The organism is Streptomyces sp. NPDC007875 (assembly GCF_042868035.1).
In the GTDB taxonomy this organism is placed as follows: Bacteria; Actinomycetota; Actinomycetes; order Streptomycetales; family Streptomycetaceae; genus Streptomyces; species Streptomyces antimycoticus.
Genome location: NZ_JBIADZ010000040.1, coordinates 1 through 57,123 on the forward strand (window position 1 = coordinate 1; position 57,123 = coordinate 57,123).

General features: G+C 69.8%; 46 protein-coding genes and 7 pseudogenes. 24 read left to right on the forward strand and 29 right to left on the reverse strand.

The features are described from left to right. The first annotated feature begins 289 nt into the window (after positions 1–289). The 8 genes from ACFYOY_RS43815 to ACFYOY_RS43850 all read left to right on the forward strand — a co-directional run bounded on the left by ACFYOY_RS43815 (position 290) and on the right by ACFYOY_RS43850 (position 9,987). Positions 290–1,204 (forward strand): LysR family transcriptional regulator, encoded by a 915-nt coding sequence (locus ACFYOY_RS43815; protein ID WP_351887355.1) that lies wholly within the window; start codon positions 290–292, stop codon positions 1,202–1,204. Positions 1,205–1,444: 240 nt separating this feature from the next. Further along, the gene (locus ACFYOY_RS43820) at positions 1,445–2,452 is read left to right on the forward strand and encodes an Lrp/AsnC family transcriptional regulator (protein WP_351887352.1); all 1,008 of its coding nucleotides are present in this window, start codon (positions 1,445–1,447) and stop codon (positions 2,450–2,452) included. Positions 2,453–2,543: 91 nt separating this feature from the next. Beyond that, on the forward strand, positions 2,544–3,500 hold the full coding sequence (locus tag ACFYOY_RS43825) for a polysaccharide deacetylase (RefSeq protein WP_351887349.1): 957 nt from the start codon (positions 2,544–2,546) through the stop codon (positions 3,498–3,500). Continuing rightward, positions 3,497–4,825 (forward strand): MFS transporter, encoded by a 1,329-nt coding sequence (locus ACFYOY_RS43830; protein ID WP_351887346.1) that lies wholly within the window; start codon positions 3,497–3,499, stop codon positions 4,823–4,825. Before ACFYOY_RS43825 ends, ACFYOY_RS43830 begins: the two co-directional genes overlap by 4 nt. Next, complete coding sequence (locus ACFYOY_RS43835; protein ID WP_351887343.1) at positions 4,825–5,694, forward strand: SDR family oxidoreductase; 870 nt, start codon at positions 4,825–4,827, stop codon at positions 5,692–5,694. Before ACFYOY_RS43830 ends, ACFYOY_RS43835 begins: the two co-directional genes overlap by 1 nt. Beyond that, on the forward strand, positions 5,694–7,916 hold the full coding sequence (locus ACFYOY_RS43840; protein WP_388593427.1) for a M20/M25/M40 family metallo-hydrolase: 2,223 nt from the start codon (positions 5,694–5,696) through the stop codon (positions 7,914–7,916). The genes ACFYOY_RS43835 and ACFYOY_RS43840 overlap by 1 nt, the downstream gene beginning before the upstream one ends. A 313-nt stretch (positions 7,917–8,229) precedes the next feature. Beyond that, positions 8,230–8,973, forward strand: a complete 744-nt coding sequence (locus ACFYOY_RS43845; protein ID WP_351887337.1) for a hypothetical protein — start codon at positions 8,230–8,232, stop codon at positions 8,971–8,973. Positions 8,974–9,093: 120 nt separating this feature from the next. Then, positions 9,094–9,987: an NAD-dependent protein deacetylase gene (locus tag ACFYOY_RS43850; protein ID WP_388593431.1), complete on the forward strand. Its 894-nt coding sequence runs from the start codon at positions 9,094–9,096 to the stop codon at positions 9,985–9,987. Between the two features lie 150 nt (positions 9,988–10,137). Here the strand turns inward: ACFYOY_RS43850 and ACFYOY_RS43855 are convergent, their stop codons facing one another. Continuing rightward, the gene (locus tag ACFYOY_RS43855; RefSeq protein WP_388593434.1) at positions 10,138–11,007 is read right to left on the reverse strand and encodes an LLM class F420-dependent oxidoreductase; all 870 of its coding nucleotides are present in this window, start codon (positions 11,005–11,007) and stop codon (positions 10,138–10,140) included. Between the two features lie 227 nt (positions 11,008–11,234). Here ACFYOY_RS43855 and ACFYOY_RS43860 point away from each other — a divergent pair. Then, a pseudogene (locus ACFYOY_RS43860) lies at positions 11,235–11,558 on the forward strand (serine hydrolase); the annotation flags it as partial. Between the two features lie 183 nt (positions 11,559–11,741). Here the strand turns inward: ACFYOY_RS43860 and ACFYOY_RS43865 are convergent. Together ACFYOY_RS43865 and ACFYOY_RS43870 are read right to left on the reverse strand one after the other, a co-directional pair. Next, positions 11,742–12,326: a GNAT family N-acetyltransferase gene (locus ACFYOY_RS43865; protein ID WP_388593436.1), complete on the reverse strand. Its 585-nt coding sequence runs from the start codon at positions 12,324–12,326 to the stop codon at positions 11,742–11,744. Between the two features lie 86 nt (positions 12,327–12,412). Continuing rightward, positions 12,413–12,784 (reverse strand): helix-turn-helix domain-containing protein, encoded by a 372-nt coding sequence (locus ACFYOY_RS43870; protein WP_351888002.1) that lies wholly within the window; start codon positions 12,782–12,784, stop codon positions 12,413–12,415. Between the two features lie 106 nt (positions 12,785–12,890). Between ACFYOY_RS43870 and ACFYOY_RS43875 the strand changes: the two genes are divergently transcribed. Next, positions 12,891–13,730, forward strand: a complete 840-nt coding sequence (locus tag ACFYOY_RS43875) for an enoyl-CoA hydratase/isomerase family protein (RefSeq protein WP_351887329.1) — start codon at positions 12,891–12,893, stop codon at positions 13,728–13,730. A 417-nt stretch (positions 13,731–14,147) separates the two neighbouring features. On the opposite strand, the gene ACFYOY_RS43880 is transcribed toward ACFYOY_RS43875, so the two are convergent. The 3 genes from ACFYOY_RS43880 to icmF all read right to left on the reverse strand — a co-directional run bounded on the left by ACFYOY_RS43880 (position 14,148) and on the right by icmF (position 19,783). Then, positions 14,148–15,263, reverse strand: coding sequence for a Xaa-Pro peptidase family protein (locus tag ACFYOY_RS43880; RefSeq protein WP_351887326.1), 1,116 nt, complete (start codon positions 15,261–15,263; stop codon positions 14,148–14,150). Positions 15,264–15,650: 387 nt separating this feature from the next. Further along, positions 15,651–16,511 carry a 3-hydroxybutyryl-CoA dehydrogenase gene (locus ACFYOY_RS43885; RefSeq protein ID WP_388593440.1) on the reverse strand — a complete coding sequence of 287 codons (861 nt, stop codon included), beginning with the start codon at positions 16,509–16,511 and terminating at the stop codon, positions 15,651–15,653. Positions 16,512–16,552: 41 nt separating this feature from the next. Further along, the gene (icmF, locus tag ACFYOY_RS43890; protein WP_351887321.1) at positions 16,553–19,783 is read right to left on the reverse strand and encodes a fused isobutyryl-CoA mutase/GTPase IcmF; all 3,231 of its coding nucleotides are present in this window, start codon (positions 19,781–19,783) and stop codon (positions 16,553–16,555) included. Positions 19,784–20,120: 337 nt separating this feature from the next. Between icmF and ACFYOY_RS43895 the strand changes: the two genes are divergently transcribed. Then, positions 20,121–22,073, forward strand: a complete 1,953-nt coding sequence (locus ACFYOY_RS43895) for an FAD-dependent oxidoreductase (protein WP_388593443.1) — start codon at positions 20,121–20,123, stop codon at positions 22,071–22,073. A 60-nt stretch (positions 22,074–22,133) separates the two neighbouring features. Here the strand turns inward: ACFYOY_RS43895 and ACFYOY_RS43900 are convergent, their stop codons facing one another. Continuing rightward, on the reverse strand, positions 22,134–22,676 hold the full coding sequence (locus tag ACFYOY_RS43900) for a class I SAM-dependent methyltransferase (protein WP_351887999.1): 543 nt from the start codon (positions 22,674–22,676) through the stop codon (positions 22,134–22,136). Between the two features lie 504 nt (positions 22,677–23,180). On the opposite strand from ACFYOY_RS43900, the gene ACFYOY_RS43905 reads away from it, so the two are divergent. Further along, a complete protein-coding gene (locus ACFYOY_RS43905; protein ID WP_351887316.1) occupies positions 23,181–24,320 on the forward strand; it encodes a PQQ-dependent sugar dehydrogenase in 1,140 nt (379 codons plus the stop codon). A gap of 208 nt (positions 24,321–24,528) precedes the next feature. On the opposite strand, the pseudogene ACFYOY_RS43910 reads toward ACFYOY_RS43905, so the two are convergent. Continuing rightward, positions 24,529–25,146, reverse strand: a pseudogene (locus ACFYOY_RS43910) (EamA family transporter). 115 nt (positions 25,147–25,261) lie between these two features. Here ACFYOY_RS43910 and ACFYOY_RS43915 point away from each other — a divergent pair. Together ACFYOY_RS43915 and ACFYOY_RS43920 are read left to right on the forward strand one after the other, a co-directional pair. Further along, positions 25,262–25,582 (forward strand): annotated as a pseudogene (locus ACFYOY_RS43915) (helix-turn-helix domain-containing protein); the annotation flags it as partial. A 100-nt stretch (positions 25,583–25,682) separates the two neighbouring features. Further along, positions 25,683–26,936 carry an MFS transporter gene (locus ACFYOY_RS43920; protein ID WP_388593446.1) on the forward strand — a complete coding sequence of 418 codons (1,254 nt, stop codon included), beginning with the start codon at positions 25,683–25,685 and terminating at the stop codon, positions 26,934–26,936. Between the two features lie 58 nt (positions 26,937–26,994). On the opposite strand, the pseudogene ACFYOY_RS43925 reads toward ACFYOY_RS43920, so the two are convergent. The 3 genes and pseudogenes from ACFYOY_RS43925 to ACFYOY_RS43935 form a co-directional block, all read right to left on the reverse strand. Further along, positions 26,995–27,288 (reverse strand): annotated as a pseudogene (locus ACFYOY_RS43925) (aminoglycoside phosphotransferase family protein); the annotation flags it as partial. Positions 27,289–27,385: 97 nt separating this feature from the next. Then, complete coding sequence (locus ACFYOY_RS43930; RefSeq protein WP_351904609.1) at positions 27,386–28,033, reverse strand: DUF4232 domain-containing protein; 648 nt, start codon at positions 28,031–28,033, stop codon at positions 27,386–27,388. Positions 28,034–28,262: 229 nt separating this feature from the next. After that, positions 28,263–29,195, reverse strand: a complete 933-nt coding sequence (locus ACFYOY_RS43935; protein WP_351904612.1) for an NADP-dependent oxidoreductase — start codon at positions 29,193–29,195, stop codon at positions 28,263–28,265. Positions 29,196–29,272: 77 nt separating this feature from the next. Here ACFYOY_RS43935 and ACFYOY_RS43940 point away from each other — a divergent pair, with 77 nt between their 5' ends. Together ACFYOY_RS43940 and ACFYOY_RS43945 are read left to right on the forward strand one after the other, a co-directional pair. Further along, complete coding sequence (locus ACFYOY_RS43940) at positions 29,273–29,653, forward strand: helix-turn-helix domain-containing protein (RefSeq protein ID WP_351904615.1); 381 nt, start codon at positions 29,273–29,275, stop codon at positions 29,651–29,653. Between the two features lie 634 nt (positions 29,654–30,287). After that, entirely contained in the window at positions 30,288–31,304 is a 1,017-nt protein-coding gene (locus ACFYOY_RS43945) for a hypothetical protein (protein ID WP_388593450.1), read from the forward strand. Positions 31,305–31,860: 556 nt separating this feature from the next. On the opposite strand, the gene ACFYOY_RS43950 is transcribed toward ACFYOY_RS43945, so the two are convergent. After that, positions 31,861–32,763, reverse strand: coding sequence for a LysR family transcriptional regulator (locus ACFYOY_RS43950; RefSeq protein ID WP_351904621.1), 903 nt, complete (start codon positions 32,761–32,763; stop codon positions 31,861–31,863). 98 nt (positions 32,764–32,861) lie between these two features. Between ACFYOY_RS43950 and ACFYOY_RS43955 the strand changes: the two genes are divergently transcribed. Further along, on the forward strand, positions 32,862–33,605 hold the full coding sequence (locus ACFYOY_RS43955; RefSeq protein WP_388593452.1) for an SDR family oxidoreductase: 744 nt from the start codon (positions 32,862–32,864) through the stop codon (positions 33,603–33,605). 31 nt (positions 33,606–33,636) lie between these two features. Here ACFYOY_RS43955 and ACFYOY_RS43960 read toward each other — a convergent pair whose 3' ends face one another. From ACFYOY_RS43960 to ACFYOY_RS43970, 3 genes and pseudogenes are all read right to left on the reverse strand, one after another. Next, the gene (locus tag ACFYOY_RS43960; RefSeq protein WP_388593506.1) at positions 33,637–33,900 is read right to left on the reverse strand and encodes a hypothetical protein; all 264 of its coding nucleotides are present in this window, start codon (positions 33,898–33,900) and stop codon (positions 33,637–33,639) included. Then, positions 33,855–34,061: pseudogene (locus tag ACFYOY_RS43965) on the reverse strand (DUF664 domain-containing protein); the annotation flags it as partial. The gene ACFYOY_RS43960 and the pseudogene ACFYOY_RS43965, both read right to left, overlap by 46 nt. 41 nt (positions 34,062–34,102) lie before the next feature. Next, positions 34,103–34,690, reverse strand: a complete 588-nt coding sequence (locus ACFYOY_RS43970; RefSeq protein ID WP_388593455.1) for a TetR family transcriptional regulator — start codon at positions 34,688–34,690, stop codon at positions 34,103–34,105. Between the two features lie 93 nt (positions 34,691–34,783). On the opposite strand from ACFYOY_RS43970, the gene ACFYOY_RS43975 reads away from it, so the two are divergent. Next, positions 34,784–35,827 (forward strand): NAD(P)-dependent alcohol dehydrogenase, encoded by a 1,044-nt coding sequence (locus ACFYOY_RS43975; RefSeq protein ID WP_351904630.1) that lies wholly within the window; start codon positions 34,784–34,786, stop codon positions 35,825–35,827. A gap of 120 nt (positions 35,828–35,947) precedes the next feature. Here the strand turns inward: ACFYOY_RS43975 and ACFYOY_RS43980 are convergent, their stop codons facing one another. Next, positions 35,948–36,544 carry a LysE family transporter gene (locus ACFYOY_RS43980; RefSeq protein WP_351904633.1) on the reverse strand — a complete coding sequence of 199 codons (597 nt, stop codon included), beginning with the start codon at positions 36,542–36,544 and terminating at the stop codon, positions 35,948–35,950. 79 nt (positions 36,545–36,623) lie between these two features. Between ACFYOY_RS43980 and ACFYOY_RS43985 the strand changes: the two genes are divergently transcribed. After that, positions 36,624–37,487: a LysR substrate-binding domain-containing protein gene (locus ACFYOY_RS43985; protein ID WP_351904636.1), complete on the forward strand. Its 864-nt coding sequence runs from the start codon at positions 36,624–36,626 to the stop codon at positions 37,485–37,487. A 330-nt stretch (positions 37,488–37,817) separates the two neighbouring features. Then, positions 37,818–38,630 (forward strand): acyl carrier protein, encoded by an 813-nt coding sequence (locus ACFYOY_RS43990; RefSeq protein ID WP_388593458.1) that lies wholly within the window; start codon positions 37,818–37,820, stop codon positions 38,628–38,630. 121 nt (positions 38,631–38,751) lie between these two features. On the opposite strand, the gene ACFYOY_RS43995 is transcribed toward ACFYOY_RS43990, so the two are convergent. The 3 genes from ACFYOY_RS43995 to ACFYOY_RS44005 form a co-directional block, all read right to left on the reverse strand. Continuing rightward, positions 38,752–41,778 carry a family 16 glycoside hydrolase gene (locus ACFYOY_RS43995; RefSeq protein WP_388593461.1) on the reverse strand — a complete coding sequence of 1,009 codons (3,027 nt, stop codon included), beginning with the start codon at positions 41,776–41,778 and terminating at the stop codon, positions 38,752–38,754. 380 nt (positions 41,779–42,158) lie between these two features. Continuing rightward, positions 42,159–42,287, reverse strand: coding sequence for a hypothetical protein (locus ACFYOY_RS44000; protein ID WP_388593464.1), 129 nt, complete (start codon positions 42,285–42,287; stop codon positions 42,159–42,161). A gap of 79 nt (positions 42,288–42,366) precedes the next feature. Further along, entirely contained in the window at positions 42,367–43,392 is a 1,026-nt protein-coding gene (locus tag ACFYOY_RS44005; RefSeq protein ID WP_351904645.1) for a helix-turn-helix domain-containing protein, read from the reverse strand. Between the two features lie 134 nt (positions 43,393–43,526). Between ACFYOY_RS44005 and ACFYOY_RS44010 the strand changes: the two genes are divergently transcribed. Next, positions 43,527–44,411 carry an NAD(P)-binding domain-containing protein gene (locus ACFYOY_RS44010; RefSeq protein WP_351904648.1) on the forward strand — a complete coding sequence of 295 codons (885 nt, stop codon included), beginning with the start codon at positions 43,527–43,529 and terminating at the stop codon, positions 44,409–44,411. A 360-nt stretch (positions 44,412–44,771) separates the two neighbouring features. On the opposite strand, the pseudogene ACFYOY_RS44015 reads toward ACFYOY_RS44010, so the two are convergent. The 4 genes and pseudogenes from ACFYOY_RS44015 to ACFYOY_RS44030 all read right to left on the reverse strand — a co-directional run. Then, positions 44,772–44,897 (reverse strand): annotated as a pseudogene (locus ACFYOY_RS44015) (helix-turn-helix domain-containing protein); the annotation flags it as partial. Positions 44,898–45,084: 187 nt separating this feature from the next. Further along, on the reverse strand, positions 45,085–46,005 hold the full coding sequence (locus tag ACFYOY_RS44020; RefSeq protein WP_388593467.1) for an NADP-dependent oxidoreductase: 921 nt from the start codon (positions 46,003–46,005) through the stop codon (positions 45,085–45,087). A gap of 655 nt (positions 46,006–46,660) precedes the next feature. Next, the gene (locus ACFYOY_RS44025; RefSeq protein WP_351904654.1) at positions 46,661–47,410 is read right to left on the reverse strand and encodes an SDR family oxidoreductase; all 750 of its coding nucleotides are present in this window, start codon (positions 47,408–47,410) and stop codon (positions 46,661–46,663) included. A gap of 157 nt (positions 47,411–47,567) precedes the next feature. Beyond that, positions 47,568–48,473, reverse strand: coding sequence for an AraC family transcriptional regulator N-terminal domain-containing protein (locus tag ACFYOY_RS44030; protein WP_388593470.1), 906 nt, complete (start codon positions 48,471–48,473; stop codon positions 47,568–47,570). A gap of 143 nt (positions 48,474–48,616) precedes the next feature. Between ACFYOY_RS44030 and ACFYOY_RS44035 the strand changes: the two genes are divergently transcribed. The 3 genes and pseudogenes from ACFYOY_RS44035 to ACFYOY_RS44045 all read left to right on the forward strand — a co-directional run. Further along, positions 48,617–48,934, forward strand: a complete 318-nt coding sequence (locus ACFYOY_RS44035) for a putative quinol monooxygenase (RefSeq protein WP_388593504.1) — start codon at positions 48,617–48,619, stop codon at positions 48,932–48,934. A 103-nt stretch (positions 48,935–49,037) separates the two neighbouring features. After that, positions 49,038–50,006: an alpha/beta hydrolase gene (locus ACFYOY_RS44040; RefSeq protein ID WP_388593473.1), complete on the forward strand. Its 969-nt coding sequence runs from the start codon at positions 49,038–49,040 to the stop codon at positions 50,004–50,006. A 160-nt stretch (positions 50,007–50,166) separates the two neighbouring features. Next, positions 50,167–50,951, forward strand: a pseudogene (locus ACFYOY_RS44045) (transposase); the annotation flags it as partial. 433 nt (positions 50,952–51,384) lie between these two features. Here the strand turns inward: ACFYOY_RS44045 and ACFYOY_RS44050 are convergent. From ACFYOY_RS44050 to ACFYOY_RS44075, 6 genes are all read right to left on the reverse strand, one after another. Beyond that, complete coding sequence (locus tag ACFYOY_RS44050; protein ID WP_351904663.1) at positions 51,385–52,290, reverse strand: LysR family transcriptional regulator; 906 nt, start codon at positions 52,288–52,290, stop codon at positions 51,385–51,387. A 197-nt stretch (positions 52,291–52,487) separates the two neighbouring features. Further along, a complete protein-coding gene (locus ACFYOY_RS44055) occupies positions 52,488–52,841 on the reverse strand; it encodes a nuclear transport factor 2 family protein (RefSeq protein WP_351904666.1) in 354 nt (117 codons plus the stop codon). A gap of 49 nt (positions 52,842–52,890) precedes the next feature. Then, on the reverse strand, positions 52,891–53,874 hold the full coding sequence (locus tag ACFYOY_RS44060; RefSeq protein ID WP_388593477.1) for a YncE family protein: 984 nt from the start codon (positions 53,872–53,874) through the stop codon (positions 52,891–52,893). 32 nt (positions 53,875–53,906) lie between these two features. Beyond that, on the reverse strand, positions 53,907–54,392 hold the full coding sequence (locus ACFYOY_RS44065) for a VOC family protein (protein WP_351904672.1): 486 nt from the start codon (positions 54,390–54,392) through the stop codon (positions 53,907–53,909). Positions 54,393–54,570: 178 nt separating this feature from the next. Then, positions 54,571–55,275 carry a type 1 glutamine amidotransferase domain-containing protein gene (locus tag ACFYOY_RS44070; RefSeq protein WP_351904675.1) on the reverse strand — a complete coding sequence of 235 codons (705 nt, stop codon included), beginning with the start codon at positions 55,273–55,275 and terminating at the stop codon, positions 54,571–54,573. Between the two features lie 444 nt (positions 55,276–55,719). Further along, positions 55,720–57,018: a haloacid dehalogenase-like hydrolase gene (locus ACFYOY_RS44075; RefSeq protein WP_351904678.1), complete on the reverse strand. Its 1,299-nt coding sequence runs from the start codon at positions 57,016–57,018 to the stop codon at positions 55,720–55,722. Between the last annotated feature and the right edge of the window lie 105 nt (positions 57,019–57,123).

Genomic DNA, 57,123 nt, shown 5'->3' on the forward strand with positions numbered 1-57,123 from the left:
CGAGGTCCGCAGCTGGTCGCACAGCAGCAGCGCCGGACCGCTGGCCAGCGCGAACGTCGCGAAGAGCAGGGTCATGACCAGGTCGTCGTAGCCAAAGAGACGCTGGTAATCGGGGTAGAGCGGGCTGGGGAGATAGGGCCCCCGCCGTGAGGGCCATCACCAGGAGTACGGCGGTTCGTACCGCCCGATCCGAGACGGTCTGCCGCGCCGTCACGTCAGTCAGTGTGCGGCCGGAAAGAGCCGAGGAAAATCAAACGATTCCCCGGGCTTCACCGTGCAAAATATTTTCATGATTGACTCCCGGCTGCGGATCCTCCAGATGGTCGCCGAGCACGGCTCGGTGACCGCCGCGGCTCGGGCGCTGCACTACACCCCCTCCGCCGTCTCCTACCAGTTGCGCCGGCTCGCCGACGAGGTCGGAACGGATCTGGTGGTGCAGCACGGCCGGGGCATCCGCCTGACGAACGCGGCCCGCATCCTGCTGCGCCACGCGGAGCGCCTTCAGGAGCAGTGGGAGCTCGCCCGAGCCGAGCTGGCCGCCGCCGGTACCGAGCCCACGGGGCAGGTCACCCTGTGCGGGTTCTCCACCGCCGCCAGCCGTCTGCTGCCGCCCGCCGCGGCCGAGCTGCGCGACGCCCATCCCCATCTCACGGTGCGGATCATCGAGGCCGAGCCCGACCGCTGCTTCGACCTGCTGCTCTCGGAGGAAGCCGACCTCGCGCTGCTCGTCGTCACCGCCGACTCACCGCCCATGACCGACCAGCGCTTCGACCAGCGGCCGCTGCTGGACGACCCGCTGGACCTGGTCGTCCCCCGGGACCACCCGCTGACCCGGCAGCGGCGGGTCACACTGGCCGACGCCGCGCGCGAACCGTGGATCGTGGGCAACCCGGGCACGACTTACCACCAGTTGGTGCTCGCCGCCTGCATGAGCGCGGGCTTCACACCCCACATCGCGCACCACGCGGACGAGTGGGGCACCGGAACCGCCTTGGTCGCCCACGGCTTCGGCGTCATCCTCGTACCGCGCCTGGCGCAACTGAGCGAGGAATCGCTGGTGGCGCGTCTCCCGCTGCACGGTGAACCGGCTCCGGCCCGCCGCATCATGGCCGTCACCCGCCGCGGAGCCGGCGAGATCCCCGTCCTCACCCACGCCGCGCGGACCATCACCGCGGCCGCCACGCGGTTGCTGCCCAGGCACTGACTTCCCCGCCCGGGGAGGGGAAGGAAGCACGCCGGTGCGCGCCGAGGACGGCGAGGGTGAACTTTTTTGCATATCCATGTGACGTAATCCGTCACGCCGCGCCTCGTCCGTTCCGGCGCGCCAGATCTGCGGGTGTTACCCCTTCGTGATGTCCGGGGTGCCGGATCGCCCGGCTGTGACCAGGAGCGATGCAGGATTCCCTCATTGACGAGTGGAAAAGCGCTCATTAGCGTCCGCCCCATGACCCACCAAGCCCTCGTGGACACCATTGATGACCTGGACCGTTGCGTGATCGCGGCGCTCCAGCTCAACGGTCGTGCCCCGTGGTGCGCGGTGGCCCGTTGGGTGGGTACCAGCGAGACGACCGCCCAGCGGCGCTACAAGGCCCTGCGCGAGCGGGGAGTGCTGCGGGTCGTCGGCACCCTGGAGCTGGACCGCACCCGGGAGGGCTCGTCCATGCTCGTCCGGGTGCAGGCCAGGCCCGGTCGCGGGCTGGACCTCGCGGACCAGCTCGCCGTCAGCCCGGACGTGCGCTTTCTGGCCGTCGTCACCGGCGCCGCCGATCTCATCGTCGATTTCGTTGCCCGTGACAACGAGGAGATGATGCGGATGCTCTTCACCGACCTGCCCGGGGCCGACCTGATCACCAGCACCGAGGCGGTCGCCGTCATCCGTGCGTTCACCTCCGCGTCGATGTGGGACACCGGGCTGCTGCCCGCCGAGGCGGCCGCGGACCTGCGGCCCGCTTCACTCGCGTCGTCGTGCGACCGCGACGACTGGGACCAGGCGCCAAAAGCGCTGACCGGTCTGGAGCAGGAGGTCGCGGCGGCTCTCAAGGAGGACGGCCGGGCCCAGATCAGCGCCCTGGCCCGGCGCCTGGGCCACACCGAGGCGGGTGTCGCACGGGCCATGGAACGTCTCATATCCCGCGGCATCCTGCAGTTCCGGACTCTGGTCGAACCGGGCCTGCTCGGGTACGACGCCGAGTTCATGGTGTGGCTGTCGATCGAGCCCGACCGGCTCGAAGCCGCGGGGCGGCAGCTCGCGCGGCATCCGGGAACCAAGTTCCTGTGCGCGGCGACCGGGCGTTTCAACCTCGTCGGACACATGGTTCTGCCCCGTCGCACCGATCTGCTCCGCTACACCAGTGAGGTCATCGGGGCGCTGCCCGGGCTGATCGCCTCCGATGTGACGTTGCACCTCGCCACCCTCAAGTACTCCTGGCACCGGATGGTCCGCACCGTCTGAGCCCCAGGCCGGCTGCCGGGCACACCGCCCGGCGGCGGCCCGGTCATTCCCTCATCCGCCCTCTTCCGCTCCGATCCTTGTGGAGATCACCATGCCCACAGACGACTTCGGCCTGCCCTCGGAGAGCTGGCGCTGGCCCGAGCACACCTGGCGCGGCCACGTCGACGCGGTCCGCGCCGGGAGGCGGCTGGTCCCGGGCCGCTGGCCCGGCGGTGCCCGCGTCGCGGTCGCCCTCTCCTTCGACGCCGACCACGAGACGATCCCGCTGCGCGACGGCGGGACCAGCCCCGGTCTGCTCGCCCAGGGCGAGTACGGAGCCCGCGCCGGCTCCCCGCGGATCCTGGACCTGCTCGCCCGCCACGGCGTCCCCGCGACCTTCTTCATGCCGGCCGTCTCCGCCCTCGTCCACCCCGAGGAGGCCCGCGCCTACACCCGTGATGGGCACGAGCTGGCCGTCCACGGCTGGATCCACGAGCGCAACATGCTGCTGGGCCGTGAGGACGAGAAGGACCTCACGGCGCGCGCCCTGGACACCCTCACCACGCTGACCGGCCGCCGCCCGGTCGGCATCCGCACCCCGTCCTGGGACTTCTCGGACTCGACCCTCGCCATCATGCTCGAGCTGGGCTTCGCCTACGACTCCTCGCTCATGGCCGACGACGAGCCCTACGAGATCGTCGCCGACGGCCGGCCCACCGGCCTGGTGGAGATCCCCGTCGACTGGATCCGGGACGACGCCCCGTACTTCACGATGGACCGCTACGGGTCCGCCCGCCCGCACAGCCGTCCGCGCGACGTGCGGGAGATCTGGACCGACGAGTTCGACGCCGCCTACCGGGACGGCGGCGTCTTCCAGCTCACCCTGCACCCGCACGTCATCGGCCACCGCTCGCGCCTGGTGGCGCTGCGGGAGCTTCTCGACCACATCGCCGCTCACACCGGCGTCTGGTACGCCACGCACGCCCAGCTCGCCGACACGGCCCGCGACGTGCTGCACGGCCGGACCACAGCCGGCTTCGCCGCCGACACTCCGGAGCACACGCCATGAACACCGGATCCGCCACGCCCACCGGCCCCCTGCGCCAGGACGGCGCCGCCCCCGCCACGACCCGGCTCAGCGGCGCCCAGCGCAAGGCCATCGTCGCCGGCACCATCGGCAACACCGTCGAATGGGTCGACTGGGCCCTGTACTCCATCTTCGCCAAGATCATCGCCGATGAGTTCTTCCCGAAGAGCGACGGCGCGGTGGCCCTGCTGTCCACGCTCGCCGTCTTCGCCGTCGGGTTCGTGATGCGCCCGGTCGGTGCCGCCGTCCTCGGCGCCTACGCCGACCGCCACGGACGCAAGAAGGGCATGACCCTGACGGTCGGCCTGATGGCGGCCGCCGGCTTCGTCATCGCGATCACCCCCTCCTACGAGACCATCGGCATCGTCTCGCCGCTGCTCCTGCTGGTCGCCCGGCTGGTGCAGGGCTTCTCCGCCGGTGGCGAGTTCGGCTCGTCCTCCGCGTTCCTCGTCGAGTCGGCGGCCCGCGGCAGGCGCGCGTTCGCCGGGTCCTGGCAGCAGGTGTCGGTCGCCGGCGGTGTGCTCGTCGCCTCTCTCCTGGGCACACTCGCCACCTCGGCACTGAGCGAGGACGCCCTGCACTCCTGGGGCTGGCGTGTGGCGTTCATCCTCGGCGGCCTCCTCGGGCTGGTCGGCCTGTGGCTGCGGGTCTCGGTGGCGGACACCGACTCCTTCGCCCAGGTGCAGGGCGCCGGGCGCACCCGCACCAATCCCGTCAAGGCCATGTTCGTCGAGCACCCCGGGGCCGCCCTGCGCGTCGCCGGCATCACGGTGGCGGGCACTCTCACCTACTACATCTGGGTCAACTACCTTCCCACGTATGCGAATCTGACCACCGGCATCCCGCTGAAAACCGCGCTGCTGTCCCAGACGCTGTGTCTGGTCGTCTTCGTCATCGCGCTGCCGCTCGTGGGCGTGGTCTCGGACCGGCTGGGACGCAAGCCCACCATGGCGGGGTTCGCCGGCGGCTTCGTCGTCCTGGCCTGGCCCCTGCTGCACCTGCTGAGCAACAGCTTCCTCAGCCTGTTCCTGGTCCAGCTCGCCGGCATGCTGCTGATCCTCGGCTACTCCGCCAACTGCGCGGTCATCATGGCCGAGCAGTTCCCCCCGGAGGTGCGCGCCACCGGCATCGCCCTGCCGTACGCCCTGGCCGTCGCGCTCTTCGGCGGCACCGCGCCGTACCTGACGACGTGGATGCACGAGAGCGGCCACAGCGACCTGCTGTGGATCTACGTATCGGCGGCCTCACTGATCTCCCTCGTGGTCTACCTCACGATGCCGGAGACCAAGGACAAGGAGTTCAGCTGATGACCCACGTCCTCGTCACCGGCGCCGCGGGCGGCATCGGCGGGGCGATAGCCGAGGAGTTCGCCGCCCAGGGCGCGCTCCTCACCCTCGTCGACCGCGACCTCGCCGCGCTGCAGCGGACCGGGGCACGGGTGGGAACCCGTACCGCGGCACGGGCCGCGGACCTGACCGACCCCGACGCGCCCACCGCCGTCGTCGAGGCGGCCTGGGCGGAGCACGACCCCATCGACATCCTCGTCAACGCGGCGGGCGTCTACCCCTCCCTCGACATGGCCGAGGTGGACGCGATGGCCTGGGACCGGCTGTTCGCCGTCAACCTGCGCGCCCCGGTCCTGGCCACCGCCGCCTTCGCCCGGCTCGCCATCCGCCATGGGCGGCCCGGTGCGGTCGTCAACATCTCCTCCGGCTCCGCGCTGCGCGCCCGCCCCGGCGGAGGCCCGTACGCGAGCTCGAAGGCCGCCCTGGAGATGGCCACCCGCGCCGCCGCGCTGGAACTGGGCACGCACGGCATCCGCGTCAACGCGGTCAGCCCCGGTTTCATCCCGGTGGACAGCGACTGCAACCCCGTCTCCGCCCGGTATGCCGAGGCCATCGGCACCAACCCACTGGGCCGCCCGGGAACGCCACAGGACATCGCCCGGGCGGTGCGCTGGCTCACCGGCCCCGACGCCTCCTGGATCACCGGCGAGGTGGTGCGGGTGGACGGGGGATCCAGCACGGGCGCCCTGCACCTGCCCCGGATCTGGCAGCCCGACGACAGCCGCGCCACCCCGCCCGCCCCGGTGCCGGCGACCGCGACCACCGCGGTCACGACCACCGCAGCCACGACCACCGCGACCGCGACCACGGAAGAAGGACGAACAACCTGATGAGCGACGCCCAGCCGGTCAGGCCCGGATACACCGTCGTCGGCGCGGGAGCGATAGGCGGCACCCTCGCCTTCGCCCTCGCCCGGGCCGGCCACCCGGTCACCGTCGTGGACACCGACCGCGCCCATGTGGACGCCATCCGCACGCACGGACTCGTCGTCGCCCGCGGCGGCACCCGCGAGAGCGTGCCGGTCACGGCCACGACCCCGGACGAGTTCACCGGCACCCTCCATCGCGTCCTGCTGGCCGTGAAGGCGCAGGCCACCGGCACCGCGCTCGACTGGATCGCGCCCCGCCTGGCCCCGGACGGCTATGTCGTCTCCCTGCAGAACGGCTTCAACGAGTCCCTGATCGCCCAGCGTCTGGGGGCCGCCCGCACCGTCGCGGCCTTCGTGAACATCTTCGCCGACGTCATCGAACCGGGCGTCATCCTGGACGGCGGCGCCGGAGCCCTCGTCATCGGCGAGCCCGACGGCGCGCCGGTCAGCCCGAGGGTCCGGGACCTGGTGGCCCATCTGCAGAGCTGGGGCCCGGCCGTGGCCAGCGACAACGTCGAGGGATACCTGTGGGCCAAGGCCGGGTTCGGCGCCATGCTCGCCGCCACCGCCCTCGCGGACGCCCCCATGGCCGACCTCATCGACCGGCACCGCCCCGCCATGGCCGCACTCACCGGCGAGATCTTCGCCGTGTCCGACCGCCTCGGCGTCACCCTGGAAGCGTTCGACGCCTTCGAGCCGCACCCCTTCCGGCGAGGAGCGGACCCAGCCGTCCAAAACGCCGCCTTCGACCGTCTCACCACATGGCTGCGCACCCAGACGAAGGACCGCAGCGGTATCTGGCGCGACCTCGCGGTACGCCACCGGCCCGTGGAAGCCCCCACGCACTACACCGAGGTCTTCCAGCACGCGGCGCGCGAAGATCTGCCCACGCCCCTGCTGCACACGGTCGTGACCGGCCTGCGCCAACTGGAGGGTGCCGCGCAGGACATGTCGGAGTCACGGCTGGACGAACTGGACCGCCTGGCTCAGCCCCCCGCACCCTCGCTCCCGCTCGACTCCGAACAGGCCGAAGCGGTGCGGCAGTGGCTCGACGCCCACCGCGAGGACATGGTCGCCGACCTCGCCGCCTACACCTCCCAGGGCAGCGCAAGCGACGACCTGGACGCCCTGGACAGCTGCCTCGGCTGGCTGCGCGACTGGCTCGACCGGCGCCTCGGCGCACCGGACGCCGAGGAGACCCTCGCGCGTGAGGCGGCCGGAGACATCCTCGTCCGCCGCTACTCCGCCCGGGACACCACCACCCAGGACCACCGTCCCGTCCTTCTCCTCGGGCACTACGACACCGTCTGGCCGACCGGCACCCTCGACACCTGGCCGTTCCGGCGGGACGGCGACCACATCAGCGGCCCCGGCGTCTTCGACATGAAGGCCGGCCTGGTCCAGGCGGTCTGGGCACTGCGCGCCCTGGACTCCCTCGATCTGCCCCGCCCGGCCTGCACCGTGATGCTCAACGGAGACGAGGAGACCGGCAGCCTCGCCTCCCGCGACGCCATCGTCGAGGAGGCACGCGACAGCCGGCTCGCCATGGTTTTCGAGGCCGCCGCCGACGGCGCGATCAAGACAGCCCGCAAGGGCGTCGGACTCTTCACCGTCACGGTCACCGGCGTCGAGGCCCACGCCGGTCTGGACCCCACCGCCGGAGCCAGCGCCGTGGACGAACTCGCCCACCAGATCCTGCGTCTGACGGACCTGCGCGCCCCGGCCGCGGGCACCTCGCTGAACGTGGGCGTGGTGGAGGGAGGCACCCGCAGCAACGTCACGGCGGGGCACGCCGTCGGCCGCATCGACGTCCGCGTCGCCACCGCCGCCGAACAAAAGCGCCTCGGAGACGCCCTCGCCACTCTGCGTCCCGTCGACCCACGGACCCGCGTGGAGGTCACCGGAGGCTGGAACCGCCCGGTGTTCGAACGCACGGAAGGGGTCGCCGCACTCGCCGACCTGGCACGCCGGTGCGCCGCACTGCTCGGACACCACCTGCCCGAGGCGTCGGTCGGCGGAGCCAGCGACGGCAACTTCGTCGTGGCCCAGGGCACACCGGTCCTGGACGGTATCGGCGCGGTGGGCTCAGGCGCACACGCCCGCTCGGAGAACACCTCGGTGCAGGGCATGGTCACCCGTGCGGCGCTGGCCGCCACCGTGCTGGCGGCGCTGACAAGGGAATGACCCCCTGCCCCGAGCGACCCGGCAGGACATCGACCTGCGTGCCTTACAATTCCCCGGCCACTGGCGAAAAATGAGCGGTCGAACGCATGGGCCGCGGGGGCGAGGAGGAATCGCGATGGCAACGGGGGGATGGGGTCTGCCGAACGACCCCGGGCAGGGAGGAAACCGCTGGGGACCGCCGCCGGCGCCCGGTCCGTACGGGCCGCCGCCGACACCGGATCCGTACGGACCACCACCGAACCCCTACGGGCCCCCGCCCCCGCCGCCCGGGCCCTACCGGCCGGCGCCCAGGGGCCGGCGCTGGTACCGGCGGGTGCCCTTCCTCTTCTTGATCGTCCCCCTGCTGCGCTCGGTGCACCGGGCCGTGCGGAGACTGTTCGACCAGGAGGGCGGCGGGCGTGTCCACGATCCCGTGGTCGACCGCGTCCAGATCACCCGCACGGTGCTCGGCGTCCTCGCGACGCTCGCGCTCTACTACATGTACGGGTCGGACGACGGGCTGGAGGGCAAGGCCAACGAGAGCGTCGGCCAACTCATCCTGACCCCGGTCCTGCTGATCATCGCCGGACCGGTGGTGATCACCTTCTTCATCCGCTACGCGCCCGCGGAGCGGCGGCGGTTGCTGCGCTCCCGGCTCGGCGTGCCGTTCAAGACCGTCGGCTGGTACGTCCTGACCGTGGCCGTCCTCGCCGGCTCGGTGTACGTGATCTTGGGCACCACGCTGCTGCACGGGCTGCACGGGGTATGGCTGTTCGTGGCCGCCGTCCCGGCGCTCTGGTTCGTGCTGTGGCTGCTGCCGTTCTTCTTCCTGGCCTCGGCCTACGTCGCGCGCTCCGCCTTCAACACCGCCTATGTGCACGCCGCGCTGCCGGCCGTGATCACCATGGTGATCGTCTGGGTGACCGCCGTCTTCAACGTGACCGGGAGCGGTATGCCGGGCGGGCCGCTGTGGGCTCAATTCTGCTCCCTGTTCGGCGGTCCGCTCTCGGTGACCGGGCTCTCCCTGTGGGAGCTGCGCCGACTGCGCACGCGCCACGGCGTGACCATACGCGGCTGAGACCTCCCACCGTGTCCGGTATCGCGGCGGTCGTACCGTGGGCCACCAGGCGTTCCGCCGCGTTGCTCGGGAATCGACGGCGGACGTGGGTGGTGGCGGCCTGTTCCGTACCCTGGCGGCATGCGCATGCGCCCCACTTTGAGCTGGACCCCCGTCGAGGACCTGCCGCCGGGCAGCACGGACCTGGAGCCGGTCGCCAACGCGCTGAGTACCGGCGGTGTGCTGGTGCTCAGCGGGGCCGGCATGTCCACGGAGTCGGGCATCCCCGACTACCGGGGCGAGGGCGGGAGCCTGAGCCGGCATACCCCGATGACCTACCAGGACTTCACCGCCGGCGCCCAGGCCCGGCGCCGGTACTGGGCCCGCAGCCACCTCGGCTGGCGCACCTTCGGCCGCGCCCGTCCCAACGCCGGGCACCGGGCCGTGGCCGCGTTCGCGCGGCACGGCCTGCTCTCGGGTGTGATCACCCAGAACGTCGACGGCCTGCACCAGGCCGCCGGCAGCGAGGACGTCGTGGAACTCCACGGAAGCCTGGACCGGGTCGTCTGCCTCGCCTGCGGCGCCTCCAGCCCCCGCCGCGAACTCGCCCGGCGACTGGAGGAGGCCAATGTGGGCTTCGCGCCGGTGGCCGCCGGAATCAACCCGGACGGTGACGCCGACCTCACCGACGCACAGGTCGGGGACTTCCGCGTGGTGCCCTGTACGGTCTGCGGCGGCATCCTCAAACCGGACGTGGTGTTCTTCGGCGAAGCCGTTCCGCCGCGGCGGGTCGAGCACTGCCGCGAGCTGGTCCGCGAAGCCACCTCACTGCTGGTCCTGGGCTCGTCACTGACGGTGCTGTCCGGGCTCCGGTTCGTCCGCCAGGCGGCCAAGGCCGGGAAGCCGGTGCTGATCGTCAACCTGGACCCGACCCGGGGCGACCAGCACGCCGTCACCCGGGTCGCACTCCCGCTGGGACCGGCCCTCACCACCGTGGCCGACCGACTGGGCATCCCAGGGGCGGCACAGACCTGACGCGGATCCGGCGTCACGCGGATCAGACCTGACGCGGATCAGACCTGACGCGGATCAGACCTGACGCGGCGCTGGGCGGTCGCCTATCGGGCGCCTGCTGGTCGGATGTCGGCGGCTTGTCGACCGGATCCGGCACCTTTGCGGCCCTGGCTATTCCGCCTCGCGAATCCACGTCCGGGCGAGTTCCGCGACCCAGGTGGCCGCCGCGCCGGGAGCGGGCGGAGGAGCGCCGACGACCACGAGTTCGGTGACGCCCGCCGCGCCGAGTGCGGGGAGGTGCTCCGGGGTGCCGTCGCTCAGCGCGACGGCGACCGTGAGCTCGTCAAAAGCGCGGCCATGGCGGGCGCACTCGTCGGCGAGAACGGCGATACGCGCCGGGACATTGGCCACCGGGACGTTGAAGCCGTACCAGCCGTCGGCGAGCGTGGCCGCCCGGCGCAAGGCGGCGTCGCTGTTGCCACCGGCCACGACCGGGAGCCGGCCGCCGCGCAGCGGCTTCGGGTTGACCCGAATCGCGTCGAAGCGGGTGAACTCCCCTGCGTAGGAGGCCGGATCGGCCGCCCAGAGCGCGCGCATCGCGGCAAGGTAGTCTTCGGCGCGCCGCCCGCGCCCGGCGAAGGGGACTCCGAGCGCCGCGAATTCCTCGGCCGACCAGCCGACCCCGACCCCGAGGCTGAACCGCCCGGCGGAGAGCACATCGAGTGTGGCGGCCTGTTTGGCGACCAGCACCGGGTTGTGTTCAGGCAGCAGGAGTACGCCGGTGGCGAGCTCGATCCGGCTGGTGACCGCCGCCGCGAAGCTCAGGGCGAGCAGCGGGTCCAGCCAGTCCGCGTCCGCGGGCACGGCGATCCGGCCGTCCGCCGAGTAGGGGTAGCGAGAGGCGGGCGCGTCCACGAGCACCGCGTGCTCACCGCACCAGAGCCTCGCGAAGCCGTGGGTCTCGGCGGCTGTGGCCACCGCACGGATCACCTCGGGACGGGCACCGTCACCGATACCGAGCGCGTGCAACCCCACTCGCATGCTCCACCTCCGGGCGTCACCCTAAGCGCGGGGCGCGGACGCACTCCGGTGACGTGGCACGCCGCGCCCGCGCGCGGCGGGGCATGTCGTCCGGACGAGCGAAGGCTGTCCTCGATGCCCTCTGAGGGAAGCCTTGAGCATGTCTACGGGGGCATCCCCAGCCACTGCCCTGAGGGCAGCGCATCGGCATGTCAGGGGGACGGCCGGATAGGCCGCTCCCCTCCCCGCTGGTGGGATGGTCGCAGACCACCGGCATCGTCCTCGCCGCCTCGACCGGACCGGCGGCGGCGAAGTCGCGGCAGGCCGATCCGCTCCAACAGCAGGTGGACACGGTCCACCACACCGGGGCCGTCGGCGTGCTCACCGAGGTGACGACTCCGGACAGACGTGACACCGCGCGCGCCGGGACGGCCGAGATGGGCACCGGGCGGCGATGCCACGGAACGGCAGTTTCCGGATCGGCGGTGCCACCAAGACCTTCACCGCCACGGTCGTACTGCAACTCGTCGGCGAGGGGCGCATGTCCCTGGAGGACACCGTCGAGCAGTGGCCCGCCTGCCTTCGACCAAGCCGTCCACAAGGGCAGGAACGTGGTAGAGCGGTGTTTCAACAAGCTCTGCAGTTCCGGGGGCTAGCCACCCGGTATGCCAAGCGGGCCGCCTACTTCCGGTCGTTGGTCGTCATCGCCGCGATCGCGCGCTGGCTGCGCTGATTCACAGGACAGGCCCTGGTCCTCATGCGGCCCTCTTGGCAGCGATCCTGGCCCGCAGCGTGTCACGAACGGTGGGCCACTCATCCGCGAGCAGGCTGTAGTACAGGGAGTCGCGGCGGGTGCCGTCCTGGCGCCGCATATGGCTGCGCAGGGTCCCTTCATAGACCAGGCCAAGGCGGGCCAGAGCCTGTTGAGAACGCACATTGAGATGGTCAGTGCGCAGAGCGAGCCTGACGAGGCACAGCTCATCGAAGGCATGGCTGAACAGCAACAGCTTGGACTCGGCGTTGTATGGGCCTCCCCAGCATGATCGGTCGAACCAGGTCGCGCCGACTTCAGCGCGGCTCTCGTCCAGATCGAGGTCGTACAAGCTGGTCGAACCGATCACAGCGCCGTCGTCACGACGTTGCACCGCGAAGCACCGCCGGGCAGGATCGGCGATCATCTGGCTCAGCATCGTGCGCGTCTGCGTCACGGTCTCAGGACGTGTCCGCGGCATCCATCGCCATACCTCAGGGTCGGACGCGGAAGGGAAGAGCGCGTCGGCATGCTCGGTGGATAACGGGACGAGACGGACCTCACTGCCGAGGAGAATGGTGTTGTTCACCACGACACATTAGAACCTTCACGAACTGAGGAGAGGAGCATCTCCGGACACGGCTGTCTGACCGGTGGCCGCCACGCCGGCCTGTGTTACGACGTGAGGGGCGTTTGTCCGCTGCGCGTACGTCGCTCGTCATAATTGGATCGGGCGGCTTCCACCGCGTCGAGGTGATCGACGACCCACCTCAACATCGCTTGCAGGGGTGGCTCAAGGCTCCGGCCCAGGTGAGTGATGCGGTATTCGATCGCCACCGGGTCCGTGGACACGACCAGCCGTTCGATCACCCCGTTGCGCTCGAGCCGCCGCAAGCATGTGGTCAGGGACTTCGGCGTGACGGCGGGCAGGTGCTGGCGAAGCTCATTGAAGCGCCGGGGGCGGTCGCACAGTGCCTCCAACACCAGCAGGGACCACTTGTCGAAGAGCTGGTCGAGCAGACGACGACCCTCGCTGTCGAAGTCCATTCCCGTCACGCCGGTCTCCTTCGCGATACCTGGTTTCGTTGAAGTATATCGAGCCTACTAGGTATACAGAAGATACTCCCTTGTTCGACCAGTGAAGGCAGGTTCCATGACCGGCGAATACTCGGCTCTCCAGGTCTCCATCACCGGCGGTGTGGCACAAGTCGTCATCGACCACCCTCCGCTCAACTTGCTGGACGCCACCCTCATGCTCGACCTGGACCGGTTCGCAGCCTCGATATCCGGCAACGACGACGTCCGGGTGATCGTCTTCGACAGCGCGGACCCGGACTTCTTCATCGCGCATGGCGACATGACGTTTGCCGACGATCCCGCGACGTTCTCGGCACTCCCGATCGCCCCCGAGGCAGACCAGTCCTTGAACCCGATGATGCGGCTCCACGAACGCGTCAGGTCGCTGCCGCAGATCACGATTGCCAAGGTGCGCGGGCTGGCACGCGGTGGCGGTGCGGAACTGCTGTCGGCAATGGACATGCGGTTCGCTTCCCTCGAGCACGCCGGTCTGGCGCAGCCCGAGGCCGCGGGGGCGATCATCCCAGGTGCGGGAGGCACCGCATACTTGCCCCGTCTTGTGGGCCGCGCACGCGCCCTGGAGATCATCCTCGGTACGCGGTTGATCGATGCGGCGACCGCGGAACGGTACGGATGGGTGAACCGAGCCGTGCCCAACGCCGAGCTCGACCATGTCGTCGACACCCTCGCTGCCCGGATCGCCGCCTTGCAACCCGGTGTCGCTCGCGCCGCGGTCGAAGCGGTCGACGCCGCGTCGGACTCGATCGCTCACGGCCTGGAAAGAGGGAATGCGCTTCTCGGCCAGCTCCTCGGCGGGCCCGCCGCGGCCCGTCTCACCAAGGCCGCACTGGCCGCGGGTGCACAAACCCGCGACGGGGAGCGGCACTTGGAGGCCATCTTCGACAAGGTCCAGTAGGTCCGTCTTCAAACGGATCCCGCTCAGAGCGGGATTGGCGCGAGTGCGACCGGCACTTCGCGGCAAGGACGGCCAACGCGCACCGGGGCTCGCGAACAGGCACTCCGGACCGTTCCTCACCCCTACTTCGGCATGTGAGCAGACGCTCCGAGCGTGGCCGAGCCCCGCCAACGCGCCCTGCGCACGCTCTCCGCTCTCCCGCCCGAGCAGCCGAACGCCGCGTACAACGTCCTCACCCTCCCCGACTACGACTGACCCCCACCTGACAGCAAGGCCGTCGAGAAGGCCGGCACTCCCCCTCGTCCACCCGGACGAACTCGCCCTCGCCACCGCATGAGCCACGGGAACGCCCATGGCGATTCCGTGCCTCATGCGGTATTCCGGCCCCGCCCCAGGAGCGTCGGCCGTGCCGGGCGGTCATGGCAGTACGACCAGCTCACGGCTGGTGCGGTTGAGTCGTTCACCGCCGTCGTCGGTGCAGATGACGATGTCCTCGATGCGGGCTCCGAACCGGTCGGGAAGATAGATGCCCGGTTCGACGGAGAAGGCCATGCCGGGCTCCAGCGGCAGGGCGGAGCCCGCCACGATGTAGGGCTCCTCGTGGGTGTCCAGCCCGATGCCGTGACCGGTGCGGTGGATGAAGTGCGGCCCGAAGCCCGCGTCCGTGATGACGTCCCGGCCGATCGCGTCCAGTTGCTCGGCGGTGATACCGGGCCGCACCGCGTCGGTCTGGGCGCGCTGGGCGGTCAGCAGCACCTCGTACAGCCGCCGGTACTCCGCCGGCGGTTCACCGACGACGTAGTCGCGTGTGGAGTCGGAGCAGTAGCCGTCTTCGGTGGTCCCCCCGATGTCGACCACCACGGGGTCACCGGGCAGGATCACCCGGTCCGACAGCTCATGGTGGGGACTGGCGCTGTGGGGTCCGGAGCCGACGATGACGAAGTCGGTCCGCACATGGCCTTCGGCCGTGATGGCTTCCGCGATGTCCCGGCCCACCTCGCGTTCGGTGCGCCCGGCGCGCAGCCACTCGCCCATGCGGGCGTGCACCCGGTCGATGGCCGCGCCCGCCCGGCGCAGCGCCTCGACCTCGGCCTGGGTCTTGCGGATCCGCAACCGGCCGAGCACCTCTCCGGCGAGTGCCTGCTCGGTGTCGGGCAGCACGGCGTGGAAGGCGATCGTCTTCTCGGCCCACATGTGGTTGTCGACGCCGACCCGGGCCATACCGGCGGGCAGCCTGGCCGCGATGAGGGCATACGGGTCCTCGGTCTCGGCCCATCCGGTGATCTCGATGCCGAGGTTCCCGGCCGGGGACGCGAGCGCAGCGGACCGTTCCAGCTCCGGCACCAGGAGGAAGGGCTCGCCGTCCACGGGGAGCACCAGGCAGGTGAGCCGCTCCAGGGGCAGGGCGTGGTAACCCGTCAGATAGCGCAGGTCGGCGCCGGGACTGATCAGCAGCGCGCCCAGGCCCGCGCCGGCAGTGGCCTCCCGGGCGCGCTCCAGACGGTCGGCGGGGTAGAGATCGGTGGGGATCACAGGGAGTTCTCCATCCTGGTGTCGGGCCGGGCCGAGGCAGCGGGCCAGATCGTCCTCGACCGGCTGGGGCCCCTTCAGCCTCAGCCTCCACAGCATGCAGCACAGCGGCAACCCCAAAGGCACGGGACGCTATGTCTGCGCCAGGTCCAGCCGCCTGAGCCGGTTCGCTCGGCACTACCGCCCGACCGACAAGGAGCCGGGTCCGCTCTAGCCCAGATCCTCGAAGATCTCGCCCCAGAGCGCAGATTCGTCCACATAGGGTTCGTAGTCGGTCATGCGCTCACGCAGATCGGTGATGACGTCCGCCGCACATGCCGTGTGTCGATCCGCACGACGTCGAGACGGACGGCGGGAAAACCGACCGCGACTCCTCGTCATCCAGGGGTCTCAGTCACCGTAGGTGTAGAAGCCACGACCGCTCTTGCGGCCGAGGTGGCCTGCCGCGACCATGCGGCGCAGCAGGGCGGGCGGCGCGTACAGGGGCTCCTTGAACTCCTCGTACATCGACTCGGCCACCGCCTGGATGGTCTCGAGGCCGATGAGGTCGAGCAGGCGGAGCGGCCCCATGGGGTGGGCGCAGCCGAGTTCCATGCCCTGGTCGATGTCCTCCGGGCGTGCGGCGCCCGATTCCACCATGCGCACCGCGCTGAGCAGGTAGGGCACCAGGAGTGCGTTGACGACGAAGCCGGAGCGGTCGGGTGCCTGGATGGCCTGCTTGCCGAGCTGCTGGGCGATGCCGTGGGTGCGCCGCACGGTCTCCTGGCTGGTGGTCAGCGCGGGGATGACCTCGACCAGCTGTTGCACGGGCACGGGGTTGAAGAAGTGCATGCCGATGAGCTGGGCGGGCCGTTCCGTGGCGACGGCGAGGTCGACGATGGGAATCGAGGAGGTGTTGGTGGCCAGGATCGCCGCCGGGTCTTCCACGACCTTGTCCAGGGCGCGCAGGACATCGGTCTTGATGTCGCGGTTCTCGGCGACGGCCTCGATGACGAACTGGCGGTCGGACAGCTCACCGAGGTCGTGGGTGAAGGAGAGCCGGGCGAGGGCCTGGTCCCGCTGCTCCTCGCTCAGCTTGCCCCGCCGTACGCCCCTGTCGAGGGAGCCGGTCAGACGACGGCGGCCCGCTTCGACGGCGTCCGGGGTGGCTTCGGCGACACGGACATCGATGCCCTGGCGGGCAGCGACTTCGGCGACGCCGGAGCCCATGAGGCCGCAGCCGACGACGCCGAGACGGGTAACGGGATCCATCTGAGGTTCTCTCCGGTGAGTTGGGGGTGTGCCGGGGCCGGTCAGACGTTGCGGCGGTACTGGCCGCCGACCTCGAAGAAGGCGTCGGTGATCTGCTGCAGCGAGCAGACCCGGGCGGCGTCCATGAGGACGGCGAAGACGTTACGGTCGCTCACCGCCGCGTCCTTGAGGGCATCCAGTGCGGCGTGGGCCGTCTCGTGGTGGCGGCCCTGGAAATCCCGCACCCGCGCCAGCTGGGACTGCTTCTCCTCCTCGGTGGCGCGGGCCAGTTCGATGGCGTCGGGCTCGGCGGTGTCCGCGTGCGGGTTGCGGAAGGTGTTGACGCCGATGATCGGCAGGGTGCCGTCGTGCTTGCGCTGCTCATACAGCATCGACTCGTCCTGGATACGGCCGCGCTGGTAGCCGGTCTCCATCGCCCCGAGCACGCCGCCGCGCTCGCTGATCCGCTCGAACTCCTCGAGGACGGCCTCCTCCACCAGGTCGGTGAGCTCGTCGATGATGAAGGACCCCTGCAGGGGGTTCTCGTTCATCGCCAGACCCCACTCGCGGTTGATGATCAGCTGGATGGCGAGGGCCCGGCGGACCGAGTCCTCGGTGGGGGTGGTGACCGCCTCGTCGTAGGCGTTGGTGTGCAGGCTGTTGCAGTTGTCGTAGATCGCGATGAGCGCCTGCAGAGTGGTGCGGATGTCGTTGAAGTCCATCTCCTGGGCGTGCAGCGAGCGGCCGGAGGTCTGGACGTGGTACTTCAGCTTCTGGCTGCGCTCATTCGCGCCGTACTTCTCCTTCATGGCCACGGCCCAGATGCGGCGGGCGACCCGGCCGAGGACGGAGTACTCGGGGTCCATGCCATTGGAGAAGAAGAACGACAGGTTCGGGGAGAAGTCGTCGATGTGCATGCCCCGGGCGAGGTAGGACTCGACGTAGGTGAAGCCATTGGCCAGGGTGAAGGCCAGCTGGCTGATGGGATTCGCGCCGGCTTCGGCGATGTGATAGCCGGAGATGGACACCGAGTAGAAGTTGCGGACCTTGTTGGCGATGAACCACTCCTGGATGTCGGCCATCATCCGCAGGGAGAACTCGGTGGAGAACAGGCAGGTGTTCTGACCCTGGTCCTCCTTGAGGATGTCGGCCTGCACCGTGCCGCGCACGGATCCCAGCGCGTGCGCACGCAGTTCGGCCGTCTCCTCGGGCGACGGGTCGCGGCCCTCGGCGGTACGGAACCTCTCGATCTGCTGGTCGATGGTGGTGTTGAGAAAGAACGCCAGGATGGCCGGCGCCGGTCCGTTGATCGTCATGGAGACCGAGGTCGTCTGCGCCACCAGGTCGAAGCCGTCGAAGAGCGCCTTCATGTCCTCCAGGGTCGCCACCGACACTCCGGAGGTGCCGACCTTGCCGTAGTTGTCCGGGCGTTCGTCCGGGTCACGGCCGTAGAGGGTGACGGAGTCGAACGCAGTGGACAGCCGGGTGGCCGGCTGGCCCTCGGACAGCAGCTTGAAGCGCCGGTTGGTACGGAACGGGTCGCCCTCGCCCGCGAACATCCGCGCCGGGTCCTCGCCGTCACGCTTGAAGGGGAACACCCCGGCGGTGAACGGGAAGTGGCCGGGCAAGTTCTCCCGTCGCCAGAACCGCACCAGTTCCCCGTGGTCGGTGAAACGGGGCAGAGCGACCCGGGGGATCTTGTTGCCGGACAGGGACTCCCGGGTGAGCGTGGTGCGGATCTCCCGGTCCCGTATTTTCACGATCTGCTCGTCGCCGGAGTAGGAGGCCACGACGGCGGGCCAGTTCCCGATCTGTTCCGTGACCTCGTGCGGGAGTTTCCGGCGGGCGTCCTCGAGCAGCGACCGCACATTCCCGGCGTCGGAGCCGACCTGGACGAGTTCGCCCTCGACCGCCTCCAGGCGCTGCACCCGCCGGGCCGACTCGGCCAGCCGGTCGGTCTCGGCGTGGTACCCGCGGACCAGCTCGCTGATCTCGGCGAGGTAGCGCACCCTCTCCGCGGGAACCACCTGCCGGATGCCGGAGGAGTGACGCACATCGACGGGCGCCAGCCTGCCCTCGGACAGCGGCAGCCCCTTCTCGGCCAGGGTGCCCTTCAGATGCTGGTACAGCGCGGTGACACCGTCGTCGTTGAACGTGGCCGCCGAGGAGCCGTACACCGGCATGTCCTCGGGCCGCATGCCGAACGCCTCGCGGTTGCGGACCAGTTGACGGCCCACGTCACGCAGCGCGTCCTTGGCGCCGCGCCGCTCGAACTTGTTGATCGCCACGACGTCGGCGAAGTCGAGCATGTCGATCTTCTCCAGCTGCGAGGCGGCGCCGAACTCGGGCGTCATCACATACATCGAGGTGTCGACGAACGGCACGATCGCCGCGTCGCCCTGGCCGATGCCCGGCGTCTCCACGATCACCAGGTCGAACCCGGCGGCCTTCACCACGTCGATCACGTCCGCCAGGTGCTCCGGCAGCTCACGGCTGTTGCGCGTGGCCAGACTCCGGAAGAACACCCGGTTCCCGTCCAGGGAGTTCATCCGGATCCGGTCACCGAGCAGCGCACCGCCACCACGACGGCGGGTCGGGTCGACCGCGATCACCGCGACCCGCAGCTTGTCCTGCTGGTCGACGCGGAACCGGCGCACCAACTCGTCGGTGAGCGACGATTTACCCGAGCCGCCGGTACCGGTGATGCCGAGCACCGGCGTGACCCGTGCCGCCGCGGCGGCACGCAGCTGTTCCAGGAAGTCCGGGGGCAGCTTGCCGAGTTCGGCGCCGGTGATGGCGCGGGCGATCGCGAACCGGTCGCCGGCGAGTACGGCGGCGGTGTCGGCCGGCCTGCCGTCCCACAGGTCGAAGTCGCAGTCCCTTATCACCGAATTGATCATCCCGGCGAGGCCCATCCGCTGCCCGTCCTCCGGGGAGAAGATGGTCACTCCGCTGTCGCGCAGCCGGTCGATCTCCTCGGGCACGATGACGCCGCCACCACCGCCCACCACACGGACGTGCTCCGCTCCCTGCGCACGCAGCGACTCCACCAGGTACTCGAAGTACTCCACGTGACCGCCCTGGTAGGACGAGACCGCGACACCGTGTGCGTCCTCCTCCAGCGCCGCGTCCACGACCTCCCGCACCGACCGGTTGTGACCGAGGTGGATCACCTCCGCGCCCTGGGACTGGAAGATCCGTCGCATGATGTTGATCGACGCGTCGTGCCCGTCGAACAGCGCCGAGGCGGTGACCAGGCGGACGGGGTGCGCAGGACGGTGCAGATCGCTCATGAGGGCCTTCCCAGACAGGTCAGGGCGCTGACTGAAGAGATAGTAGGACGTCCTAGTAATTTACTGGAGGCGGGGACAGTGTGAAGAGGAGCACAGAAGCGGTGCGAGTGACCCCGCACCGCCAGGACGTCGCGAGGCGAGCCGGTCACAGCAGTAAGTGAATCGACTTCAATTTGAACGTTAGATGCGGTGCGTCACATCGTCAATCACCCCGCGACCTTGAGGCTTATGATTGACGACACCCCCGGACCACATTTAACTTTGAACTCGATTAGGTTCAACCATGCGCCCTTCACGGAACGTGCTCGCATGGCCCTTTCCTCAGAAGTGAGGCGCCGTGATCGCATCACACCTTCCGGCCGCCGCCGCACCGCTGCCCGTCGGCTCGCTGACCCTGCGGAACCGGCTGGTCGCCACCGCCCACGCCAGCGGTTTCGTACGGGACGGGCTACCGCTCAGCGGCGACGCCGAGTACTGGGGCCGACTGGCGGCCGGTGGCGCGGCGCTGCTGATCTGCGGCGGCACGACGGTGGCGCCGGAGTCCGCGCCGCGGCAGGGCAACATCCTTCAGCTCCATCGCCCGGAGGCGGTCGAGCCGCTGCGAGCGCGGGTGGACGCCATGCACGCCGAGGGCGCGGTTGCCGTCTGCCAGCTTGTCCATCTTGGCCGGGAGACCCTCGGCGCGCAGTCGTACTACGCACCGGCCGCCCCCTCGGCCGTACGTTCTCCCCGCGAGCCGACAGCGCCGCGCGCTCTGCTCGGCAGCGAGATCGACGATGTGGTGGAGGCGTTCCGCGTATCGTCCGCCCATGCCCTGGAGGCCGGGTTCGACGGGATCGAACTCCACGCCGCCCACGGCTACCTGCTGGAGCAATTCCTCTCGCCTCGCACGAACCCCCGCCGTGACGGGCTCGAGGTGCTGGAACGTGTGATCGCCGCGATACGCGGACTGTCCACCGCCGCACTGCTGGGCGTCCGGCTCAGCGTCGACGCGTCGGAGGACGTGGCACTGAGCCCGGACGAGCTGGCCGAACTGCTGCCCGCCGTCGACCCGTTGGTCGACTACGTCAACGTCACCGTCGGCGTACGCACCACATACGTCCGGGACATGGCCACCGAGCGCCCTCCGGTGCTGGACGACCTGGCACGTCTGCGGTCGCTCATCACCCGGCCGCTTGTGGCCTCCCACGCCTTCCGTACCACGGCCGCGATCGGTGACGCCCTGGCGGCCGGAGCCGACCTGGTCGGGATGGCGCGCGCCCTCATCGCCGACCCGGACCTGCCGCGCAAGGTGCTCACGGGACGTGAGACGGAGGTCCGGCCCTGCGTGGCCTGCAACGAGGACTGCCGGACGTTCGACCCGGTGCTGCTGTGCGTGGTCAACCCGGACCTCGGACCGCCCGGCGAACCGCGTCGCCCCGCCGCACCGCTGGTGCGCGCGTGGGACCCGCCACGCCTCACCGGACAGCGCGTGGCCGTCGTGGGGGCGGGACCCGCGGGACTGGAATGCGCGCTGAGTCTCGCCCGCGCCAAGATGGCGGATGTCGTCCTCTTCGAGGCCGCCGACCGGCTGGGCGGACAGCTGTCCACGGCGGCTCTGGCACCCCACCGCGCCGGTTGGGCCGCGCTGGTCGGCTTCTACAAACGGATGCTGTCCGCCGAGGGCGTCGAGGTACGTCTGAGGCGGACCGTGGAGCCGGGCGGTGAACTCGACGCATTCGACGCCGTGGTGCTGGCTACGGGCGCGGCGGAGACGTCACCGCTGATCGAGGCCGGGGCCGTGGGGTCGTCGGCCGCGCTGGCGCGGGGAGTTGCGTCCTTGGCCGGTGCCGGCCATGTGCTGGTGGCCGACGATGGATTCGGCTGGTGGCCGGGATGCGATGCCGTGGAACTGGCCGTGGCCGCGGGAGTTCCCCGCATCACCTTCGTCACCCCGGGAACGGCCTTCGCCGGAGCCATCCCACCCGAGAGCCGCGTCCAACTGCTGCAGCGGCTGGCAGGCACCTGCGAACTGGACATCATGCCGCTGTGCACGGCAACCGGCATCGGCCCCGAGGGAGTCGCCGTCGCTCACCACACCTCCGGAGGGATGACCACCGTGCCCGCGGACCAGGTCGTCGTCGTGGGGGAACGCCGCCCACACGCCGCCCCGGACTGCACCAACCCCCTGGTACTGACAGTCGGCGACGCCGTGGTTCCGCGACGTGTCGCGCACGCGATCGCCGAGGGCCGGGAAGCCGCCGTGAGCATCGCCTCTGCGCTACGACACGGCATGACGCCCATGCCGTAGGGAGACGCTCCCGGACCCCCTCGCGATCGGTACCGGCGCGATCAACACCGACCAGACCGACTAGGGCTTGCCATGCACGGAAACGGCATACATCCCGCCGGTGTAAGGGTCCCGGGACCACGTCGCGTATCTGGCTTCAACGGTGAGTCCCACCGCACGGCAGTGCGCGTCGTAGTCGTCCAGCGTGTAACCGCGGTCCAGCGCGAAACCCGCGACGAGACGGCCGGCCGGGCGCACATGGGCCGCCACCCCAGCCACCAGGGCCGGTTCCGTTCCCGGTGGGGTGAACAGAGGGACATTGCCCGCCAGCACCACGACATCGAATGACAACCCCAGGTCGAGGTCGACCAGATCCTGCTGATACCAGCGGATTTCCGGGGCCAGCCGCCGGGCGGTGGCGAGCATCGACTCGTCGGTGTCCACGCCCACCACGTCGATCCCGTGACGGGCCAGCTCGATGGCCACCCGGCCGGTGCCGCACCCCGCATCAAGGACCGTGGTGGGCCGGAAGGAGCGGACCAGCGCGGCTTCACCGTGGATGTCCCCTCCTTCGGCGGCGATGCGGTCAAACCGCGACTGGTACTCGTCACCGTTCCACCTCATGCTCATGCGGCCAGAGTGTCACATGCGTGGTCGCGCAAGACGATGCGGGCCGCCAGCCCCTCTGGCTGCCTCGGGAACCCGCCCGAGAAGGCCGCGGCCAGCCCACCTCAGCCCCCTCAATGCCTCGCTTGGCACACTATTTTGGAGAAGCCCACAGGTCCGCCGAGGGGCTGGACTTGTGGGTAGTTGACCGGTGCGGGTACGGGCCCAAGGTCAGCATCCGGCGGCCAGGCCAGTCGGGGCCGAGGCGGTACCGGTGGGGCAGCGGGCGCGCGGTGCCCGCCCTGGCCCCGTCTGGCGCGAGTTCCCGCGCGGCGGAAGGCGGAACGGCGGTAGCTGGGTGGAGTCCTGGTCTATACCAAGCACGTCCGTCCCAGTATTCTCGTCCATGGCCAGTAGCACACCATCCCCCCACCCAGGTTGCGTGCTGGCGCGGGCGACACCCCCTGAACCTGCCCAAGCAGCCAGGTGACCTCCCGATTCACCGCCTCTAGGAGGATCACGGTGAAAGTTCGCACCAGAAGTTCGGCGATCATCGGCACCATCTGCCTTGTCGCTTCCCTCGCCTTGACCACGGCCTCTGCCGACGAGCCCGCCGCCCCACGGCAGGCAGCGAAGGTCGCGCTCAAGAATGTGGCCACGGCCCAGAATCCGACCGCCGGCGCCGCCGGTCCCGGAGGCACGGTCTGGATTGCCGAACGCCCAGGCACCGTAAGGGTTTTGGATGGTCAGGGACTGGGCGAACCTGTCCTTGACATCTCCGACGAGACCACCACCGACGGCGAACGCGGCCTGCTGGGCGTTGCGTTCGACAAGGAATTCGCGCACTTCTACATCTCGTTCACGAACCTCGAAGGCACCAGCACCGTGGACGAGTTCGCCATGCGGGACGGCAAGATCCAGCCGGACACCCGGCGCACCGTCCTCACCCAGACGCAGCCGTACTCGAACCACAACGGCGGCGACATCAAGTTCGGCCCCGACGGCTACCTCTACATCGCATTGGGCGACGGGGGCGCGGGCGGTGACCCGCACGGCAACGGGCAGAACCTCGACACGCTGCTCGGCAAGCTCCTGCGGATCGACCCGAGCGGCGGCGAGCCGTACGCGATCCCGCCGGACAACCCGTTCGTGGACGACCCGAACGCGAAGGACGAAATCTGGGCGTACGGGCTGCGCAACCCGTGGCGGTTCTCCTTCGACGCGGACACGGGCGATCTGCTGATCGGTGACGTCGGCCAGAACGACTGGGAGGAGATCGACTGGGCCCCGGCGAACAGCAAGGGCGGCGAGAACTACGGCTGGTCCCAGATGGAGGGCACCCATCCCTTCCGTGGCGGCACGGAACCGGCGAACCACGTGCCGCCGATCCACGAGTACGACCGCACCAATCTGGGCTGCTCGGTGACCGGCGGCTATGTCTACCGAGGCAACGCGATCCCGGACCTCAAGGGTCAGTACGTGTTCAGCGACTACTGCGACGGCACGGTCCGCTCTCTGCAGATAGAGAACGGCAAGGTGACCGGCGTGAACGACCTCGGAGTCAACGGCGGCGAGGTCATCTCGTTCGCGCAGGGCGGCAATGGCGAGCTGTACGTGCTCGCCATAGGTGGCAGCATCTCCCGCATCGACCCGGCGGTGTGACAACGTCCGGCCCTGTGCCGTTCGGAAACTCATCGCCGCTGCTCGGAGCAGGTCTGGCGCGCTCCATCACGGTCTGCTGGAACCCTGTGTGGGTGATCGTCTCTCTGGCGCACCAGGTGGCCGGATCCCGGCTGGCGGCGGACTCGGGTGGCTCACGTCGCCGCCCTTCCTCTGTACTGAAGGGCGGCGACGTGTCCGGGGCGAATCGTCATGCATGGAGCTGCAGGTGCTCGATCACCGTGGCGGCCTGGGCGCGTTCCTTCGCGTCGAGGACGAGGAGGCTGACGGCCACGGCGGCGGTCCCGAGGCCGACCAGCTGTCCGCGGTGGATGCGTTCGGCCAGGACGCCACGGGCGAGCAGTACGGTACCGGCCGGATACAGTGCGGTGATCACGGCGACGACGGCCAGGTCGCCGCTGCGGGCAGCCAGCAGGAACAGCAGATTCGCCGGCGAGTCCAGCACTCCGGCCCTGGCCGACATGGCGTATGCGGGCTTCTTCGGGCCGAGCCCGGCGCTGACCCACACCACCGCCGCCAGGGCCAGCGGCAGGCCGACCAGGCCGGCCAGGCCCAGGTGCTCGCCCTGGAGCAGCCCCACACCGACCGGCAGCGTCGCCGAGACCAGCGCGGTGAGCGGGGAGAGCACATTCATCGGGCCGATCGCGAGCGTGCGGTAGAGCGGGGCGGAAGCGGCAGCCGACGCGAGGCCGGGGCGGCGATCATCACGGTGTGCAGTACATGGGCCTTGCGGGCGCCGAGACCACCGAGGAAGTCGGCGCATCCATAGGCCCAGGGAGCTGCCCAGGGCCGGCAGCAGAACGGGCACAGTGCATCCTTTGCCATCAGTGGAACGACTGGAGAGCGCAACGCACCGACCGCGCGAAGTCAACCGAACGACCGCGTGGTACGGCAGACTGAACCACGTGGAGAGGGGCGCACTGATGGCGGAGACCGAGGCGGCTCTGCGGACGCCGGCGTACAACGTCAGAACCGCTCGCACGCGCGCGGGGCTGTCCTTGGACGAACTCGGCCGACGGGCCGAGGTCAGCAAGGGCTCACTGTTCGCTCTGGAGAAGGCCCGGGGAAATCCGAACTTCGCCACCCTGGTCCGGCCGGCCGACACCCCCGGCGTCCGGTGTCCGCCCTGATGGAGGGGGCCCAGGAGCGCGTGGGTCGTGTCCGCCGATGCCGTGATGCCACTGTGGGCGGGAACGCGCGGCAGCGAGGCCCGGCTGATGCTGACGACCTCGGCGGCGGGACCTGCCATCTGATCATGACCGTCCACCTGCCACCCGGCCCCGCCTGACCACGTCGACCCGTCCCGTTCCCCCCGCCTCGAAGATCAAGGACAGCAGGAGGTTCATGTCCGAGCGCGCGAAAGAATCCGTCATACGGGCCCCGGGCATACCGCACCTGCTGATGGTGGTGCTCTGCTGCTTCTCCGGATTCGCCCTGCTGCTGCCCGTCTCCCCGGCATGGGCCGTCAGCGGAGGCGCCGACGAGTTCGGTGCCGGACTCGTCACCGCCGTCCTGATGGCCGCCACCGTCCTGGCCCAGCTGTGCGTCAAAACGGCGCTGCGCGTGCTCGGATGGATCCGCACCCTCGTCCTCGGTTCCCTCCTGCTCGGCCTGCCCGCCCTGCTGCAAGCCCTCAGCGACCACCTGTTGCCCATCCTGCTGACCACAGCCCTCCGCGGAGTGGGCTTCGGTATCGTCACCGTCTGTGGATCCGCCGCCGCGGCCGCGCTGGCCCCGCACGGACGCCAGGGAGCGGCCATCGGTCTCTACGGCTTCGCCGTCGCTCTCCCTCAAGTCGCCCTCACCCCGGCGGCCCCCTGGCTGGTGGACACGTTCGCCGTCCCCGCGATCATCGCGTGCGGCGCGCTCCCCGTCCTGGCACTGCCCTGGACACGAGCCCTCGGCCGCGTCGTCGAGGCCCGCATCGGCGGCCCCGCGCCAGAGGACAGCCACCCGCGGCACCCCGCCCCCGCGACCACGGTGCTCCGGCGCATCCTGCTCCCGCTCACCGTGCTGCTTCTGGTCACGGCCGCGGGGGGTGCCGTACTCACCTTCGCCCCGCAGTTCACCACCACCCCGACGCTGGCCGCCACGGCCCTTCTTGCCCTCACCGCCACCGCCGCGGTGTCCCGTTGGGGCTGCGGAGTGCTGGCCGACCGGATCGCTCTGCGGCCGATCAGCGGCGTCCTCGTCTCGGCCGCGGGTGCGGGCCTGGCGCTGATCGCCCTGGCCGTGGGATCGGAGAGCTCCCCCGTCCTCGTCCTGCCGGCCGGACTGGTCGTGCTGGGGGCGGCGTACGGAGGGCTGCAGAGCCTCACGCTGGTGCAGGCGTTCACCTACGCGGGTGCGGAGAACCGGCATACGGCATCAGTCGCGTGGAACATCGGCTACGACGCGGGCACCGGACTCGGATCCCTCATGCTGGGCCTGGCAGCCCAAGCGGCCACCTTCTCCACCGGCTTCACCACGATGTCCGCGGTGATGGTGGTCGCGGCCCTCACGGTTCTCCTCACCGGTCACAGACCGGCCACCGGCCGCTCGGCGAACGGCCGCCGGCGTACACAAAGCCGAAAGCGCCGATCGCTCACCGACCGCTAGAAGCCACTCCCGCGCGGGTGTGGGTCACGGGCCGCGCCCCGAACCGCCCTGGACAGGCCAGTGCGTCCATCAGGGCGGTGACATAGGCATCCAGCCGCTCCTCCACGGCGCGCCTCGTCAGCTCCGTCCTCCCCGCCTCCCGCCACGGCTGCGACACCAACCGCACTTCTTCCGAGAACGCCAGCCCACTCCGCACCCGCCAGTACAGCCGCTCGCTCGCGGTCGCGGCCGGCACCCCGCCTGCCTCCTCGTACGCCTCGGCGAACCGCAGACCCCACGCCGGGCCGTGCAGCAGCGCGAGAGTGGTGGAGCAGCGCGCCACATCGAGATCCGTCGGGCCCCAGGCCCCCGCCCTGCGAGCCGTCACCGACGCCTAGTACGCGTCATGCCGCACTGGCGGGTGCTCGGGCAGCGGCGCGGTGCGGCCCGAGCACCCTGGGACGTACGGGTCAGCCGCCCTGACCGATGCCCCCGATCGGGCCGACCTTCACCGGGGAGCCGGCACCGTCCGTGACGGGCAGTGTGCCGCCGCCCGGCCAGTCGAGGGTGACCGACTTCGTCTCGTTCGGCGGGGTCACCACCAGCCCGGTGACGCGGACACCGGAGCCGCCCGACTCGTTGATCGGGTAGTTGACGCCGAAGTACGTCGACTCCCCGTCCTTGAGGATGTGCGGGTCGGCCGGCTCACCACTGCGCTTCGCGGACAGCGCCCCCTCGCTGGTCTTCAGATCGACGCCCGCGAACCCGGAGATCGTGCAGTCCCGGCCGCCACCGTTCTTCAGCGTCACCGCGACGGTGCCCTCGCCGTCGCCGTCGATGGTGCGATCCGCCGCCGTGATCTCCAACTCGTCGGTGCGGCACTTGCCGACCTCGCCGTCCTCGTTGGAGCCGGTCCCGGCGGCCGTGCCCTGCCCGCCGGAGTCCTTCCCGCCGCCCTGATCCGAACCGCCCGAGCCCGAACCGCCACCCGAGGAAGACGCACTGGACGCGGACGACGGATCGCTCTGTCCCGTGCCGTCATCGTCGTTCTGGCAGGCCGTGAGCGAGAGACCCGCAGCAACGACCAGGGCCGCAAAGGTGAGCTTGTGAACGCGCATCGTTTCTTCCTCAGTATCGGTTGGGGGTGCCGACCGCTCGGTACACGTCGGTACGAGCAAGCGTTTCTGATCAGCAGGAGCCGCCCGGCCCGCCGCACGTTCCGCCCAACCGCCCCCCTGATACACCCCTGTTACACGAACCGCCCCTCCCGCCCCTGGGTCGCCACAGGCGGGAGGTTGCCGGCCGCTCATCAGTGGGGCCTCCCTCACGCGAGGCCCCACGACGGGATCAGACGGTGAGGACGAGCTTGCCCTGGAGGTGACCGCCGTCGAGCAGCCGGTGCGCGTCGGCGACGCGCTCGAACGGGAACGCCTCCTGCACGTGAACCCGCAGCCTGCCCTGTTCGACGAGTTCGACGAGACCTCGCAGGGCGACCGGATCGGGGTCGACCGCGATGCCGCTGAAGCGCATGCCGGCCGCCTCGTACTTGGCGATGAGCTCCTCGTCCCCCTCGGCGACCGCCGTCACCAGGTGACCGCCCGGGCGGAGCACGTGCAGCGACCGCTCGACGGTGTCGCCGCCGATCGTGTCGAGCACGACGTCGATGTCGCGGACCGCCTCGGCGAAGTCGACCGCCGTGTAGTCGATCACCTCGTCGGCGCCGAACCCCTCGACGAACGTCCGCTTGCTCCCACTGGCGGTCGCGATCACGTGCGCGCCGAGCGCTTTCGCGATCTGGATCGCGACGTGCCCGACCCCACCGCCACCGCCGTGGACCAGTACGCGGTCGCCCTCGGTCACGCCGCCGAGGTCGACGAGGCCCTGCCACGCCGTCAGCCCGACGACCGGCAGCGCCGCCGCCTCGACATGCGAGAGCGACGCCGGCTTGCGTACCAGGTGCAACGCCGGCGCCGACACGACCTCGGCGTACGCGCTCGCCGCCCGCGGGAACAGCGGCATCCCGAACACCTCGTCGCCGGGCCTGAACCGGTACGTCAGCGACCCCTCCTCGACCACACCGCTGATGTCCCAGCCGAGGACGAACGGCGGCCGGCCGAGCATCGGGGGGAACTCGCCGGCGCGCAAGAGCGCCTCCAGCGGGTTCAGCCCGATCGCCTTGACACGGACGAGAACCTCGGTCGGCAAGGGCTGGGGCTCGGGCGCATCCACGATGGTGAGCACCTCGGGACCGCCGAGCGACTGCTGGGTGATGACTCGCATGACTCTCCTGGTTTGGGAAGGGGAGGAGAGAACCCAGGCTAGGTTTCCGACAGGAACCAGCAGGTACCTTTGGCGCCATGAGCGGTTTCGGTCCCGGTGATCCCTTCCTCGCCGACTGCCCGGCACGTCTGACGGTCGAGCTGATCGCCGACAAGTGGTCGGCGGTCGTGCTCTACGGCCTCAGCGAGGGCCCGGTGCGCCATGGCGAGCTGATCGAGCTGATCGGCGGCATCTCCCGCAAGATGCTCACCCAGACGCTCCGACGGCTCGAGGCGCACGGACTCATCCGCCGCCACGCCTACGCCGAGGTGCCGCCCCGCGTCGAGTACGAGCTCACCCCGCTCGGGGCGACGCTGATCGATCCGATCCACATGCTGACCGAGTGGGCGAGGGCGAACGGCGACGCAGTGCTCGATGCGCTCGACGCCGATCCCGAGCCGGTCGCCCATAGCGACTGAGACCTGCACCCCCTTTGCCCCCGGCAACTGGGCACGCTCCCCGTTGCCCCCGCCCGGCCGAATCCGGCCCCGCCGGGCCACGAGGCCGGGGCCAATCGACAGCCGCCCGGGGACGCCGTGCGGCTCGGCGCGCACCGTCATCTCCAGCCCGTCGCCGAGGACCACGCTCACCCCGGCCTCGGAGAAGACCAGCTCGGCCCGCTCGTCCGGGTCCGAGGACGTCCATGAGGGTGCGCTCGGCGTGGGCACCGAGGACGAACGAACCGGGAACGGCCGCCGGCGGTCTGGCGCGGATCGCAGGCGCGCGCCATCACGATCTGCCACCGGTGCCCGCGATTCGAGCCGGCCGCTGGACGGTCGCGCCGAGTGGTTCGCCCTCGCGGAAACCGTCAGCCGCCCGCACACTCCAGCAGCGGCTCGACGACCCGGGGCAGGGCAGTCGCAAGCCCATGATCAGCAATCATGCCCCTCCTCGGGCCATCGCAAAGCCCCTGGTCAGCCCCCACCATACGACCGGCCGCGGCAGCGCCGCTCGGCTCTGGGCGCGGAATGCGGATACCGCCTTTAGGGTGAAAAGTGATGGCACGCTCGCACACACACTCTGCATGCTCACACGCACACTTTGAGGGGCAGCATGAGGGACCACGCTGACGCTGAGTACGAGCCGGACGAGCTGGACGAGCTGGACACGGACAAGGAGCAGCGTGACGGATCCCCGTCCGAGGGCGACGAGGAATCGGCCGACGCGCAGTGGGACGACCAGGACGAAAAAGACGAGGGCGAGCCACTCGAAGGGGAGCTGGAAGTGGCACCTCGGTCGCAGCCCGCCGGCAAGTCCGACGACCCGGATGTGCTCCTCGACGTACCGCAGCTCCAGGTCGAGGAGATCAACCTGCAGGTCGAGGACCTGCGAGCCAGGGTCTCCCTACAGGCAGAGGTCCTGGACCTGCTCAAGCTCAACGTCGGCGCCGACGTGTCGCTCGGCCGTGTGGAGCTCGACATCAAGGGCGTGGAGGCGCAGGCCCTGCTCAAGGTCCGGCTCGACAATGTCGCCGCGATCGTCGGCAGGGTGCTGTCCACCATCGACCGCAACCCCCAGATCCTGGAGCAGTTGACGTCCGGTCTCGGGTCCGCGGCGGAGAGCCTGGGCAGCGGCGCCGGGCAGGCGGTCGGCGAGCTGGGAGAGGGCGCCGGAGAAGCCGTCCAGGACGTGGGCAAGGGCGCGGGCAAAGCTGTCGAGGAGGTCGGCGAGGGCGCCGGCGGAGCCGTAGAGGACATCGGCGAGGGGGCAGGCAGGGCGGCGGGAGAGGTGGGCAAGGAGGCAGGCAAGGCGGCAGGCAAGGCGGCGGGAGCGGTGGGCGAGGGGGCCGGGAAGGCCACCGAGGAGGTGGAGGAGAGCGCGGCGGGGGCGGTCGAGGAGACGGGCGGCACCGCCACCGAGACCGCGCGGTCGGCCGGGCGTACGGCGAAAAAGTCCACGGGCAGGGCGTCCGGCAAGGTCTCGGGCAAAGGCTCGGGCCGCGTCCCGGGGGCCACCGGGCGGACCGCGAAAGAGCCGGCCCCGGAGTCCAAAGGCGGGAGCAAGCCCGGGCGGACCCTGCACAAGAGGAAGGCAACGACCCGCAGCCGCGAGCAGGAACGGCCGCCCTGAAAGGTCGCCCCGGACATCGAGGCCGGCTCCACCGTGGAGGCCGATCGGCCGCGTTCTCGCGGGCCCTACCGGGATAGCGAGGGCTCGGATGCGGCTCTGAGCCGCACATCGGTCTCCCACGCCATGCGCCGCCGCCTCTCGTACGGCCCGCCGTCATACGAGTCCCGGCAGAATGACTGCTCACAGCGGTCGAGCACGCCACCCGCCGCGTCCGGATCCTCGGCGCGACCACACACCCCACCGCGGCCCGGATCACCCAAGCCGCCCAGAACTCGGCCATGGACCTCCAAGAGACAGGCACCAGGGGGAGCTTCCTGATCCGGGACCGGGACAGCCGGTACCCGACATCGTTCGATGCCCGCCACGATTGCGGACGCACCGCCGACCCGACGGTGCTGGTACTCGCCGTATGGCGGGTGTGTCAACGCAACGACTGATCCCCCGCCGGCGGTCCTTCCCTGCCGGGTCCACGCGCGTCGGCACCATGTTTCCGCGGCTGGGCCACCCTGGCCGTGACTCACGCATCCGCCCTGCTTCACCTGCTGAGGCAATGGGCTCAGGTGACCGGCAATTCGTTGTTCTCCCGTCGGGAGGCTGTGCCGAGCAATGTACGTGCGACGTCTTCCAACGATCCGAGCAGCGGGTTGGAGTCGTCAGCGCGCGTGACGAGCACGATCTCGCAGGGATCGATGTCGATGACGGGCACCAGGGCGATGTCCTCGCGCACAGCAGCGCGTCGATCGCCAGCAGGGAAGATCGCGACACAGTGGCCGGTGGCGATGAGTTCCAGCTTGTCCTCGTAGCTGTCGTCGATCGCGGGCGGGGGTGGTGCCGGGCGGTCGCCGACCGGCTTGGGCGTGCTCCAGACAACCGGAGTGCTGACGCAGGCCACCAGTTCCTCGTCCGACAGAGCCCGCAGGCTGACGGCTTTCTCGTTCGCCAGATGATGACTCGCCGACGTGACGAGTACCCGCGACTCCTCATGGAGCGTGGTCACCCGGAAGGCGTCCGTGGGGAAGGGCAGGGGCCGGTACGCGACGAGGGCGTCGACCCGCCGCTCGGCGAGGGCGCGCGTGTCCCGCCAGTCGAGGTGCCGGGTACGGACCTGGCCGTCGGGATGCCGGCGGCGCAGTTCCTGCACACAGGCGGTGATGACCAGTCCTTCGGCGCAGCCGATGGTGGCGGCATGGGGCTGGACGGCCGCTCTGGCCGTGCGAGCGGCTTGCTCGGCCTCTTGGAGCAGTATCCGGGCCCTGGGAAGGAATGCCCGACCGGCGTCGGTGAGGCTGCTGCCCTGCGGCGAGCGGTCGAAAAGCCGGACACCGAGCTGAGCCTCCAGTCGCTGGATCTGGCGGCTCAGCGACGGCTGCGCCAGGTGCAGCCTGGTGGCGGCCCGGCCGAAGTTGCCGTACTCCGCCACGACCGTGAAATAGCGCACGAGCCGCAGGTCGATGTCCATTCGCCCAGGGTACGTCGCACGCCGTCATACGCCTGGGGCAAGACGGCATACGGAACAGGTCTTGGACAAGGTGTGCGGGTGGTATTTGGCTTGAGGGCATGACCACTTATGACGGCAAGAAGATCGTGATCACGGGCGGAAGCAGCGGCATTGGCCTGACTGCGGCCCGGTTGTTCGCGGACGGTGGCGCGCACGTACTGATCACCGGCCGCACCCGATCCACCCTGGACGCCGCGCTGGAACAGTTGGGGGACAAGGCGGTCGCCGTCCGCAGCGACGCCACGTCCCTGAACGACATCAAGGCGCTGGCCGGCACCGTCCAAGAGCGGTTCGGCGCGGTGGACGCGCTGTTCGTCAACGCCGGTGCCACCGCGTCCGCGCCCTTCGACTCGACGACCGAGGAGATGTACGACGCGCTGTTCGGCATCAACACCAAGGGCCCGTACTTCACGGTGCAGGCGTTGGCGCCGCTGTTGCGCGAGGGAAGCAGCGTCGTCCTCACCACGTCGGTGGTGAACGTCCTGGGCCTCGACGCGCTCAGTGTCTACTCGGCGAGCAAGGCGGCCCTGCGCTCGATGACGCGCACCCTGGCCCGCGAGCTGCTGCCGCGCAAGGTGCGGGTCAATGCCGTGAGCCCCGGCCCGATCGACACGGGCATCCTGGACCGCTCCTTGCCCGCCGACGTCGTCGAGACGATGAAGGACACCTACCGGAGCACCAACCCGATGCAGCGGCTGGGGACGTCCGAGGAAGTGGCCGCCGCGGTGGCGTACTTGGCGTTCGGTGCGACCTTCTCGACGGGAACGGAGTTCCCCGTCGACGGAGGGGCTTCGCAACTCTAGGTGCGCTGACAGCATAGGTTCGCCAGGTCGTTCAGGCCGCGGTGGCGAAGGGGCGTCCGCCCCGGCGGACGCTCTTCTCGCCGCGGATACGGGCGCGTTCCTCGCGTTCGGCGGCCAGGACGCCCGGGTGGCGGGCGTTGGCTTGGAAGGTGATCCCGCGGCGCACGAGCAGGCACCGTAACGCCTCGCGGCCGATCCGGATGACGCGGCCGTGCACCCTGCGCAGACAGGCGGCGCAGGCCCAGTTGCAGCGTGCAGGCCTGCGGGTCGGCTCGTCGCGTCCGAGTGTTCCCACGTGCGCCGGTAGAACCCGATGATCTGATCGCGGGTCTCGTCCTCGGTCGCCCACAGATCGCTGCCGTTGGAGTCCTGCCACCGGGGCAGCGGTTCCGGGGAAGGGCAGTCGAAGACCTCGCCGAAGTACCTGGCCTCGACGGTGGCCACGTGTTTGACCAGGGCCGCGCGCCCCCGGGCAGGACGGAGGCGTGCTCGCGGTGTCAGTCGGCCGCCATGGCACGCCGAACGCTCTCGCGGAGCAGTTCACGGCGCTGCTCGTGCAGTGCTTCGGGCTCCTGTGCGGTCGCGGCGTAGACGTTGCTGACGGGTGACCATGCCATGGACATCGCGATAACCATGCACATCAGGTTGAAGGGGTCTCCCGGCCTTACCCGCCCGGCCGCCTGCGCTTCGGCGATGGCGCGCAGCTTCCGGTCGTCCAGGCGGTCCGGATCGTCGACCAGGTGACCGGCCGGGCGTCGCTCCAGGCGTGCCCAGGTGGCCAGTCGGATGAGATCGGGGCGGCGGAGGTACTCGTCATAGAGGCGTACGGCCCAGTCCGCGAGATCGTCGGCGTCGATCGGGACGACGTTCACGATGCGTTCCAGCGACGCGAAGAAGATGGCGTCGAAGAGCCCCTCCTTGTTGCCGAAGTAGGCGTAGAGCTGCGCCTTGTTGGTGCGTGCGGCGGTCACGATCCGCTCGATGCGCGCCCCGGCGATCCCGTACTCGGCGAACTCCCGGATCGCCGCGTCGAGGATGCGGCGGTGCGTCGCGGCTCCGCGTGAGGTCAGGGAACGGTCGTCCATGCGAGCACTCTACTAAACAGAACAGTCGGTTTGCACGAGCGGGCGGGTGTGACTACGGTGAAATAAACCGAACAGTCTGTCTGAGGAGAGGCCATGAGAACCACTACGGGATGGCAGGCGGAAAGCCCGGGGGCGCCCTTGCGGCGAGCGACGCTCAAGCGGCGCGAGCTGCGCCCGGACGACCTCGCGGTACGCGTCGACTACTGCGGCGTCTGCCATACGGATCTGCACTCCGTGCACGCGCACGAGGGCGGCGGAGCGCCGCCGCTGGTGCCGGGACACGAGTTCACCGGGGTGGTGACCGAGACCGGCGCCGCGGTCACCCGGTTCGCGGTGGGCGACCCGGTAGCGGTGGGCAACATCGTCGACTCGTGCGGCGCGTGCGCGATGTGCCGGGCCGGTCAGGAGAACTTCTGCCGAGCCTTCCCGACCCTGACCTACGGCGGCACGGACCGCCACGACGGATCGACCACCTTGGGGGGCTACTCCCGCGAGTACGTCGTGCGCGACCGCTTCGCGTACGGGCTTCCGGCAGGGCTGGACCCTGCTGCCGCGGCACCGTTGCTCTGCGCCGGAATCACCGTCTGGGAGCCACTGCACAGCCTCGGCGCGGGGCCGGGAACACGGGTCGCCGTCGCCGGGCTGGGCGGACTGGGCCATCTCGCGGTCAAGATCGCCGTGGCGCTCGGCGCCGAAACCTCGGTGATCAGCCGGTCGGCGGACAAGGCCGACGACGCCCGCCGGCTCGGCGCGCACGATCTCCTTGTCTCCACGGATCCGGGCCAGATGGCCGACGCCCGTGACCGCTTCGATGTCGTCATCGACACCATCTCCGCCCCGCACGACCTCGGGCCCTACCTGCGTCTGGTCGCCATGGACGGGACGCTCAGCCAAGTCGGGCACCTGGGGCCCGTCACCGTGGAGACCCTCGACCTGCTCATCGGACGCAAGAAGCTCAGCTCCGCGGGCAGCGGCGGCAGGCCCGCCACGGCCGCCATGCTTGACTTCTGCGCCGAACACGGCGTTGCCGCAGACATCGAACTGCTCCCCTCCGCTCAGGTGAACGAAGCCCTGGACCGTCTCGGACGCAACGACGTCCGCTATCGGTTCGTCCTCGACATGAGCGACCTGGACTGATCGCGACCGCGGCGGATCAGCGGGCGCCCCCTGAGGCCGGGAGGACTGCCCGGCCCGAACCGGGGCCCTCACGGGGCGCGCTGATCGTGCTTCCCCGGGGGCTCCGACCGTCCCTGCGGGCTATCTCCACATCAGCACGATCGAGGCGACGAGCAGCCCGGCCAACAGCAGATTGACCGCGCCCCATTGCCGGTCGGTACGCAGCAGTCTCGCCAGCAGCAGCCCTGCCAGGCACCACAGCGACAGGGACAGGGACGCCGCCACGGCGAAGGTGGCCCCCATCAACACCGCGAGCTGGGCCGGGCCGGTGGCCAGAGCCGCGAACGAGGCCGCGGCGCCCAGTGTCATGGTCCACCCCTTGGGGTTCTGCCAGAGCGTCCACACGCCGCCCAGAAACCCGACAGGCCGCGCGGCGGCCTCCGGACTGCCGGGGGCGCCCGCACGCGCGGTGCCCACCGCCAGCCACAGCAGATAGAGACTCCCGGCCAGCTTCATGACCAGCTGCAGCCAGGGAACGGCCAGCAGAACGCCGCCGAGCCCCGCGGCGGCCGCGGCGGCCATCGAGGCGAGCCCCACGGCGATTCCCGCCATCAGCGGAACCGAACGCCGGAAGCCGAAATGAGCACCCGACGCCGTGGCCAGCGTGGTGGCACCGCCTGGCGTGATGGTCGCGATCAGCGCGAAGACGACCAACGGAGAGAGTTCTGCGACATCCATGGTCAGAGATTGATCGGGCCACCATGGATCAGTACAGCGAATGTTTCACATGAGATCCATTACGAAATATAATGTCTGGATGCCGCGTGATCTCGACCTCACACTGCTCCGGACCTTCGTCGTCGCGGCAGAGCGGGCCAGCATGACCGCCGCGGGAAATGCCCTGCACGTGACACAAGGAGCGGTCAGCCAGCAGATCGCCCGACTCGAGTCGGCCCTCGACTGCGCGTTGTTCATCCGCGGCAGGCGGGGCCTCCGCCTCACCCCGCACGGTGAGCGCCTGATCGGCCGGGCCCGCGCCCTGCTCAGCCTCAATGACGAGATCTGGGCCGACATGACCGAGAACACCGTCACGGGTGCGGTGCGTCTCGGCGCTCCCAACGATCTGGTCGGCACCATCCTTGCCCACGCGCTCAAGGATTTCGCCGAGCACTGCCCGGACGTCGAACTGACACTGCTCTCCGGCTCCTCACCAGAACTCGCTCAAGCCTTGGCCAAAGGTGACCTCGACGTCGCCGTGCTGGAGGAGCCGACCGGGCGCACCCCCGGGGAATGTCTCATGACCGACCAACTCGTCTGGGTGGGCGCACGTGGCGGCACGGCCCACCGGACACGGCCACTGCCCGTGTCCATGGTCTCCACCACCTGCGCCTTCAGGCCCGCCGTCCTGACCGCACTCCGCACGGGCGGAACCGACTGGCGCACCATGTTCGAGAACGGAACCATCGAGGCAACCGCCGCGACCGTCCGCATGGACATGGCCGTCACTCCCATGCTCGCCTCCACGGTCCCCCAGGACCTCGCCGTACTCGATCACCACGCCGCGCTGCCGCCGCTCCCCTCGTTCGCCGTCAACCTTCATCTCCCCGACACCGGACCCAGCCCGACCGCCCACGAACTCGCAGCGCGATTGCGCGAAGCGATCCCGCGCCGGCGCGGATGAGGCTTCAGCGGCCACCGGTCGTGTGACCAGGTGCGCTCGCCGCGCAACGTGCGCACATACGCCCGCAACGTGGCCAAGGACCGCACGTCCTTCCCCATGTCCGCCGAATTCGCCCAGGGCCAATGCGGGGCGGCCTGCGGCCGACGTCCAGGTGAACGCGCAACCCGGACAAACCCCTCTCCTGCCACAGCGGCGTAACAGCGGCCGCACGGAGGACAACTCCCACCCCACCCCGCCGGTCGAACCGGGTGCGTCGCACACCTGCGCCGCGGCGGAACCGGTGCCGCCCGGCGCGACTCCTCCAGTCCCGACCGAAGTTGGAGTTGACCCGTGCCCGGAAAGTCCCTGCCGACGCGGCTCGCCGCCACCGCCGCACTCCTGCTCGCCGCAGGCGCCCTGTCCGCGCCCGCCGCCTCGGCGAAGCCCTCGGACGCCTCCCCCGGCGACGCCTATGTGCTGACCGTGAGCACCAATCCGACCAGCACCGACTACGACAACCGCAACGTCGACGTCACCGGCACCGTCACCAAGGCCGACGGCACCCCGGCGCCCAACATCCCCGTCACCATCCAGGAGGTTGTCCTCTTCACCACCTGGAATCCGTGGGGCGACCCGATCGACCCCACCTCCTACGAGCCGCGCGACCTGGGCACGCCGGTCACCGACGCAGGCGGGAAGTTCACCATCCCCGACGTCGACATCGACCACGTGACCGGCAGCAGCCTGCTCAACGTCCAGCACAAGGTGCAGATCACCGCCCTCTACGACGAGGACGGCGACCTCGACACCCCGCAGGACGGCTACTACGCAGACACCACCGTGGCCGCCGACGCCAAGTCCAGCTCCGTCAGTTACCAGGTCAACAAGAAGAAGGTGAAGGCGGGCGACATCCTCACCGTCCAGGGCAGGGTCACCCTCCCCAAAGGGGTCGAGCCCCAGGGCACCGAGGTCTTCCTGCAGACCTACTGGGAGAACGAGTACCACGTGAAGACCACCCTCGAGGACGACGGCTTCTTCGTGCTGTCCGTGCGCGTCTCACGCGAGGACGACACCTTCCGGCTGCGCACGGCTCCGACCGACCTCTACGTGGCGGGCGCGGACCAGCCGCTTCCGATCACCAACACCTCGCTCCCCCGCACATAGCCCTCCGGACGGCGGGACTTCGGGCCCAGGGGGGGGCCGGAGCCCCGTCCCGGGTCCGACGAAGCCGTGCGGTATCGGGCACGGCGGGTTCGCCGGACCGGGACTGTTCTTTTCGTGGCTGTCAGTCCAGCGGTTCGATCCACAGGTTCCTGAAGCGGACCTTGTTGCCGTGGTCCTGGAGCCGGATCGCGCCCGCGGCGGCCGATTCGGCGTCGCCGGCGCCGGTCGGGCCGTCCACTGCCACCTTGTCGTGGACTTTCCTGCCGTTCCACACCACGGTGATCCTGGCGTCATCGATCTTCCGGCCCGCGGTGTCGAAACGCGCCGCACGGAAGACGATGTCGTACGTCTGCCAGCTTTCCGGTGGAGTGGCGGCGTTCAGGTCGGCGGCCTTTTTCTGGTAGATGGACGCGGCCTCGTCCGGGGCGAGTTTCTCCACTCCGAAGGAGTCCAGGATCTGGATCTCATACCGCTCCTGGAGGTAGATGCCGCTGTTCCCGCGGTCTTGCCCGGTGACATCGTCCGGCAGCTTCGGCACCCGGAATTCGGCGTGCAGCCTGAAGTCGCCGAAGGCCTGTTTGGTACGGATGTCGCCGCAGCACACCTCGATGGAGTCCTCGGCGGCGCGCGGCCATTCGACGCTGCGGCCGTCGGTGTGCTGCCAGGCGGTGGAGACGCTGCCGCCGGAGAACAGGTCGATCCGGCTGCCGGGTCTGCGGACCTCGATCATGTCGAGGTTGACGTGGCCGGTGTCCTCGGGCCGATAGGTGTAGGCGATGGTGTTGCGGCCCTTGTGCAGGGAGAGCCGCTCGGTCTTGGTGGACCACCGGTTCCAGGCGCCGGTGAAGGGGAGGCTGGTCTGCTGTGCCTGGCCGCCGTTGACGGCGATGCCCAGGGTCTTGATGCCGGTGAAGGGGTGGGGGCCGTTGGCGTAGCGCAGTCCCACGTCATAGCTGCCCTTCGCGGGCGCGTCGACGTCGAAGGTGGCCGTGGCGCCCGGGGTGCCGAAGCCGTCGGCGAAGCCACCGCCGGTGTAGCCGGCGTGCTCGGTGTGGATGCCGGCTCCGCCGGCCAGGCGGGCCGATTCCGCGTCGTACGAGGTGATGGGCTGTTCGGGGCCGGGGCGTGCGTTCAGCGTGTACCACGCCTCGGTGGACCAGAGTTGCTCACCGGCGTCCGAGGCGAAGGGGCGCGGTGAGCGTAGGTGCACCACCCGGTCGGTCTTGAGGCCGGGGATGGTGAGCCGGACCGTGCGACGGTCGGCGGACAGTCGCGCGGCCGCGACGGGGAGGGCCTCTTCGTCGACCTTGGGGCCGCCGTACGCCGGGGTGGGGACGTAGCGCCACTGCTCGACGGAGTAGGCGCCGTTCGTCAGCTTGGCGGCGGTCTCCGCCGACAGGGGCTTGGTATAGGTGAGTTCAAAGCCGTCGCGGGTGGCGCGCATGGTCTTGATGTCGAAGGCGGTCTTGCCGTTCGGCGTGAGTTTCTGCAGGCCGAAGCGGAGTTTGCCTTCCTGGCCCCAGTTTCCGTCGGCGCCGAGACCACCGGCGTAGATCGCACCGTCCGGTCCGGTGCTGATGCGGGTGATGCCGACCTCCAGGCCCTGGGTGTGCCGGAACACCGCGCCCTGGTATTCGCCGTCCACCTTCTCCAGGTCGGCGCGCTGGATTCCGCCGTAGGTGACGTCGCCGAAGAGCATTTGCCCGGCGAAGGGTCCCTTTTCCAACAGCATCGGCGTGCTGGGCGAGTTGGCTATCTCGTTCTGCGGCAGCCAGAGCGCGGGCTTGGTGACCGGGCGGTCGTCGAACGGGCCGTCCGGGTTGGTGTAGTGGTTGAAGAAGCGGTCCTGCTTGACGTGGAGCAGCTTGGAGGCGGGCAGCCAGCCGCCCTGGTTGTCGGTGACGAAGAGATCGCCCTGGGGGCCCCGTCCGATCCCGTTCGGTGTACGGAGGCCGCCGGCCAGGTAACTCACCTTCCCGGTCTTCTTGTTCACCTTGATGGTGGTGCCGCGGTTCGCGGCGGGCTGCGGATCGGTTGTCGCACCTCCGTAGTTGATGGCCACGGAGAGGTTCAGATAGAAGTTCCCGTTCTCGTAGAGCAGTCCGAAGGCGAACTCGTGGAAGTTCCCTCCGTACGGCCAGTCGGCGACCTTGCGGATCTCGCCCGCGGCGTTCTCGCCCTCGATATCGGACAACTCCGTGAGCTGGTGCTTCTCGGAGACGTAGAGCTTACCGTCGACGTACTTGATCCCCATCGGCTCCTTCAGACCGCCGGCGATCTTCTTGTACGTGACCTTCTCCGGGCCGGTGTCACCCGTGACGTGGTCGAGGACGTACACCTCTCCCTCGGTCGTGGTGCTGCCGCCCCACGTCGTCACGGCGAGCTTGCCGCCCGGCAGCCAGTCCATCGCGGAGACCTGCGGCTCGAAGCCCTCGGGGCGCAGATCGGTGAGGGTGTAGCCGGGGTTGACCGAGGTCAGCGGAAGGCCGTCGCCGGGGGTGTCATAGCTGCCCTCGCACTCCTTGCGGCCGGGGGCGGTGACCCGCACGACGCCGGCGTCGGTGCTGAGCACGGAGTTCGGGACGAGGGAGAAGTCGTCGGCGCCCGGCGGCTTCCACTGGAGGGTGACCTGCTGGTCGCCGCCGCGGTCGAAGTGGTCGATGCGCAGGGCGTGGTAGCCGGGCGCGAGGGCGATCTCGCCGTCCTTGGGCTCGGCACCGTGCAGTCCGTCGTGGTCGACGACCTTCTTGTCACCGATGAGCAGCCGGGAGCCGTCGTCGCTGATCAGGCGAAACGTGTACATGCCGTCAGTGGGGACGTTGATGTTGCCGATGATCTGCGACACGAAGTTGTCGGTGAAACCGAAGCCCTCGGTGGAGGACCAGTCGGCGTTGGGGATCAGCTTGTCGACGTTGGGGGTCTGCGCCGGCTTGAGGTCGCAGAGCTTGCTCAGCGGGGACTGGATATCGAAGACGCGGAGGGTGACGCCAGGTTCCTGGGGCGGCAGGTCCTCGAAGGGCTTTACGTCCGCTTCGGCGGCCGGTGTCGCGAGGCCGCCGGCGAAAAGAGCGGCGAGGAGCAGGCCGGCGATTCTTCGTGGCCCGCGGCGATGGCTACGGAGGCCCGGGGGGTGCTTGCGTGACGTCACTCTTCCTCCTGCTGGGCGCTGGGCGGCGCGGCCCGACGGCGGACCGCGGTCAGAGAGTGGAGCTCGTCCACGTACGGGTGGTGCGGCGGTATTCCGCCCTGAGGCACGCAGACGTCCGTACGAAAGCGACGCCCAGCGTACGAACATCACCCCGAACCGTCCATACTTTGTCCTCAGTAAGTCGAAAGTCCCGTCCCTCGCCGTCCTCCTGTCGGACCCCCGCGGGTGGGCCGGGCCCGACGGGCTCTCCGCGTGCCTGGCGATGCGAGCCCCCAGGCACCGGGTTCATCCAGTCCCGGGACGTCGCCGCCTGGTGCTGGGACCACCGCATCGCGCTGCTGGCCACGGACACCCTCGCCGTCGAAGCAAGCCCCTCAACCTCACCGGTGGCGTCGGCTCACCCGCCAACGCCACCGCTCTTCGCTGACGACCACGACACCGACGCCGACGCCGACGCCGACGCCGACGCCGACGGCCAGGGTGTACTCGACGCCGAACCGGCGGCGCACGATCTCGGCGATCCGGGCAGGCGTCCAGCACTGATCACTCCAGCCGGAGGCGGCCGGTCCGGCATCAACCCGGCATTCATCAGTGCCGGTTCTGGTGCCGCGGGGCCGGGTCCCCGACCGTCCGGGGGAAGGCTCGCCGGTAGTCGCTCGGCGTGGTGCCGAGTTGTCTGAGGAAGTGGTGGCGAAGGTTGTTGGCGGTGCCGAGCCCGCTCAGTTCCCCGATCTTCTCCACGGAGAGGTCCGTCGCTTCCAGCAGTGTCCGGGCCCGGCCCAGACGCTGGTGGAGGAGCCACTGAAGCGGAGTCGACCCGGTGGCCGCGTGGAGCCGCCGGTAAAAGGTGCGCGGGCTCATCGCCGCCCGCCGTGCCAGGTCCGTGACCGTCAGCGGTCGGTCGAGGTGGGCGCGGGCCCAGTCGAGTACGGGAGCCAGTCCCGCGTCGTCGCTCGTGGGCACGGACACGTCGATGAACTGGGCCTGGCCGCCGTGCCGGTGGGCGGGCACCACCATCCGGCGGGCCAACTGGTTGGCCACGTGCGCACCGAGGTCACGGCGCACCAGGTGCAGGCACAGGTCCAGACCGGCGGTCAGCCCGGCGCTGGTGAGCACGTCGCCGTCGTCGACGTACAGCACGGAGGCGTCGACGTCCACCTTCGGGTAACGCTCGGCCAGTTGACCGGTGTGCATCCAATGGGCCGTGGCGCGACGGCCGTCGAGCAGCCCCGCCTCCGCGAGCGCGAAGGCGCCGGTGCACAGGGAGACCATGCGGGCTCCCGCGTCATAGGCCCGCCGCAAGGCCGTGATCAGCTCCCGCGGCAGCGGCCTGCCCTCGTCGATACAGGGGTCGGGCACCGAGGGCACGATGACCGTGTCGGCGTCGGCGAGGTCGTCGAGTCCGTAGGGCGCCTGCCACCCGAGCCCGGGTCCGGCCGTCGCGTGCTCCGACACCGGACCTCCGGCCCCGCACAACCGCAGGTCGTACCAGGGGTCGGCCAGATCGGACTGCGGCTTCCCGAAGACGGTGCAGGGGATGCTGAGTTCGTACAGATCCCACGAGGGGACCTCGATGTCACCCATGACGACCACAGCGACAGAGCCGGCACCCATGCTCCAAAGTCTATGGCAGGAATCTGGTGGTGACTGTCACCGGTGTCACTTCTTCCGTCCGCCACGCGCTGCGAACGTGGCCCGTACGTGATGACGCGTCACGTACGGACGTACGACATCCAAGGAGTGGTGACATGAAGGCAACACCCCAGGCCGTCACCGTCGTGGGACTCGGCTCGATGGGCTCGGCACTGGCCGCGGCGCTGCTGGACCGGGGCCACCCGACCACCGTGTGGAACCGATCCGCGCACAAGGCACAGCCACTGGTCGACCGCGGCGCCCACCAGGCCGCGACGCTCCAGCAGGCGATCGCGGCCAGCCCGCTCACCATCACCTGCCTGCTGGACTACGAAGCCCTGCACACCGTCTTCGACCCCGTCGCCGACGCCCTGGCGGGCAAGTCCCTGATCAACCTCACCTCCGGCACCCCGGACCACGCCCACCAGGCCGCCGTCTGGGCCCGCTCCCACGACGCCGACTACCTCGACGGTGCCATCATGACCACTCCGCCCGGCATCGGCAGCCCCGAGATGATGGTCCTGTACAGCGGCTCGCCCGCCACCTTCGAAGCCCACCGGGACACCCTCACGGCCCTGGGCGACCCCCTGCACTTGGGCACCGACCCGGGTGCCGCATCCCTCTACGACGCGGCGCTGCTCGGCCTGATGTGGGCCACCATGACCGGGTGGCTGCACGCCACCGCGCTCGTCGGCACGGAGAAGACACCCGCCACGGCGTTCACCCCCGTCGCCATCCGCTGGCTGACCGCGGTGGAGGGGTTCCTGACCAGGTACGCGCCCCAGGTGGACGCCGGCCACTACCCGGGCGACGACGCCACGGTCGACGTGCAGATCGCGGCCATCGACCACCTCATCCACACCGGGGCGTCCCGAGGCATCGACAACGCCCTGCCCGAGCTGCTGAAGGCGGCCCTGGTACGAGCCAGGGCCGCGGGCCACGGCTCCGACAGCTTCGCCAGTGTCATCGAGGTCCTGAAGAACCCGGCGGGCGACAAGTGACCACGAGACCACCGACAACACCCTCGGCCTGGAAGACGGCGTCGAACGCCTCCTTCGCCTGGACATGCCGTAGCGGATCTTGGCCCACCGAGCCTGGCCGTGAGCGCTGTCGGGGTCGAAGCAGCGGCCCCGGCCGGCCCATCCGCGCAGTGTCGCTGCGACCTTTTGCCAACGAAGTCAGGCGCCCCAGGTCAGCAACACCTCAACTGTCCCGTCTCAAGGGATCTGATCTATGTCTCAGCTGATCTGGTCCGTGGAGCCGGGACGGTGCTGCGAGTGATCGGCGATCCACGTCCGTGCGGTCCACGTGCCGCGTCGCGGGCCGGTGGTGCGAGGCGTTTTCACGCCCGCCGGGGGACGTCATTCGCCCGCGGCGTCCTCGGCCTCCCAGCGCGGCGGGTCACCCGGCTGGCACTCGAGCACCTCGCAGAGCGCGGCGAGCGTCGCGACACGCACCGCCTTGGCGCGGCCATTATTGAATCCCGCCGCAGGCCAGCGTCGGCGGCGTCCCCCGCTGGACTGTGCGACGGCCGGATTCGAGGACGCAGTTCCGGTACGGCCGTTTCGGTGGTCGCGGGGTTCGCGCCACTTCCCGGGCCGGTACTGCGTCGGCGTGTTCGGCGGCCGAAGAGCAGACCGCGCTGGTCATGCGAAACACGGGGAGCTTTCTCGCTCAGTCTCCGGTGACGCGGATGATCGTCTTGCCGGGGGTGCGCTTGTCCGGTGTGAACGCGGAGGCCGCCTCGGCGAGCGGCCGGACGGCGCCGACGATCGGCTTGAGGCGGCCGTCCCGCAGCCGCTGGGCGAGGTCGGCCAGACGGGCCCGGTCGGGTTCGACGACGAAGAAGACGGCTCGCCCGTCGCGGGGGTGGACGGTGACCGGCTCGGCGATGGTGACCAGGGTGCCACCGGGCCGGACCCGTGCGGTGGAGCGTTCGAGGATCTCGCCGCCGATCACGTCGAACACCACGTCGACCTCGCCGACGTCCGCCAGTCCCTCGGCCTGGAGGTCGACGAAGGCGTCCGCGCCCAGGCCGAGGACGGTGTCGCGGTCGCCGGCCCGGCCGGTGCCGATCACCCGGGCACCGACCTCTCGGGCCAGCTGCACGGCGATGGAGCCGACGCCGCCCGCTGCGCCGTGGATGAGCACGCTCTGGCCGGTGATCAGGTGGGCGTGGTCGAACAGGGCCTGCCAGGCAGTGAGACCGGAGATCGGCAGCGCGGCGGCCGTGAGGTGGTCGACATCGGCCGGGAGCGGGGCGAGGTTGCGGGCCTCGACCGCCGTGTACTGGGCCAGCGAGCCGTTGCGGGCCCAGTCGGCCAGACCGAACACGCGCTGCCCGACCGTCAGGCCGGTGGTGCCGTAGCCGAGCTCGGTGACCACGCCGGACAGCTCGTGGCCGGGCACGCTCGGGGTCCGGTCACGACCGGCCCGGTCGGTCCAGGTGCCGGGCCAGTCCAGCTCGCCCGGGGTGAATCCGGCGGCGTGGACCTCCACGATCACGTCGTTCTCTGCGGCGTGCGGGTGGGGCAGCTCGGAGAGGGTCAGGCCGCTGACACCGGCGTCGCGGTCCTGGACGGTGATGGCTTGCATGAGGGGTTCCTCTGAGTAGGGGGACGCTCAGGGAGCGGGCATCGCGCCTGGTGGGCGCAGGCATCGGCCCCGCAGGAGGCCGCCCGCCCGCCATGACCAATCCCAGCGCCGTTCACCCCTGTCCGCCACCGCACACAGCGGCGGACGAAGGACGGCTGGCAGGCGCCGTTGTGGTCACGCCTTGAACCCTAGGAGGGAAGCGGCCCAAACGTGAGGGCCACTTACACCCACTTCCAGTGGGCCATTTACCTGATTCCGGTTCCCCCGGCCACACACGTTCTCGCGCCCTCCCCGCACCATGGCACCCCCGTGGATCATGGTGTTCGAGGAGCTGGCCGTCGAACCCTCGCGCATACGCGTGTACCGGTCCCCAACTGTCTCCCCGGACAGCCAGCCCTAAACGATCCACCTTCGGTGAGAAAACCTGACGGTCACCAACCTTCGGTGACAACGCTCAATCTTTGCTGCGAGAGGTCACTCGGAACCCGTTCATTTGAGACGGGAAAATTCGAACCAGAATCGAACGATGGAACGGCTTCCCGTCGTTGGCCGGGTTGCCGTTCATCGGGGCGGGCGCTGGACGGCGAGCCGGCCACTTGCCTGTGTGCGTGGCCGGCTTGTGGCATCAGTGCGGCGTCATCATGCCTGCTGCTGGTCACTTCGCCTGGGCGAGCCAGACCGCGTCGGGACCGGCCGGGAATCGCAGCTGGCCGGTCATGTCGTGCACGGCTCGCCACACCGTCTCGGCAACGTCGCTCTCCTTGGTGAACACGTCCTGGCCCGTGAAGTCATCCATGGCCTTCTTCGCGAACGCTACGTAGGGCGCCGGGACGAGCGCGTCCAGCGGCCCGCCGTTCGTTGCCCTGGCTGCGAAGTTCGTCGTCAGGCAGGCGCCCGGCTCAACCGTCTTCGCCTGCACACCGAACGGCGCGAGTTCGAGCGCGAGGGATGCGGTGAACCCCTCGATGGCCATCTTGCTCGCCTTGTAGACGGCCGAGAGCGGCATGTGCCCCAGCACCACGCTGGAGGTCACGTTGACCACCACGCCGGAGCCACGCTCGCGGAACTGGGGCAGCACCGCCTGCGTCGTCGCCATCACGCCGAACGTGTTGGTCTCGAAAACCTCCCGCACTCGGGCCATGGGGGTGCCCTCGAACACGCTGATCGAGGGCACCCCCGCGTTGTTGACCAGGACATCGATGGGGCCCTCGGCCTCGAACGCGGCGGTGATGCTCTCGGGCCTGGTCACATCGAGCTCGACGACGCGGAGCCGGTCCGACTCAGGAAGGACGCCCGGACGCGGCGTCCGCATCGTGGCGATGACGTTCCACCCCTGCGAGTGGAAGTAGAGGGCGGTCTCCCGCCCGTACCCGGATGAGGTACCAGTGATCAGAACCGTCTTCATGTTGCGCCCCTTGCGATGTGGTGGGATCCATACCGGCGGACAGGCATTTCCCTGCTCCATGGGAGAACCGGTGATCCCATTGAATCGCTTTGACCTGCGGAGATAGTAGAACTATCCTCGCTGCTCCTTGCACGATCCTCCTGTGCGGCCCACCCACTCAGGGCAGGACACTTGTCGGCGCACGCACGGCCTGACGCAGGCGGGCGGCGTCCTGGCTAGGGGGTGCGCCGAACTGGCGGCGGTACTCCCGGCTGAACTGCGACGGGTTGTCATAGCCGACGCGATGGCCGACTCCGGTGACGTCTCCGGGGTGGGTGGCGAGCAGCAGCCGGGCCTCTTGGAGCCGGATCTGCTTCTGGAACTGGATGGGGCTCATCGCGGTCACCGCTTGGAAGTTGCGGTAGAAGGCGGAGACGCCCATGCCGGACTGCCGCGCCACGTCCTCGACCCGGAAGGGCTGCGCGTAGTGCTCGCGGATCCAGCGCACGGCCCGCGAGACGTGGCTGAGGCTGCTGTCGGCCAGGCCGAACTGGCGAACCGTCGCACCCTGCTCGCCGGTGATCAGACGCCACAGGATCTCGCGCTTGACCAGCGGGGCCAGTACAGCCCGGTCGCGGGGCTCGTCCAGCAGGCGCAGCAGCCGGACCACCGCGTCCAGCAGCGCGGCCGGAGCGTCACTGACGGCGATCCCCGACGGCGCGCCCCCGCTGCCGCGGGGGGTGTCTCCGGGCCCGGCCTCGAGCAACAGCTCGGCAACGGCGGACGGTTCCAGGACGAGACCGAACCCCAGCGCCGGCTGCTTGGGGTCGGCCTGGGTGAACTGCCCTGTGACAGGCAGATCGACGGATGCGACCAGGTACTGCCCGGGCCCGTACTCGAACACCCTCTCACCCAGGGCGAGGCGTTTGGCGCCCTGCGCGATGACCGCCAGGAGCGTGCCGGACATCGAGGGCGCCGGCGGATCAGGGCGGTCGACCTTCGAGATGAGGACGCCGTCGACGGCGGTGGTCCAGTCGGGCCGCGCATGGCGGGCCAGCAGGGTGCGGAGTTCTTCGAGGTACATGCGTCCATTGCAGCACCGTTCCGCGCCGTAGTTCCCATAGCCGCGAGGATCGTGCAAGTACGAACGAGTATCGGTCTAACGTTTCCGCAGGTCAACCCGGTTGAATGGAATTACCGCACTCCATCGCCGAAGAGAAGGCATCCATGATCGTCAACTACGGCTTCAACGCCACCCTGACCGCCAGGCCCGGAATGGGCGACCAGCTCGTCGACCTGCTGCTGACCGGACTGCACGAGGGCAGCCCCGGCGCGAGCGAACACTGCCTCGTCTACCTCGTCTCCCGCTCCGCGTCCGACCCCGACGTCGTCCACGTCACCGAAGGCTGGACCAGCGAGGAGGACCACCACCGCATCTTCGCCGGCGAGACCGCCCAGGCCATCGTGGCGCAGATCGACCCGCTGCTCGCCAAGGACTCCGAGTACACCGACTACGTCCCGGTCCGTGGCAAAGCCGCCTTCTGACCCGCCGAACACCCCACACCCCAGCCCCTGCCGCCTCGGTGTCCGCCGAGGCGGCCCCCTCCTCGCCCGACCGTCCCGCCACCACCCACGAAAGGCAACGACCATGACCACAGCACGCCCAGCCCTCGACCCCGAACTGCATGAACTCTTGGCCGACATGCCGCTGATGTCCCAGCTCAGCCCGGAAGTGCTGGCGCAGGTACGCCCCTATTCCTCGATGCCCGTCGAACCCCTCCTCGAAGGTCGCGCGATCGACCGGCGCGAGGTCACCGTTTCGAGTCCGGACGGCACCCCGATCCCCTTGTCCGTCTTCAGCCCCGCGAACACCGATCGCACCACCGCCGCACCCTGTGTCTACTGGATGCACGGCGGCGGGATGGTCATGGGCGACCGCTTCTCACAGATCGACATCCCGCTGGAGTGGCTCGACGAGTTCGGCGCCATCGTGGTCTCCGTCGACTACCGGCTCGCGCCCGAGGCCACCGGCATCATCCCGGTCGACGACTGCTACCAGGGACTGCTCTGGATCGCCGGCCACGCCGCCGAACTGGGCATCGACCCCGCCCGGATCATCGTCGCAGGCGCCAGCGCGGGCGGCGGCCTCGCCGCCGGCGTCACCCTGCTGGCCCGCGACCTCGGCACCCCGACGATCGCCGCCCAAGTCCTGATCGGCCCCATGCTCGACCACCGCAACACCACCACCTCCAGCCTCCAGTACTCGAACGGGCCCGGGGTCTGGACCCGCGAGATGAACGGATTCGGATGGCGCTGCCTCCTCGGCGACCTCACCGACGACGAGGTACCCGCATACGTCTCACCCGCCCTGGCCGACGACCTCGCGGGCCTGCCGGCCACCTACATCGACACCGGCTCCGCCGAAGTCTTCCGCGACGAGGACACCGACTACGCCACCCGCATCTGGGCGGCCGGCGGCCAGGCCGAACTCCACGTCTGGGCAGGCGGCTTCCACGGATTCGACGCCCTGTACCCGCAGGCACACATCTCGGCCACGGCCCGCCGAACCCGCACCGACTGGCTCGCCCGAGTCCTGCCCACCAGCCCCGCCGCATAACGCCACCGAAAACCTGATGATGCAGTGTGCATGAGCTTGGCGCTTGACGTCGCGGGTCACTCGGCCTGCTGAGATCCCTGGGAACAGGCGGCACATGACGCGGCCGTTCTCCACGCTTCGAGACGTCGAGTAACGAAGCACGAGAGAACGGCGGCGGTGTATGAGTGTCCCCGTCGTTGGGTCCGCAGGTGAGGCATTGAGCGTCCTGTCCCGCTTTCGGGTCGAGTTTTACGACTGTCTCTACGCCCGCACGGACGCGCTCTTCGAGCTCACCGACGCGATCTTGTGCGCGGACGGGCCGGTGAAGACCTGAAGACCCTGGTCGAGCTCTGTCTGGCAGTCGAGCACCGACGAGGGCACGGTCCCGCTATGCCGCGTTGGACCGGGGCTGGCTGGAGCCGACGCGGTTGCGCCGCGCGCTGGCCGGCCTGCCGCTGCCGAGGGCGGCCGACGGCCGGATCGTGCTGGCCGTGGATGTCGGCAACTGGCTCCGCTCTGATGCCCCGACCAGCGAGGACCGGCTGTTTTGCCACGTCCACGGGCGCGGCGACCGCAGCTCGGACCAGTTCGTGCCCGGCCGGCCCTTCTCCTCCGTCGCCGCCCTGGAGAGCGGCCGCACCTTTTGGACCGCGCTGCTGGACGCGGTGCGCCTGGGGCCGGCGGACGACGCGACTACCCTCACCGCTGCCCAACTGCGGGACGTGGTAACGAGGTTGGTGCCCGGCAGTGGCAGGCAGGAGACCCGGAGATCTGGATCGTGAGGGACTCCGGCTACGACGTCGCCTACCTCTCCCACGCCCCGGCGGACCTGCCGGTGGTGCTGGTCGGCCGGCTGCGCTCGGACCGCGTGATGCTCCGCGCCCCGGGCCCCGCCCGCTCCGGCCCGGAGGGGGCGGGCGGCCCCGCCGCCACGGTGGCGTCCTGACCTTCAACAAGCCGGACACGAACCCTGATCGGGAACCAGGGCCACCTCCTCCACGCACTGCGCGATTACGAACCCTTCTACAACGGACACCGTCCGCACAGAGCCCTGGAACAAGCCACTCCCTGCCGCCCACCACCCACACTCACCATGCAACAAGCCCAGCTCACCCACCTGGAACTCCGAAGACGAGACCGACTCGGCGGAACGCTCCACCAGTACCAGCACGCCGCCTGAACTGCGCGGATGATTATTCGGCACCCGCACTGTGCGGTACGAGCCGGCGAATCGGCTGTGGTTCGCGGCGCCGTCGTTGCTGATCCCTCGGTGCCGGTGGGCGAACGTGTTCCCGGTGACACCCCGCGACGCTGCTCCCCAACCGGCCCTGCTGAGCGCGTGCGGACACCAACCCGGGCCGACCGGCTCCTCGGCGTATCCGGACGGTACGAGCGACGATCACAGTTCGTTCCACTCTTGTGCGGCACGCTGGAGGTGGTCACGCAACACCGTGAGGGCTGGGTTGGCGGGGGCCCCGCGCCGGGTGGCCAGATAAAGCGTGTTGAGTGGCGCTATCTCGGGCTGGTGCAGTTGCACGATGTCCCCCGCGGCGAGGGCCGGGGCGGCGATGTAGCGCGGCAGAACCGAGATCCCGGCTCCCGCGGCCACCACGGCCAGGACGGCCCGCAGATCGGACACGATCATCGTGACGGGGTTGGGCGGTCGGCGACCGAACTCGGTGCGCCAATAGCGGCGCAGGATGGGCAGCTCCTCGGCGTATCCGATCACGGGGATATGCGCCAGCGCCTCCGCCGGGTCGGCCTCGAGCCGCACCGGGTCCACGGTGTGAGCCACGGCGGGAGGCGCGACAAGTACGAATTCCTCGTCGATCAGCGGCACCGCCAGCAGCGCCTCATCGGTGGGGCGCACCGCCGAGACGACGAGGTCGAGCCGCCCGGAGACCAGCAGGGACAACAGATCGTTGGCCAGCCCCAGCGTCGCGTGGACGCACAGGCCCCGACGGGTCAGTGGACACAGCGCGGGCAGGACCCGCAAGCTCATCACTTCGGCCGCGCCTCCGACTCGCACCGTGCCCCGCAGCGCGGGTGAAACGTCGGTGGAGTCGAGGGCGCCGCGAAGCTCGTCCACGTGAAGGCCGACGCGCGAAGCCAGGGCGGCTGCCCGCTGGGTGGGAGCGACCCCCTTGCGGGAGCGCACGAACAGCGGCTCGCCGATCTGCTGCTCCAGGCGCGCGAGCTGTCCGGTGACCGCGGGTTGCGTCACACCGAGACGTTGCGCCGCCGCGGACAGCGACCCGGTGCGATAGATCTCCAGAAACGTCAACAACAGATCAAGGTTCGGCACGGGACCGCACTTCTCAGAGAGCGTTACCAAGGGGAGGAAGACACCCTCCCGCCAGGTGAGGAAGAACCCATGGAGAAGAACCCATGGGACTCCTGATCACCTTACTGCGCGAGCCGGCCACCGTCCGAGGCCGTGCCGACGTCACCGGCCACCCGCTGCACGGACCGTGTGCTCCCTCGGACGGTGCCGGAGGTGTGTCAGGGGGCGGTGTTGGTGAGCAGGGTGTAGCGCACGGTCTGGGCGTGGATGAGGCCGTCGCGGAAGACGAAGGTGTCCACGCCGTCGTCCACATGGGTGGTGTCGGCGGTGGCGGCCCACTCCAGGAACAGGACATCATCCGCGAACTTCGGGCTCCTGGGGTTCCACTGGGCGTTCGGGAGGTCGGTGAGGACCGCCCCGATGCCCTGCTTCACGCCGTCGCGGCCACGCAGGATCCCGGATGGAGTGATGAACACGGCGTCCGGGGCGAAATTGGCGGCGATGGCGTCGAGGTCCCCTGAGCTCAAGGCGCGGACATGAGCCTCAAATGTCTCTTCGGGGGTGCGTTCCATCTCGTGCGAATCCTTTCATCGGCGGGACAAAGGTGAGACGGTCTCCGACTCATGCCAGGTAGGCGATGCCGTGGGCTCCTTGATCGCCAGGATCGATGTCCAGCGTCCGTTCGACCGTGCCGGTGTCGAGGTCGATCACGTGGAGAGTGCCCGAGTACAGGTTGGCGACGAAGGCACGGGCGCCGTCCGGCGTGGTGCGGATGGTGATGGGGACCTTTCCGACCGGCGCGTCGAAGTGGTGCTCCAGGCCACCCGGTCCGTGGACGGACAGCTGCCCGGCCACGGACTGTCCGGCGGCGTCCGTGGCCACGAGACCGACCAGGACGCGGCCGTCCGCGGCCACGTGGACCGGACAGCCGGGCGCGTTCAGCGGCACGCGGTGGATTACTTCATCGGAGCCGGTGTCGATCACCAAGACCGTTGCCGGGGGCGGGCCCGCGGGGCCGCCTTCGTAGTGGAGGGCCGTGCCCGCGGCGTAGGCGCGGACACCGTCCGGGGAGACGGCAACCTCTTCGGTGCCGTAAGGGGCGGGGATGCGTGCGGCGAGTCCGCCGCGGACGAGGTCCAGGACGGAGATGAAGGGGTCTGCCTTGTTGGTGGCATAGCCTTTGCGTCCGTCGGGAGTGATGGCGAACCAGTGGGGGCGGTGGGCACCGACCTCGATGCGGCCAACCGGCCTGTGCGTGGCCGTGTCGAGCACGACGACCGCTCCCCCGCCGGCGGGGCCGGCCTCGACGGTCACGTAGAGCAGCCCGCGGCCGGCGTCGAGGGCGAGGCCGTGGGGCGCTTCCTCGGGAGCGAGCGGGATGACATCGACCAGTTCGCGGCGGAACGGGTCGACGATCGAGATCTCGTGTGCCTTCTCTCCCGGGTCGGTGTAGACGCCGGAGCGGTAGGTGTGCGAGACGTACAACAGCTCCGTCGTGTGATCCACGGCGATCTCGTGGGGCTGGGCGGCTACCGGGAGGACGCCGAGCGGCTCGTAGTTCAGACCGTCGAAGAAACGGATCGCTTCGCCGGTTGACGTGACCACGGCCAGGACCGGTCGCCGAGCCGACGTCTGGTTCACTGCCGGTCTCCGTTCGTGGTCTCCCGGTCGATGAACTCGATGACCTCGTCGTTGGGCCCGTAGACGAACGCCACCTGGAAGGTCATCGGATCGTCCCCAGCGGTGGTGATCTTCTTCGGGGCCGCCAGCGGACGCGCGCCGGCGGCGACCGCCCGGTCGAAGAGGTCGACGACGTCATCGGTGCGGACGGCGAAGTGCACCACAGCGGCCACGCGGCTGCGTTCGCCGTCGTCATGACGTTGCGCGGGGTCGAGCCCTTGCGGCGAGCCGCCCGGCGGGGTCGAAGCGGCATCGAAGAGTTCGATGAGCCGGTCGTCACCGGCGTCGAGGAAGGCGGCACGGTGCACTCCGCCGGCCGGGACGCTCCATTCGCGAACGAAGCGGAAACCCAGGGCGCGGGTGTAGAAGTCCACCGAGGCATCGAGGTCGTAGACGTGCACGGCGACGTGGTCGAGACCACGGTTCGAAACGGGGCTGGTCACATGTGTTCCTTGCGTGATGTGCGGCTGGAGGGCCTGCGGGAGTTCAGCGGCTTCCGCACTCCGCGGCCCGCGGACCGCCGGCCGGGCGCGTGCGGTGCTCGCGGGCTGCGAGGCGGGGGCGGCACGGCAGGTCCGGGCGACAGCACACCGCTGAGCACCCGGACACAGGGGCGGTGGTTTACCGAGCGGCCAGGGCCTCCAGCGCCTTGCGGGCCGTGGCCACGCTGGACTGCGGGTTCTGGCCGGTGATCAGGTTGGCGTCCTGGATGACCGTGCTGCTCCACGGGGCGCCGGGCGTGACCTGCGCACCACGCTCGCGCAGGCGGCCCTCGACGGAGAAGGGGACGTTGTCGCCCAGGCCGCCCTGGCGCTCTTCCTCATCCGAGAAGGCGGTCAGCTCGCGACCGGCGAAAGTGAAACCGCCGTCCGGCGTGCTCGCGCTCAGCAGCGCGCCGACTCCGTGGCACAGAGCAACCACGAGCTTGCCCTGACCAACCGCCTCGTTGAGCAGACGGCCGAGGTCGTCGTCGTCGACGAGGTCCGCCATAGGGCCGTGACCGCCGGGAATGTAGATCGCCTCGTAGTCGTCCGCCCGCACGTCGGCCAGGGCGAGCGGCGCGGCCAGCTGATCGGCGATGCCGTCGAGGTAGGCTCGGAACTTCTGCGCGTCCTCCTCACTCACACCGCCGCGCTCGTCGAGGCTGAGGACATCCACCGTGGGGCGTACCCCGCCCGGGGTGGCCAGGTCGATGTCCCCGCCGTCGGCGGCCAGCACCTCGTGGGAGGCGGCCACCTCCTCCGCCCAGTAACCGGTGGGGTGGGTCGAGCCGTCCGCCATCTTCAGGCTGTTCGCACCGGAGATGACCATCAGAATCTTCGACATCGAAATGCCTGCTCTTCTCGCTTGAAGGGGTTGTGTCGTCATGCACCGCCGACGCCGTAGCCGGTTCGCCGGCGGCCTCGGGAACAACACCACCCTCCATCACGAGTCATCCATACGTCTCCCGCAGCCCATAAGATTATTTATGGATGACAGGAGGGGAAACGTTGCCTTCCCGCCGTCCTTCATGCTGTCTGCCACGTCGGAGCAACCGCATTCCCCACGCCAACCGGCCCCGAGCCCGCAGCCGCCGCTTGACAGATCAACCGCATCGGATGCCTTGACCCCTAGCCGGCTGACTCCGGCGCCGGCCTGCTGGGGGCGAAGAGGGAGACGAAGCGGAAGAGGAGCGCCGGTCGCCGCTTGACGTGACAACCTCCCCCAGCGTCGGCGTGGCTTGCGCTGCTTCGCACTGCCCGCCGAGCCCAGGGAACTCGTGGCAACCCGTCAGCCTCCGTAAACCGAGTCCTCCTTGTCCGGGATAACACTGCCGTCCTGTCGCCGCACCGGCCCCATCGTGCCGTCGGGGTTGGTGTATCCGGTGGTGGAGCAGGGGTAGGCGGCTTCCTTGCGCGGCAGCGGCTCGATGAACATGGGGTTGATCAGCCAGGCGCCGTCCGCGTTGTCGTAGGCCCGGCACATGATCTCGTTCTTGTTCCGGTTGAGGACCAGGCCCGCGCCGGTGGCGTCGCCGACCATCGTCACATCGGTGTCGGCATCGCCCGCGCCGATCACCAGGCGCTTCTCAGGAGGCTGCTGCTTCCAGGCAGCGGGGCCGGTGACACCGAACACCTTCTCGTTGAGCCAGCAGCGCTTGCCCTCGATGTACGGCATGACCTTGCCCTTGCTGTCGGGTTCGCCACCGCACCCCTCCTGGGTGTAGGTGATCCGCCCCTGACGGTCGAGCAGGTTGCGGATGGCGAGGGTGTGTTCGCGGTCGATGCCGACGCCACCTGCCCAGGCGTTGGTGACTGGAGTGCTGCCGGCGGAATCCACCCACACCTCGAAGCCCGCCTTCTTCAGGACGCGGATCAGGTCCTTGACCTGCGGGTTGTATCGAGCGTAGGCGTGCAGGGTGTGGCTGCCGACCCGCTGCGTGGCGCCGATGGGCGCGGCCAGCGCCTCGGCCCGGGACTTCCGCGCATAGGAGGTGACCTCGGCCTCGGTGTGGCCCGCGAACAGCTGGGGCACCCAGGCGTATTGGGGAAGAGTCCGGCGGCTGTTCCACTCTCCCGCGAATGCCTTGTGGCCGTTCATCAGGGTGGCCTCGCTGCGAACGGAGAAAATCTCGTCCGTGCAGGCGGTGTTGGTGGAAGTCGGCAGTGCAGCACCGACGGGCACGTCCGTGCCACATGCCTTGGTCAGTGTCCGGTCGGCTTCCTCGGTCAGCCAGGGACTGGTGTCGGACCACCGGGCCGGTCGCAAGATCTTGTCGTGCTTGAGAGCCCAGGCGATGGCGAGGTCGGTGATGTCGTTCTTGGTGACGGTGTTGTCCCAGTCGAAGGCGGCGACTGGGCGCTTGCCATGACGCACATGCGGATTGCCGCATGTGCCGTGCTCGTCAATCACTCGCTGAAGCTGCTCCCTGTTGTCGCCGTACCACGCGAGCGAGGAAGAGAGGCGGGGGCAGTGGGCGCGTCCGGCAGCGGTCTTCTCCGCCGCGTACGTGGTGCCCGCTGGAACCAAGGACGTCAGTACGGCGACCGATGCCAGCCCGAGGACGGCAGCCAGTGGAGCAGTGCGCATACGGTGACTCTCCTTCGCGTCGAGGGCGGTGCGGACGGCACGTTCGTATGACGGCCGTCAGGCGCCTTGTACCGTACGCGCACCGATCATCCGGGTACACCTTTT

Excerpts from the sequence above, each read along its gene's own strand:
- ACFYOY_RS43815 (WP_351887355.1), top strand. The coding sequence starts at position 290 with ATGATTGACTCCCGGCTGCGGATCCTCCAGATGGTCGCCGAGCACGGC.
- ACFYOY_RS43820 (WP_351887352.1), top strand. The coding sequence starts at position 1,445 with ATGACCCACCAAGCCCTCGTGGACACCATTGATGACCTGGACCGTTGC.
- ACFYOY_RS43825 (WP_351887349.1), top strand. The coding sequence starts at position 2,544 with ATGCCCACAGACGACTTCGGCCTGCCCTCGGAGAGCTGGCGCTGGCCC.
- ACFYOY_RS43830 (WP_351887346.1), top strand. The coding sequence starts at position 3,497 with ATGAACACCGGATCCGCCACGCCCACCGGCCCCCTGCGCCAGGACGGC.
- ACFYOY_RS43835 (WP_351887343.1), top strand. The coding sequence starts at position 4,825 with ATGACCCACGTCCTCGTCACCGGCGCCGCGGGCGGCATCGGCGGGGCG.
- ACFYOY_RS43840 (WP_388593427.1), top strand. The coding sequence starts at position 5,694 with ATGAGCGACGCCCAGCCGGTCAGGCCCGGATACACCGTCGTCGGCGCG.
- ACFYOY_RS43850 (WP_388593431.1), top strand. The coding sequence starts at position 9,094 with ATGCGCATGCGCCCCACTTTGAGCTGGACCCCCGTCGAGGACCTGCCG.
- ACFYOY_RS43855 (WP_388593434.1), bottom strand. The coding sequence starts at position 11,007 with ATGCGAGTGGGGTTGCACGCGCTCGGTATCGGTGACGGTGCCCGTCCC.
- ACFYOY_RS43870 (WP_351888002.1), bottom strand. The coding sequence starts at position 12,784 with ATGGACTTCGACAGCGAGGGTCGTCGTCTGCTCGACCAGCTCTTCGAC.
- ACFYOY_RS43875 (WP_351887329.1), top strand. The coding sequence starts at position 12,891 with ATGACCGGCGAATACTCGGCTCTCCAGGTCTCCATCACCGGCGGTGTG.
- ACFYOY_RS43885 (WP_388593440.1), bottom strand. The coding sequence starts at position 16,511 with ATGGATCCCGTTACCCGTCTCGGCGTCGTCGGCTGCGGCCTCATGGGC.
- icmF (WP_351887321.1), bottom strand. The coding sequence starts at position 19,783 with ATGAGCGATCTGCACCGTCCTGCGCACCCCGTCCGCCTGGTCACCGCC.
- ACFYOY_RS43900 (WP_351887999.1), bottom strand. The coding sequence starts at position 22,676 with ATGAGGTGGAACGGTGACGAGTACCAGTCGCGGTTTGACCGCATCGCC.
- ACFYOY_RS43920 (WP_388593446.1), top strand. The coding sequence starts at position 25,683 with ATGTCCGAGCGCGCGAAAGAATCCGTCATACGGGCCCCGGGCATACCG.
- ACFYOY_RS43930 (WP_351904609.1), bottom strand. The coding sequence starts at position 28,033 with ATGCGCGTTCACAAGCTCACCTTTGCGGCCCTGGTCGTTGCTGCGGGT.
- ACFYOY_RS43935 (WP_351904612.1), bottom strand. The coding sequence starts at position 29,195 with ATGCGAGTCATCACCCAGCAGTCGCTCGGCGGTCCCGAGGTGCTCACC.
- ACFYOY_RS43940 (WP_351904615.1), top strand. The coding sequence starts at position 29,273 with ATGAGCGGTTTCGGTCCCGGTGATCCCTTCCTCGCCGACTGCCCGGCA.
- ACFYOY_RS43945 (WP_388593450.1), top strand. The coding sequence starts at position 30,288 with ATGAGGGACCACGCTGACGCTGAGTACGAGCCGGACGAGCTGGACGAG.
- ACFYOY_RS43950 (WP_351904621.1), bottom strand. The coding sequence starts at position 32,763 with ATGGACATCGACCTGCGGCTCGTGCGCTATTTCACGGTCGTGGCGGAG.
- ACFYOY_RS43955 (WP_388593452.1), top strand. The coding sequence starts at position 32,862 with ATGACCACTTATGACGGCAAGAAGATCGTGATCACGGGCGGAAGCAGC.
- ACFYOY_RS43970 (WP_388593455.1), bottom strand. The coding sequence starts at position 34,690 with ATGGACGACCGTTCCCTGACCTCACGCGGAGCCGCGACGCACCGCCGC.
- ACFYOY_RS43975 (WP_351904630.1), top strand. The coding sequence starts at position 34,784 with ATGAGAACCACTACGGGATGGCAGGCGGAAAGCCCGGGGGCGCCCTTG.
- ACFYOY_RS43980 (WP_351904633.1), bottom strand. The coding sequence starts at position 36,544 with ATGGATGTCGCAGAACTCTCTCCGTTGGTCGTCTTCGCGCTGATCGCG.
- ACFYOY_RS43985 (WP_351904636.1), top strand. The coding sequence starts at position 36,624 with ATGCCGCGTGATCTCGACCTCACACTGCTCCGGACCTTCGTCGTCGCG.
- ACFYOY_RS44005 (WP_351904645.1), bottom strand. The coding sequence starts at position 43,392 with ATGGGTGCCGGCTCTGTCGCTGTGGTCGTCATGGGTGACATCGAGGTC.
- ACFYOY_RS44010 (WP_351904648.1), top strand. The coding sequence starts at position 43,527 with ATGAAGGCAACACCCCAGGCCGTCACCGTCGTGGGACTCGGCTCGATG.
- ACFYOY_RS44020 (WP_388593467.1), bottom strand. The coding sequence starts at position 46,005 with ATGCAAGCCATCACCGTCCAGGACCGCGACGCCGGTGTCAGCGGCCTG.
- ACFYOY_RS44025 (WP_351904654.1), bottom strand. The coding sequence starts at position 47,410 with ATGAAGACGGTTCTGATCACTGGTACCTCATCCGGGTACGGGCGGGAG.
- ACFYOY_RS44030 (WP_388593470.1), bottom strand. The coding sequence starts at position 48,473 with ATGTACCTCGAAGAACTCCGCACCCTGCTGGCCCGCCATGCGCGGCCC.
- ACFYOY_RS44035 (WP_388593504.1), top strand. The coding sequence starts at position 48,617 with ATGATCGTCAACTACGGCTTCAACGCCACCCTGACCGCCAGGCCCGGA.
- ACFYOY_RS44040 (WP_388593473.1), top strand. The coding sequence starts at position 49,038 with ATGACCACAGCACGCCCAGCCCTCGACCCCGAACTGCATGAACTCTTG.
- ACFYOY_RS44055 (WP_351904666.1), bottom strand. The coding sequence starts at position 52,841 with ATGGAACGCACCCCCGAAGAGACATTTGAGGCTCATGTCCGCGCCTTG.
- ACFYOY_RS44070 (WP_351904675.1), bottom strand. The coding sequence starts at position 55,275 with ATGTCGAAGATTCTGATGGTCATCTCCGGTGCGAACAGCCTGAAGATG.
- ACFYOY_RS44075 (WP_351904678.1), bottom strand. The coding sequence starts at position 57,018 with ATGCGCACTGCTCCACTGGCTGCCGTCCTCGGGCTGGCATCGGTCGCC.